The sequence below is a fragment of the Bradyrhizobium sp. WSM1743 genome, assembly GCF_000473065.1.
Taxonomy (GTDB): Bacteria; Pseudomonadota; Alphaproteobacteria; order Rhizobiales; family Xanthobacteraceae; genus Bradyrhizobium.
This window is the reverse complement of the sequence record NZ_AXAZ01000025.1, coordinates 1-57671: the sequence shown is the minus strand read 5'-3', so window position 1 is coordinate 57671 and position 57671 is coordinate 1. Positions and strand designations below refer to the sequence as shown.

The following is a 57671-nucleotide window of genomic DNA, read 5'->3' as shown; positions in this document are numbered from 1 at the left end:
CGGGCTACAAGGATTGCTGCCGCGGCCAGATCGGCCCGGATTGATGAGCGCGCGTCCGAGGCCGGTTTGGCCGCCAGTTCGTCGATCAGCCGTTCGATCGGGTCGTCGGGGTCGCCGCTGCGCAGAAGCGGCCGCGACACAGCGCCACCCTCCGTGGCCAACATGTCCAGGTACGCACGGCCGAGCAGGTCGCGTGGGCGCTGTAGATGCAGGTTCATCGATCGCTCCGGTTTCGTAAATGGACGAGTGTTTCCGGCTCCGCGGCCGACGCGGAGTACAAGAGGGCGCGGCGGACCGGCATCCGGCCCGCCATGTTCAAAGCCTTCAGTGATGGATTGGCGCGTCCTAGATCGGTCGCACCATGGTCTGCTCCCCGAGGGGGCCTTCGCGAACGTCGACGGACAGGAGACCTTCACAACTCAAGGCGCAGACGGCCGACAGAGGATGGCAGTCCGGCCGTGCACGCAGATGCAGCTCGCGAACAGTTTGCGGGCCGCTTTCGCAAAGCGCCGCCCCGATGCGCAATCGATCGACAATCGGGACCGGGTAATGCTCGTGGGACCAGACCTCATGCACGTTAGAGTAAATTGGTTCGCGCCTTATGTCGGCCGCGTCCCGCTCCAGCAGTCGTAACCCGATGGTCGCCAGTTGTTCGGCGAGGCGTGTGCTTGCAGCTAAAGACCTGTGCGGCCGGATCCGGCAAACGTCGAGCAGGAAGTCGCCGTCGGTTCTTTCCAGCACCACGCCCATCAGTGTGGGCGGCGCACCATAAGGGTTCGGAGCCTCCCGATAGTGGATCGTGCAAACCGCCGGATCAAGGCTCGCCTCCCTGAGCGCGTCACGCTGCAGGAAGCTTTCGAGGGGAATGGCGACCCTGCATTTCGCACTGAGGAAGAGAGGCGGGGTCGCGTTGTGAAGAAATTGCTTATGGAGAGCTTGGCCATGCATGACGCGATGTCCTGAACACGTTGCGGGGAGGGATGGCTGTGTTCGGGACGGTGATGATCGATGAACATGGTACGCTCCTGCTCTTCCATTGGGCAACGGGCGATCCGCCCGGCGGCGATCCACCGGCGCACGGTGATGCTTGCCGTGAGCGCCCTGCGTGGGGCGTCGCGGTGGTAGCGAACAGAGGAATTAAGCGCGTGATGATTCGATTAGCGCGATCTGCTTCACTCTACCGGCGAAAGCGCCGGTCCGCATGCCGCTGTTGCGGTCGCCAGAAGTTCGGGACGGCTGCTGCCCGATGGCTCAAGCGAAAGATACGTTATATAGTATCCGAAACGATTGCGCCGAAGATATGGCGATCCGGTCCGCGTGACACAAAAATGATGCAGCAAGGCGGCGTCGCGACGTGGTCGGGACAAGATCAGGGTCCTAGGAACCGCGTGGGAGCCGGATGTAGCCTTCGCGATCGCAACCGAGCATCTCGCAGCGGGCGAGATATTCGGCCTCGCACTCGTTCTCGTCGCGCTGCAGGCGATAGAGGTCGTCGTCCTCGATCTCGATCCGAGGCTCCGGATGGACCATCCTGATGAGCTGACGCGCGAGGGACTAGCGTCGCGCATGACCCCGCGATGCATGGCGGCGACGTCGCCGACGTGGGACACCAGGGTGTCTGCGTCGAATCGCAAACGATCGATCACACGGCCATTTTCACTGACGACGACTTCAATCACAGCGTCCTCCGGGGCCGACGGTCCAGCTTCGATCTTAACCGGGCCGTATTCGGTTCCCATTGCCTCGTATCCTGCAAATACAAGGATACGGTATAAAGTATCAATGTCTGGAAGCGGAAAGGGGGCTGGTCATGGTAAAGGACGGCGCTGCACCTGGGCCGCCCCGTCCGGGCTTGTCCCAGCGTCCGCTGCGAACAGGGCTTCGAAGTCGACCTCAAGGGCGATGGCTATCTTCAGGAGCGAGTCCAGCGTCACGTTGGCCTCGCCAACCTCGATTTGGCTGATCAGTGCCTGTCGCACGCCGGCCCGGTCGGCGAGATCGCGCTGACTCAGCCGCAAGGAAAGACGCAGCTGTCTGATCCTGCGGGCCAGGCTGTCCCGGAGCAAGGATTGGTTCTCAAGGAAGGACTCAGATAACGCCACCGTGAGCTCCGAACCTGTCTGCCCAATGGCTCAAGCGACGGGCAGCATAGCGCCTAGTCTGCCACTTGAAGCCGGCGGATACCATCGCGGCTTCAAGGATTCGAAGAACAGAATTTGCGCGAAACTGACCGGGGAAATCGCGTGGACGTGTCGCACAGTCTCAGAAGCCGTGCGAGACGAACGCAGGCAGCGGGCGCAGCTGCGAATGGATTTGCGGCTATCGGCAAGTCGTCCTACGATGATGTTGATCGATCGCTCCGCGGAGCTGTTAATGGACGAAATGCAGATGCCGGCTGAGTGGAAAGAAGGCGTCGGTGGTCATTTCCTCGACACCGGAATCTTCCGACTCGAGACGTTCTTGCACGAAAACGCGTGGCGATGGTGCGTCGTGTCCGGAACGGACGACGTTGAAGCGCAGGGTGTTGCGGATGACCAGGAAGGTGCGAAGTCGGATGCGGTCGCATGGACACGCGAGCAGCTGACCACCGCGCTGCGGCGGCTTCCCTAGCCCGCCGGCCCCATTCGCGCATGGCAGCCTGGATGAGGAGCAAACCATGCAACAGCCCGTTGCACAATTTGTCAATCGGCGTTGGACTGGGACCCCCGATCGGCATCCAAAGGGGACCCCTTTGATCGGCGAGTCTTGATGGTAGCGCTCGCGGCGTCGGAGCTGGCCGGGGTTGCGGAGAGGGCGCGAGCGCGGGTTGTCTGGTCGTCGTCGCGGCTTTTAAAGCGCCAGCTGTCGTTACCGGTCTCGACGATGTCGCAGTGATGAGTCAGACGGTCGAGCAGCGCGGTCGTCATCTTGGCATCGCCGAACACGCTCGGCCACTCGCCGAATGCCAGATTGGTGGTGACGAGGACGGAGGCGCGCTCATAAAGTCGGCTGACGAGGTGGAAGAGAAGCTGACCGCCGGACTGGGCAAAGGGTAAATATCCGAGCTCGTCCAAGACAATGAAGTCCATGCGGGTTAGGTGCTCGGCAAGCCGGCCCTGTCGCCCGTTGCGGGTCTCGGTCTCGAGGCGGTTGACGAGGTCGACCACGTTATAGAAGCGGCCACGGGCGCCGGATCGGATGCAGCTTCGCGCGATAGCGATGGCCAGATGAGTCTTGCCGGTGCCCGTTCCGCCGACCAGGACGACGTTGCGTTGCTGGGCGATGAAGCCGCCGCCGGCGAGATCATTGACAAGCGTCTGGTTGATCGGCGTGCCGTCGAACTGGAAGTCGGCGATGTCCTTGGCAAGCGGCAACTTGGCGATGGTGAGCTGGTATTTGATCGAGCGGGCCTGCTTCTCGTTGATCTCGGCGGAGAGCAGATCGCCGACGATGTGCTGGGGTTCGTGCTGGCGCTTGACGGCGGTCGCCATGATCTCGTCGAAGGCGGCCTTCATGCCGTAGAGCTTAAGCTCGCCCATGAGATCGAAGATTTGGGTTCGTTCCATCAGTTTGTCCTCCGGAGGTTGTCGTAGCGGGCACAATCGGCGATCGGTGCATGGCGGAGCGTCAACGCAGCCGGCGCCATGATGTTGGCCGGTGGGGCCGGTTCACGTTGCCGGGCCAGGATGTTGAGAACGACATCGGCGGAATGGACGCCATGACCGAGCGCTTCGGCACAGGCGGCTTCCACCGCCGGCAGTCCGTCAGTCAGCACCGCATTGAGGATATCGACCATCTGTCGATTGCCATCGTCGGCGCCGGCGAGTTTGCGTCGCACACGCTCAATCGCTGCGGGCAGTACCCAGTCCTTGAAGGGAGCGCCATTACGCAAGGCACCGGGCTTGCGCACCAGCACGGGCACATAGTGCCAGGGGTCGTAGACCGTCTCGCCGCGACCGAATGATCGCGGATGGTCGGCAACGACCCGGCCGTCCTGGCGGATCACGATGCGGTCCGCATAAGCCTGGACCTCAATGGGTCGCCCGACGGCGCTTGCCGCAACCGAGTACTTGTTGTTGTCAAAGCGCACCAGACATGTCTTCGAGACCGAGGCCGGCACGGCATGGAAGCCATCGAACCGACCTGCATAAGGCACGAGCTTGGGTCGCTCGGCCTCGAAGATCTCCCAGACAGTCCGGTCGGTGAACTCTGGATGCCGATGAGCCTTGGCGTAGGCGATACATTTATCGAGCAACCAGGCGTTCAGCTCGTCCAATGTCTTGAAGCGCAGACGCGGGGTGAAGAAGCGTTCGCGGACCAACCCGACCTGGTTCTCGACCTGTCCCTTCTCCCAGCCCGACGCTGGCGTGCAGGCAACCGGATCGACCAGATAATGGCTACACATTTGCAGGAAGCGCCGATTGTAGAGGCGGCCTTTACCGACAAAGATCGTCTCCACCGCCGTCTTCATGTTGTCGTAGATGCCGCGCCGGCAAGTCCCCTTGAACAGTGCGAACGCCCGGTCGTGGGCGTCAAACACCATCTCCTGCGTCTCGCGCGGATAGGCCCGAACAAACAGCATCCGACTGTGGCAAAGCCGGACATGCGCCGCCTTCACGACCACCGTGGTCCCGCTCAACAGGACGACTTCGTGGCTCCAGTCAAACTGGTAGGCTTCGCCGGGCGCAAAGCTCAACGGCACATAAGCTGAGCTCGTCGAAGCGCCACGCTCTCGGCTCCACCGCCGCGCATAGCGACGAACCGCGTCGTAGCCACCGGCATATCCAAGGCCGCGAAGCTCTTCGTACAAGCGGATCAGCGTCAGCCGTTCGCGCGTCGTCTTGCTCTCGTTCGCCGCCAGCAACCGGTCAAGCTCGGCACTCCACGGGCCCATCTTCGGAAGCGGCTGCGTCTCTCGCTCGTACCGGAACTCCGTTGCCTCCGAACGGATGACCTTGCGGACCACCTTGCGCGATACGCCAAGCTCCCGGCAGATCGCCTTGATGGGCTGACCATGAACAAAATAGGCGCGACGGATCTTCGCAATCGTCTCCACCACCAGCATCCCAACCTCGGCTTCCATGACTTGATGGAAGCCACTGTGGACCCTTGTCCCGGGGTCCCGATTGGATGCCGATTACCCCGAATACCGGGTCCTTATTCCATGCCGAAACACATCGTGGAGGAACTCGAGGGGCATGCCTTGTGGCGGCTGGGCAGTTCTGACGTGGTGATCGGACTGAGCGCGATCGTGGGGGAGGCCCTCCAGAGAGTCCAGATTGCCCGCTTCGAAGCCGGTCGCCGTGCCGGACCGACACTGGTCCGGCTGGAGCATCCGTCCTTCATGATGCGCCGGCCTGTTCACGAGCGAACGGACTATGTCCGGCGGCTGCGGGAATGCATTCATTCGGCGGTTGACACGGCGATCAATCCGAGAGCCGCCGCGCTGGCCCGCGGCTGAGCTTGCCATCCTGCATAGGCGAGCCGTCGTCGGCGGTGATATCGCCTCGGACCAGAGGCTGCGGCGGCCCGAGATGTCTCTTGTAGGGATTGAATCCAGCCCGCCCGCGTTACTCCGCAGCCTCCGAAAAGAATTCAGCTTGGGATTTGCGCCTAAGCCATCGTGCCTCACCGTAGCGGGCGCGATAGATCTCATCCCTCAGTGCCTCGGCGTTCAGCAGGCCAGGATCAGCGGCGATCGCCGCCTGCACTTGCAGCTCCAGCCAATTCGTCCACAGCGTGATAATTTGCTTCTTCTTTTGAAGCATTGGATCCAGAGCGTAGCGTTCAGCGGTAACGTCCCCGGGAGGAGCGCCTTCGGAGTGATCCAGGATCAGCTTACAATCGCTGATCGACAAGCCGAGCTCGCGTTGACCGTGGGTGCCAAATCCTCTGCGGCATGCGTGGGGGCTGATGTCTACGCCGGGCATGAATTGCAAGGCATGATTGACAAAGCTTGGATCGGCGTAGGGGTTCTTGGTTTTCTTCCCGGGCCTGACGCGAACGGGAAAATGGTATGGATATTCGAGCTCCATCGCAATCTCGTCGAGCCTTCGGACCGTTTTTGCGCCGGCGCCGGTGAGGACCACAAGGTGGGGAAAGTTGGCCCTTCGCTTATCCGATCGTTTGCGCATGAAAGGGGGGATAATCCAGACAATGTCGGCTTCTGGATCGTTCCACTCAGCCATGATCTTGTAATCCATGGCATAGCTTCCGATGATTGCGCGCCGACGCTGCAGCGAAAATGCTAGCAACTGAACGGCCAGAGATGCTCGTTCACCCAGCGCGCCCGACCTTGCAATCGCAACCGCACGACCCAGCTCCAGCGGCGCCGGCACGTCCCGGCGTTTGTCTTCCTGGTCGTTGTCAAACAACTGAAGTGCCGACAGTGCCGGCCTGACGATTACTGGTTGCGGCTTTTCGGGTGGCTTAACGCGAAGGAGCAGATTGGCCGCAACAGAGGTCTGCCTGCGTCGCGTATCATCTCCCAGGAAAGACCACATCGACCCCAATATTCTCAGCGTATGCAGGCCTTGAGCATAGGCCCGCTTGCAGATGTCGGCGACGCACTCAGCGATGTCCTCGCGGGCAATCGTGTTGACCCGCTTGCCCTTGAACCGCGACAGCTCAGGAACATGTGCGTGCCGCTTCTTAGGGTCAAGTCTCCACCGACCACCCAATGTTCGGGCGTAATCGTCGTAAGTCTCCGGCGCCCGGTTCTTGCTAATGTGGTCGAGGAAGTTGTCGAGCGCCTCCTCCCAATCCCACGACCGGGCAGGACGCTCCGCACTGAAATGTATCTGTTTGGCTATAGAGATGCCTGTCATGTATTGGGTGACGAGCTTGTCCGGATTGCTTCCTCTTCGGCACCAGGCTCGGACCTCGCCGGCTCGCTCGCGAGCATCATCTGGAGAGACATCCGAGTTACCAATAGTCCAGCGACGCTGTTTGCCGAACAGCCGAGCCCGGACCGTCCATATTGCGGTGTCTTCGGTGACGCGGAACTGCAATCCTTTGCAGCGGCTGTCGGTCAACTCTGTGCGCTTTCCTTTTTCGCGATTTTGGAGCGCAGCCTTGACCGTCTTAGCCGTGATTTCCTTTGCCTTCTTTTCCTTGGGCGGGGTCGACATCGTGGGTCACTCTTTGGCGCGACCCGGGTCACTTTGGGTCACGCAGAACGCAAAAACTATGATGTCGAGAAAGATCGCCAGCGGGGGGGCAAAACGCAAGGGAATCCTTGTAACTGTTTGAAAGCATAGGGCAGTAAATCGCGATTTACTGCCCTATAATCGTTTCGTGACGGCGCCAACAATATGGGTCACGCTGACTCTTAATCAGCGGGTCCCAGGTTCGAGCCCTGGTGCGCCCACCAAGCAAAAAGTCATTGTTTCCAACACCTTCGCGAGATGGTGGCCGAGACAAAACGGCACTCGTACGACGGTTTTTGTGGTGGACTTCGCACGGCCAGATTGCTGTGTGACTTTTCCTTGCTGTATCTTCACGCCATTCGATACAGGGCGCAGATCCGATGGTACAGGTCGATGATGTGCTCGTCGTAGAATGGGATGTTAGGGCGAGCAAAACGGACAATCTGTTCTGCCCGTCGCCATAGGCTACCGCTTGCTGCAGGACCAGAGCCGGGTGTTGGGGGCGGGGGTTCGACACGCTCCCCACCATCACGACCCACGAATGCTCGAGCAAGAAACACAACATTGCACTGGTGGCGTCCGGTCCTCGCGGGTCAGTGTAAGAGCCAGCAGGGCTGCCTCCCGAGGATCAGGCTTCGGATAGGACGGCGATTGCACGATTGAGTTGAGGATCACTACGATCCACGGAGGCCGAGTCAGCTTCGACCTCGATCGTGGGTGCGACGCCAACGCCTTCCAGCCGCTCGCCGTCCACCTGCACGTCCGCGACCGCGAGCAACAGCAAGCCCCCGCCAATGAGGAATGCCGTCGCAGCGAGCACAGCTCCCTCGGTCCGGCTACCGATGACCTCGCCGAGCCGATATTTCTTGAAGCCATAGGCAAGGATCTCCTTGCCGCTGCGGGTGCCGCCGTTGATCAGCATGGCGACAGGCTTGCGCCACTTCACGTTATCGAGCTGGCTGGCGCCATTGCGATCAGTGACCTGCATCGTCGGCGCTCGCGTGTTAAACAAATCAAGATATTCGGGAATCGCGCCGCCCCAGCCATCTCGCAGGTCCCAGATCAGGGCGTCGGCGTCGTTCAGCGGACTCTGCGATAGAAGATGCTCGAGTGTCCGCTGATACACGGAGCCAGCGTAGCACCAGACATGAACATAGCCGATCCTTCGACCGTTGGCCGGTATCATACGAGCACTGGCCTTCAAGCCGTCCAAGAACATTTTGTTGGGCTCAATTTCGGCCGGGGTAACCGATATTTGCATAAACGCGCCGGCACGACGCAGGCCCAGCACGACTTCCTTGCCAACCTTGCCACGGAACGACTGCACCGGCTGAAACGGCGCACCATCGGCGAACACGATCACATCGCCGGCGAGCAGGCCGGCTTGTTGCGCCGGCGTGCCTTCTATAACACCGGTAATCATGCTGCGACCCTGCATGTCGAGACGCGAGAGGACGCCTATGCCAGGATAGGAGATACGGCCACTCGGAAACGCACGTTCCAGTCCGCGGCGCCTTAGCGCGCCGGCAAAGATATCGGAAAGCTGATAGTACTCTGGTTCGTATGGTGTGTAGTAGCGGGTGTGCGAAGCATGCAGCTCGGAGAGCATGCTATTAATGACGCTAGCCAGCGCCTGTTCGGAACGCGCCTGTATGGCGTCAGGCAAGTAACGTTCCCGGACCGCCGACCAATCGAGCCCGTGTAGGTGCGGATCGTAGAACCGGTCTCGCACGGTCCGCCATACCTCCTCGAACGCGGTGGAGGTGGCCGGGGATGTGGCCGAATCCGCTGCTTCTCGCTGCTCGGCCCACAAAACCGTTGGAGCCAGGGCTGATGCCGCAGCGATTGACGTTAGCCGCAAAAAGTGGCGGCGCGACGGTGCTGAATTGATTGCCTTCTTCATCGTGCAACCTGCGGCGGTTGAGCTCGTCGCTGCGCATCAGCTTGCCCGTTGGACATGTGGCCGCTCATGCGGCCTCCTCGGTTTTTCTTTGGCGGGTTGCGCCAAGAAGGGATAGCTTTCGATCTGAGCAGCGTCGGCAAAACCAAGCAGCCTATTTAGAGGAAAGTCCAAGTTCTTTGATGGCGATCTTGGATATCTCAGTCGGATCGTGAACATGAGCCGCGCCGATCTCAATCACCTTTTTTGCGAGCATTTCGGCAAGTGGATCGTCACGGTCGACCAAGCTCAGCGATCGCAGCGCATGATTGAACGCGCGTGTCAAAATCTCAATTTCGTCCGGCTCCAGCTTGCTGTCTCGCAGCAAGCGCCTGATCGGCATCGCTTAATCCCCATTGCCCGCGGAATTGTAGCACAGGAACATTGGCTCGTGGCCGGAAATTACGTCTGGTAGGCGCCGCCGCCCAGGCTTCGGGGTTGATCGGGGAGCGACACGCGCGCTCTTCGAGCTGCCCGCGCGGAACCATGCATGGTCTATTCGATTGTCAAACAGGCACCATCATAGCCGAAGCCGATACGCTTCGATTGAGCCTTCATGGCGAAGGAAATCAGACCGGTCACCGGATCTATAGAGACGATCGATGCAGCCGCTGAGCCGACCGTGTCATCGGCCCGCGCCGAGCTATTTTACACCCAGGCCTTGCGCGAGCTCGCGAAGCTCGATCTTCCGTTTCTGTTGGCAGGCACGTATGCGCTCAGCGCCTATACCGGCGTGGCGCGCGCGACCAAAGATCTCGATATCGTCTGCAAGCCGACTGACTATCCCCGTGTTCTCGACCACTTCCGGAACCTCGGATACACCGTCGAAATCGAGGACGAACGCTGGCTCGGCAAAGTCTTCCAGGACGAAGACTTCTTCGATGTGATCTTCGCGTTCTGGCATGGCATGGCGCCGGTGACCGACCAATGGTTCGAATCCGCACCGCGCATCGAGGTACTCGGCACGCTGATGCGCATCATTGCCCCGACGGAGTTGATCTGGTCCAAGGCCTTCGTCCAGCTGCGGCACCGTTACGACGGCGCGGATATCGCGCATCTCATTCTCAAGCAGCACGATCAGATCGACTGGCGGCGTCTGCTTGCCTACATGGAGTTGCATTGGGAAGTGCTTCTGGCACATCTACTCAACTTTCGCTGGGCCTATCCGAGCGAGCGTGATTGCGTGCCACGTTGGCTGATGGACGAACTGGTCGCGCGCCTGAAGACACAGCTAAAGCTTCCTCCTCCGCGCGTGAAGATTTGTCGGGGGCGCCTGTTTTCGCAGGTCGATTATGAGCAGGCCATTGAGGAATGGGGTTTTGTCGACGCAGACGAGGATAGTGAGTAGCACGATGTCCGAAGAACCCGGCAACCTCACTTTCGCTGCCATTGGCGATCTCCACGTGAAGGAGGATCGCACGTTGTCCTTCCGGGAGCTCTTTGCCGAGCTTTCGACCAAGGCCCAGGTGCTCGTCCTTTGCGGCGACCTCACTGACCTCGGCAAGCCGTCGGAAGCGGAACTTCTGGCGGAGGATTTGCGCGCCTGCTCCATTCCCGTTGTCGGAGTGCTCGGAAATCACGACTACGAGTCCGGGCAGACCGAAGACGTAAAGCGCATTCTGAAGAGTGCCGGGATGCACCTGCTCAACGGGCAGTCGTACGAAATCGACGGCGTCGCCTTCGTCGGGGTGAAGGGCTTCATCGGTGGGTTTGGCCGCCGCATGCTTGCTTCATTCGGCGAGGCCGTCGTCAAGAGCCTGGTCGCCGAGGCCGTCAACGAAGCGACGCGCCTCGAAAATGCCATGCGCGCCGTGGCCAGCAAGCAGGCTGTCGTTGTTCTTCACTATGCGCCGATTCTCGATACGGTCGCAGGCGAGCCACTGGAGATTCTTCCGTTCCTCGGCTCGTCACGTCTTGGCGAAACGATCGATCGATTTAAGGTGAGTGCGGTGGTGCATGGCCATGCCCACCAGGGCCGCTATGAAGGCCGCACGCCCGGAGGCGCGCGGGTCTACAACGTGGCCCGATCGATCGAGAAGCCCACCGGTCGACCCTATGCCCTGATTGAGGTCTGAGCTGGGCATCCAGATTCAATTGGTGGGTCCAGCAGGAGCAACGGCGCATATTCGGCAAAGCTATTGAGCGGCATCGCGCTATAGGCATGGGCTCGCCGAAAGGCCAGCTGCCTCGGCCAGATTGGCGTTGGTCATTCTGCCGTCCTTCTGCAATTGGGATGTTCAAGTCGATCCGATCGAGCTTCGGGACGCCGTTCAACTAATCGCCTCCTGCTGCCGGCGGGCTCTCTTCCGCCGGGGCGGTTTGCCAGCATAACCCCGGAGTGGCGTGGCTCCGAAATGTGCCCGAGCCATCGGAACGCGTCCGCTCGTTGCACGTTATTCGGCCGAGGAGCAGGAGTCCTCGAAAGAGGGAACGCTCCTTAGGCCCCGTCACTTTGCGCAAATGCAAATGGCGGGGCCACTATCTTTAATGCGCACGAAATCGACGGATCCGAAGGAGGTCGCTGGTCGCGCGGAACATTGCCTTCAAGTGGATTTCTAAACCCGAAGGTTCCGCCGATTACTGCATTCAGTTCCTGCTTGGCAAAGAAACATTCTCATGGCTGGCGCCTTACCCCGATAGGAGGAAGCCATGACCAGGTTTCGGGCGAAATTGGAAGCGCAGACGAAACAGATCATCGGCCAGATGATCGGGGACCAACAGCTTGTGCAGGAAGGCCTCGCACAGCAGCGGGAAGCGGCAAGCGAACGTTATGCCTTGCTGGAAGGGCAGCGGGATCGGCCGCAGGATGGCTCATCCGCCGTTGAGGAACGCCATGCATCGCTGGCTGTTGGAGGCCAATCAGAGCGGAGGATTTCCATGAAAGTGTCTGATGTGATGACCTCGGACGTTCAGCTTTGCACACCCGAAGACACGGTAGGAGAGGCAGCCGAAGCGATGGCGCTGCTTGACGTTGGACTCTTGCCGGTTGCGGAAGGTGATTACCTCGTAGGCATGATCACCGACCGGGACCTCGCGATCCGCGTGCTTGGAAAAGGCCGCGGACCGGACACCCAGATCAAGGCAGTCATGACCCCCGACGTCAAGTATTGCTTCGAGGACCAGGACTTGGATTCGGTTTGCTGGAATATGGGCGATACTCAAGTCAGGCGGCTGCCGGTGCTCAATCGGCAAAAGCGGCTGGTAGGCATCCTTTCCTTGGGCGATATCGCGCGAAGCCATGAACGCGACGCAACCGCAGCCTCGTTGCAACAAATTTCACGGCCCGGCGGACAGCACACCCAGGCTGCCTAGAGGGCGCAACACGACGATCGCACCCGCGGCCCGCCGATAGGCGCGCACATCCTCTGCACCTAAGCGCGCTCAGTAACCGCTCACGTTCCCGTTGCAACCGTCTTGGCGCTGTTACGTTGACCCTGCATCGCAGGCAGGCGGCTGAAGGAACGCGCTTCGCTGCCGATAATGGTGTGGCGAACGTCCATCCGCGACGAACCGGTCTGCACGCAGCGACTGACCGGCATCCGGGATGCCTGCCAGCAGGGTAGCGGCTTGTCGGCGGCGGATCGAGACGAGGAGCTCGCGGTCGTGACCGAGGTACAGGAGCTCGCAAGGTTTGTGGAACGTGCCCGGCTGGAGGACTTGAGCGAGCGGGCGCTGGAGCAGCTGAAGATTCGCGTGCTGGATACGATCGGCGTTGCCATCGCGGCGCTGAATGCGCCACCAGTCGCAGCGATCCGCAGCCTCGTCGCCGAACTTGGCGGTCGTCCGTGCTCCACGCTCATCGGCGGCGGCCGTCGGTGCCGCTGTCCGACGTCAGCTCGGCCGAAGATGTCGCGGTCTCCTACACGATCCCGACCGGCCGCTTCACTGATGTCGACGGTAACACGCTGACCTATTCGGCGACGCTGGCGGACGGCAGCCCGTTGCCGTCCTGGCTGACGCTGACCGGCACCAAGTTCGCCGGCACGCCGCCGCTGAACTTCAACGGCGCGATCGACATCCTGGTCACGGCGAGCGACGGCTCGCTTTCGGCCAGCGACGTCTTCACCCTGACGATCACGCCGAAGAACGACGCGCCGGTGCTGTCCGTGCCGCTGCCTGACGTGATGTCGCCGGAAGATACGCCGCTTTCGATCGCCATCCCGCCCGGCAGCTTCACCGACGTCGACGGCGATACATTGACCTAACGGCGGTCCTCTCCAGCGGCGCCGCATTGCCGGCCTGGCTCTCCTTCGACGGCATGACGTTCACCGGCACGCCGCCAGCGAACTACAACGGCACGCTCAACATCAAGGTCACGGCGCGTGACGGCGCATTGTCGGTCAGCGACACCTTTGCTCTGACCATCACGCCGGTGAACGACGCGCCGGTGGTCTCGTGCCGCTGTCCGACGTCAGTTCGCCCGAGGATACCGCGGTCTCCTACACGATCCCGACCGGCCGCTTTACCGATGTCGACGGCAACAGGTTGACCTATTCTGCCACGCTGGCGGATGGCAGCCCACTGCCCTCCTGGCTGACACTGACCGGCAACAAGTTCGCCGGCACGCCCCCGCTCAACTTCAACGGTGCCATCGACATCCTGGTCACCGCGAGCGACGGGTCGCTCTCGGCAAGCGACGTCTTCACCCTGACAATCACGCCGAAGAACGACGCGCCGGTGCTGTCAGTGCCGCTCCCCGATGTGTCGTCTCCGGAAGATACGCCGCTGGCGATCGCGATCCCGCCCGGCAGTTTCACCGATGTCGACGGCGATACGCTGACCTACACGGCGACGCTTTCCACCGGCGCCGCGCTGCCGAGCTGGCTGAGCTTCGACGGAACGACTTTCACCGGCACGCCGCCAGCGAACTACAACGGCACGATCAGCATCAAGGTCACCGCCCGCGACGGTGCACTGTCAGCGAGCGACATCTTCGCGCTGACCATCACGCCGGTGAACGACGCGCCGGTGGTCTCGGTGCCGCTATCCGACGTCATTTCGGCGGAGGATGCCGCGGTCTCCTACACGATCCCGGCCGGCCGGTTCACCGATGTCGACGGCAACACGCTCACCTATACCGCCACGCTGGCGGATGGCAGCCCGCTGCCGTCCTGGCTGACGCTGACGGGCACCAGGTTCGCCGGCACCCCGCCGCTCAATTTCAACGGCGCGATCGACATTCTGGTCACCGCCAGCGACGGCTTGCTCACGGCCAGTGACGTGTTCACCCTGACGATCACGCCGGTCAACGACAAACCGGTCGCGGCCAATGACGGTCCGTTCTCCCTCACCCATGGCGACACGCTCGCAATCGCGCGCGCCAGCCTGCTCGCCAACGACACCGATATCGACGGTGATAATCTGACGATCGTCTCCGTCGGGACCGCACCCAAGGGCACCGTCGTCATCGACGCGCAAGGCGTCAGCTATACTCCCGATTTCGGCTACGAAGGGGCCGACAGCTTCACCTATACGATCAGCGATGGCCTGGCGACCGCGACCGCCACCGTTAGTCTCACCATCTCGAACGCCTTCGAGGGCTGGGTGACGGGACCGCCAATGCCGATACGCTAATCGGTGACGCGGTTGCTGCGACAGCATCTACGGCAGCGGTGGTAATGTCGTCATCACCGGCGGCGCTGCTGCGGACCGTCTTGCCGGCGGCGTCGGAACCGACACCCTCAACGGCAATGATGGCGATGATTCATTCTGGGGGATGGCCGGCAACGACACGATCAATGGCGGCAACGGCACCGACACCGCCTACTACAACGGTGTGATGTCGACCTACTCGATCGTCACGTCGGCGGGGTCGGTTCAGGTCACCGACAGCTCCTCGGCGAATGGCAGTGACGGCGTCGACACGCTCACGAGCATCGAAAGGCTCATCTTCCGCAACGGCGAGACGGTCACTCTGGCGGCGCCGATCATCCTCGATCTCGACGGCCTCGGGGTGGAAACCACAACGGCCAGCCAGTCCTCGGCGACGTTCGACATCGATGGCGACGGAACGGATGACGACACCAGCTGGATAGGGACCACGGAAGCCTTCCTGTTCCTCGATCGCGACCGCAACGGAACCGTGAGCGGCATCTCGGAACTGAGCTTCACCGACGATGTGGCAGGCGCCCGCTCCGACCTCGAAGGGCTGCGCGCCTTCGACAGCAACCGCGACGGGATGCTGTCGGTTGGCGATATTCGCTTCTCGGACTTCAATCTCTGGCAGGACAGCAATGGTGACGGCTTTGCTCAGGACGGGGAAATATTGTCGCTATCAGCCGCAGGTGTGCGCTCGATCAATCTTTCGGCATCCGCGACGGAAGCATCCTGGGCGTTCGGCAGCACCGTGATCGTGAATCGCGGCAGCTATACCCGCACCGACGCGCGCACGATGGAATATGTCGATGCCGCCTTGACGCGTGCGACGGTGCCGCAACCGCCTGCCGTCGACATCGGTAACGTTGCGAGCACGGCAAGCTTGCCCCAAACTCTGGCCTCGGCGCTCGAGATCCTGTCCGCGAATCCTGCACCCTCGATCGGCGAACAGTTCTGGCGCGCGATGGATGCGATGGCGGGACCGGCGTTCACGGACAAGCTGGAAGGAGCGCGTGCTGCGGACACCGCTGGCCCGTCGCACCCCGGCGTCAATGCCGACAGTTGGGCCGGGCGCGTGGCGAGCGGTGAGGGGACGACGGATCAGTCGCCCGGGCTCCTCGCACTGATGCGGCAAGAGATGTCCGCGTTCGGCGCCAATGCTGGTGCAGCCGATCTCGCTTGGCGCAAGGAAGCGGCTGCACATCCGATGGACTTCTTCGCCTGACGACGACGTCGACCGTCGAGCGAAACCGCAACTGCCGAGGGATCAGCGAGAGGCTAAATGGTGCTTTCCTGAGGAACAATGTCCTGACCGCAACCAGACCTGTTCGGCTGGTTGCTGCGGGAAAATCGCACCATCGTCGGTGTATAGCGATCGCGCCGTCGCCAGGCGCATGGTCTCAATCCGCGACACAAGCGGCTCGTTTCGCGGCTGCAATGGGCCGGCAGTGGCAGATAGGGTCATTCGATCAAGCCGGCGGTCGCGCCGGGCATACTGATGGAAGAGCGCTGCCATCGCGCGCAGGAAACCTTCTCCATGCCATTCCTCATGCTGTGCGAGGGATCCACCAAAGCGGCCCCCACGTTCAATCATTTAATCGAACCGACCAAATGGCTACGGACATCGATCAACTGCTGCGCCGACAGCTTTTGACTGAGTCGTTCCAGGTAGCATCCGCACCTTAACTCCGCCTCGTCGCGCGAGGGGTTTTAGGTAAGCGAGCCGAGTAAGTGATCTCCGATCGCTCGCCCTAAGGAGTTCGTGAAGAACTCCGCCGCCTTGGCCACACCGGAGGACCAGCTGCGTGGTGCCGGACCGCACTTCACTCGGATCGCGCACCGCGCCGCCGAGACCGGGCCTCTCGTTTGCGGTCAGCAAATCGGCGTGCATGTGAATTAAATAAAGACGGCGCAGCATTAATGGGGCTGGAGCGGGGAGAAATCGCGCGGCCTGCCGTCCGGCTTGAATGTCGCACTGTCCCGGTAAATGTCGGTCGATTGATGGTTAATTCACACATGTCGTTGTGATAAAAGACATTTTGTCGGCGCCCTGTCAAATTTAAATCGTATGCGAGCGGCAATTTAAAAGCAACCGAATAATAGATATTGACTAGATATAATATTTAATAAAGAGTTTATGAGGTGGCGGGCGGTTATCGTCCGCAGCCGCCAAAGGGTTGTCTGAAGCTTCGTATCGAAAGAAAGGTTTTCCCTATGTTGCAATATTACATCAAGACCACCGAAGCCATGAAGCGTCTGCGCGCCGACCAGGATGGCGTGGTGTCGTTCGAGTACATCATCGTCGCGGTTTGCATCATCGGCGCCGTGTCGGCCGTGTTCGGCGTTGGAGCCGGCGGCGCGATCGGAACGGCGCTGACCGGCGGGATCACGGCGATCACCACAGCTTTTACTGCAGCAGTTTGATTCGGCGATCTGGCGCCAGAGGGGGGCCTCGGAATGTGTCCCCCCTCGAATGTTCTCTCTTTCATTTTAGTGTGCCTTCCACCTCTTTGAGGCATGCATGAGCTGGGTTTCTTACGTCGCCTCCATACTTGAAATCGCATTGCTGCTGTACGTCGCAATGCTCGATGTTGCGACCCGCTTGATCCGAAATGACGCTTGTCTCTTGCTGGCGCTGCTCGGGATTGCCGGCCAGCTTGCCAGCCCGATGCAACTTGTCGAATCCGTCATCGCCGCGACGATCCTGTTCTTGCTGCTGTTCGCGCTTTACCAGCGTGGCGGGATTGGCGGGGGCGACGTCAAGTTGCTGTTAGCTTTGGCTATTGGTCTGTCGCCGACGGGCTTGATTCAGGTGTTGACCGTAACCTCGCTGACGGGGGGCGTTCTTGCCCTCGTGCATCTGGTGATGCGCGTCCTGCCATATCCGAGGTTGGCACCAGTCGGATCGTCGCTCGCACGCCGCGTCTACGCGATCGAGCGTTGGCGCCACGTGCGACATGCGCCCCTGCCTTACGGCGTGGCCATAGCGTGCGGTGGCATCTGGACCATCTTGAGCAGAGGATTTTGACATGTCATCCGCGTTGCGCCTCTCAATCATCCTTGTGCTTTTGCTCGCAACCACCGCGTTCGGGCTGATCGCCTACAACATGAACCTGCCGAAGCAGGTTCCGGTAACGGTCGCCGAGCAGGGGCCGGCGCCTCCTTCAACTGTCGGGTATTTTGTCGCGGCACGTCCGCTGTCGAAAGGTACATTGGCCCGCGAAGAAGATTTCACGGTGCGCTCGGTGTTGCCTGAACGCCTTCCTGCAGGGGCGATCCTGGAAACACCCGACTCGAAGGCCGGACTTCCCGGCTCTCTGATTCGCAAGTTCGTCGACGCTGGCAATCCGATCACCTTGCAGGACGTATTGCGACCTCGAGATCGGGGTTTCCTGGCCAGCGTCTTGGCACCGGATAGCCGTGCAATCAGCATCAAGGTGGATGAGGAGTCTGGCGTGTCGGGGCTGATCAGGCCGGGTGATCATGTCGACGTCTTGTTGACCCAGGTGTTCGAGAAGGCAGACCCCGCGCGCCGGGCCTTGAGCGAAACCGTTCTAGGCAACGTTCGAGTCATCGCGGTTGATCAGGAAATTATGCAGGGCGGCCGAACCGTAAGCTCCATGGCCGGCTCGGTGGCCGGCAAGCAAGCGCAGACGGTGTCGTTGGAGCTTGCGCCAGACCAGGTCAAGAAGATCACGGTCGCACGGCAGCTCGGAACGCTTTCCCTGGCGGTACGGGCAGCAGTCGAGCAGTGGGATACGGCGGACACCGGCGCCATGTCCAGCTGCGATGTGTCGCCGGAAATCGCTCGCCAGAATGCAATTGCCGGCCGGACTGCAGCGGTCGTCGTTCATTCCGGTGGTCAGATCAAGCAGTACTCGGTCAGGAAACAGGAATCTGCCGACGGCGACACTCTGATCAACTGCGACGGGCCGGAAGTGTCCCGCCGCGGGGCGACGATGGTGGTTCAGGCAGGCAAGTTGCTGGAGAAACGTTGATGAGCGTCAACATAGCGGCCGTCAGTTCACCTGAAGAAGCGACGTCTGTTGTCGCGCGCAATCGAATCGTCTGCTTCGTGAATGACGAGCTGAGTGCTGCGGCGCTGCGCAAGGGTCTCGAAGGCAGCAACATTTCGATCAAGCGTGGCACGATCCGCAATGCCATACGGATGCTCGAAACGGACACCGAATTGTTCGCCTTGGTGACGGACATCAGTGGAATCGATGATCCATTTGCCGAACTGGAGAGGCTGGCCGGCGTCTGCCCGCCCGATGTCCGGGTGGCTCTGATCGGTGAAAGCAGGGAGATCACCTTCTACCGCGCGCTTATGGAGCTCGGGTTGACCGAGTACCTGCCGAGGCCGATCACGCGGGACATGGTGCTGGACCAGCTGCGCCCAAAACTGCTCGGCGATCGTGCGCCGGGTCCGACCGATCGAGGCGGGCATGTGGTCTCGATCTGTGGCGCGCAGGGCGGTGCCGGCGCAACGAGTATCGCCATCAATCTCGCGCTGCAACTGGCCGAAACCACCAAGGCCAAGGTCGCGCTGCTCGACCTTCATCTTCAAGCCGGCGAAACAGCCGTGATGTTGGGTGTTCAGCCCGGACCAGGCCTGCGCATCGCCCTGGAGAACCCGATGCGGGCGGACACGTTGTTCCTCGAGCGCGCCGCAATTGCGGTCAACGAGCGAGTCAGCCTGATCTCCGCCGACGAGGAGCTGGACGCTCAGCTCGACATCACCGAAGCGGGCGTGAGGCACGTCCTTGGTCTGCTGCGCCAACGATTCAATTACATCGTTGTCGATGTCCCGGTCCCGTTTCCGCCATCCATCCATCCGGTGATCTCTCTTTCTCGGCACGTGCTGGTGCTGCTGGAGGCCGAGGTGACCGGACTTCGCAATGCCCATGCACTGCGGATGGCCGTCACCAACATTGCCGGAAGGGATCGGGTCTTTACCTTGCTAAACCGCGCCAATCGCCCCGGCGGCCTCCCCAGGGCCGCGGTGGTCAAGGCGTTGGGGACAGAGCCAGACATGGTTGTACCCGATCTTGGGAAGGGCATGACCCAGGCGGTCAATCTCGGAATTCCCGCGCTGAAGCACGTATCAGGACTGCGACGCCATCTCGCGCCGATCGTACGGGAGATCACGGGGCTCGGCGTCGAGCGGAAGGGACGGCTGAGGAGGCTGCTGGGGCTATGAGAAAGTTTGGTAGGCGCGACGGCGAAACGTCGGTTCGCTTGCCTGCATTGGCGCCAAGCTTGGCTGCATCGATGCCAAGCGTGGCTGCATCAACGTCAAGGCGCGACGAACCTTCGATTGAGCGGCCAGTGATGCCGGCTTCACTGCGCGAACGCGTCATCGAGCAGATTGAGCCATCGGTGGCCGCGACTGTCTCGCGTGACGTCCTTCGGCGGCAGATCGAGGAAATCATCCATGGAATCGCCAATGAGGAACGGCTCGAACTGTCGGGTCGCGAGCAGCTTCAACTGGCGGATGAGATTGCGGACGACATGACCGGCTACGGGCCGCTGCGTCCGCTTCTGCTCGATCAATCAATCAACGATATCATGATCAACGGACCGAGCAACGTTTATGTCGAACGGGCCGGCAAGCTGGAGCGGATCGCGGTGCGCTTCCGCGACAATGATCACATCGCATCGGTGGCCCAGAAAATTGCCGCGCAAGTCGGGCGGCGCATCGATGAATCCAGTCCGATGGTGGATTGCCGCTTGCCCGATGGCAGCCGGGTCAACATCATCTTCCCGCCGCTGGCGATCCATAGCCCTTGCATTTCGATTCGAAAATTTCCAAGCCGCCGCTTGGATATCTCTGCAATGGTCGAAAACGGCTCAATGACCCCAGCCATCGGACAATTGCTGGAGATCGCCGCCCGGTGTCGGCTCAATGTTCTGGTCTCCGGCGGCACCGGGTCCGGCAAGACGACGCTGCTCAACGCCATGAGCCAGTTCATCGATCACAGCGAGCGCGTCGTCACCATCGAGGATGCGGCAGAGTTGCAGCTCCAGCAGCCGCACGTGATCAGCCTTGAGACCCGGCCTCCCAGCCTCGAAGGCACGGGGCAGGTGACGCAGCGCGATCTCTTGTGGAATGCGTTGCGCATGCGTCCCGACCGGATCGTCGTGGGCGAGGTGCGCGGCGCCGAAGCGTTTGACATGCTGCAGGCAATGAACACCGGTCATGATGGTTCGATCTCCACGGTCCACGCCAATAGCGCCCGCGATGCCCTGACCCGCATCGAGAACATGGTGCAGATGGGGCAGGTGAATCTGCCGTCGCGCGCCATTCGAGCTCAGATCGTCGCTGCGCTGGATCTCATCGTGCAAGTCGAACGCATGCGCGATGGACAACGTCGCATTGTCCAGATCAGCGAGGTGATGGGGCTGGAAGCGGATGTGATCACCACCAACGACATCGCAACCTTCGAGTACCAGGAGGAGGATGAGCACGGGCGGATCTCAGGCGCTTACAGGGCCACCCTTGCAGTCCCGAAATTCAAAACCCGTCTTGTCTATTTCGGGCTTGATCGCGCCTGGACCGAGGCAGTGAGGCAAATATGATACCTGAGTCCGTGATCGTCGCTGTTCTGGTGCTTGCGATGTGCGCAGCCGCCAGCTCCTTGTGGCTCGACGGCCGGGAGCGACGCATGGACCGCCGGCTGGCGGTCGCTCTACCGGCCTCCCATCCGGCCAACCTGCCATCCATTCGCCGGGCGGAGGCCGGATCCCGGTATCTGCTTCTCCACCGTTTGACCAATTACAGGCCCGAGATGGTTCATACCTGGCATCCGGCGTATGTGCTGCTTGCTGCCGTCATCACGGTAGCAGCGATCTTCTATGCAAATAGCCTGCTGGGATTTTCCATTTTCTACGTGTCTGTCGCGGCTGCAATTGCCGCCGTGGTGGTCGTGCGAGGTCTGTTTGGATGGCAGCAGCGTCGCTTCGCCAGTCAACTTTTCCGACAGCTGCCTGACGCCATTCAGCTGGTGACAAGTACGGTTCGATCGGGTCTGCCCGTGCACGAAGCATTTCGCACCATCGCGCGCGAGATGCCGCAACCAACGTCTGGGCAGTTTGCAATCGTATGCAGCGAAATGAATCTGGGAAGACCTCCAGAGGAAGCCGTCGAGGCCGTCTATCGGCGAACGCAAGTGGCAGAGTATGCGATGTTTGCGGTGACACTTGCAGTCCAGTTGAAGTCCGGCGGCAGCATGGCCGAGACCTTGCAGACGCTGGGCGATACAGTGAGTCAGCGTGTTGCGCTCGCTGCTCGCGCCAAGGCGCTGGCGGGAGAAGTGATTTTTTCCTCGCGAGCACTCACGATCTCGCCCCTGATTGCCGGAGCGATGCTCTACGCGGCCAATCCGCAGAACGTCGATCTGTTGTTCTCTGATCCGACTGGAAACAAGCTTCTGGCTTACGCGATAGTCTCGGTGCTTATCGGGCATCTGGTGATAAGCTGGATGGTCAGGCGGGAAACAGAACTATGATGTTTGGTCTCGGTCTGGTGGCGCTCGCAGTAGCAGCTGGGACTGCGGCCTGCATGTTGACCATCCGCGAGCTGCACGTCCGTGCATTGGACACCCGGGTGTCAAACGCCGTGATGGGTATCCCCTACCGGTCAGCCCCCTTCAAGGACCTGACCGGTTGGTTTTCATGGCTGGGCACGCGCTATCGGCGGTTCTACGCCGAGGAGAATCTGGAGGAGCTACGAACGATCCTCCACTCATCGGGGTTCAATCATCATCGAACCTTGCCGGTCTGGATCGGCATCAAGGTCGTCAGCATGTTCGCTTTCCCGGTCATTGCGCTGCTTCTGGCGCAGCTTTCGGGAAGGGGACCTGCCGACGTGCTGGTCTTCACGCTGATGGGTGTGGTGATCGGAATCCTGGGTCCGCGATTGGTTCTGTCGGTGATGAAGCGGCGGTTTGATGCTGCCATTCGGCTAGGCACGCCAGATATGATCGATTTGCTGATCGTATGCAGCGAGGCCGGAATGGGCATGGAAAGCGGGCTGGGGCGTGTCGCCGAAGAAATGCGGTCGACCAATCCTGCCATGGCCTGGGTGCTGCACCGTCTTCTTGATGATCTCCGGATACTGCCAAGTCGCGTCGAGGCCTTCGAGAATTTAGCGTCCACTTCGGATGGTCTTCGCCGGTTCGGCACAATGATCAGCCAGAGCCTGCAATACGGAACGCCGTTGGGCCAGGCGCTACGCAGTATCGCGCTCGACCTGCGGCGGGAGCGCATCACCAAGCTGGAAGAAAGAGCACACAAGTTGGGCGCCAAGCTGACCATTCCGATGGTGCTGTTCCTGCTTCCCGCCATGTTCGTCATCATGGGGGGAAGTCCCGTTCTGCACCTCGTGCGTTCGTTCGCCAGTTTCGGAAAGTAGCCATGAGCACAATTGCCCTCTCGAAGAGCGGATCTTACGATCGGATCATGCGGCTGCTGGGCAGCTTGTGGTTCATGTTGCTGGCACTTTGCGTCGCCGTCAGGATTGGGGCGTCGCTGGCCGATCCATGGCCCTCGCTCTTGTCGAGTTTTTGCCTTGGCATCTTCTACATGCTCCTGGCGCTGTTGATCATGACGCGCTCACCGGCAAAGGCGCATGCAGACGGCCTGCTTCCAAGAATAGCCGCCTTCGTCGGCAGCTATCTACCATGGACGATCAGCTTCCTCGGCAAAACCGACGACACGCTGCCCAACCTGGCATCGACGGCTTGCGTGCTGGTCGGCACGATCATGATGCTGGTCACCATCCGACATCTGGGTCGGTCGTTCAGCCTGGTGCCACAGGCGCGCTCGGTGGTCCAGACCGGTCCGTATCGATGGATCAAGCACCCGCTCTATGTCGCAGAAGAAATCGTGGTGCTGGGCGTCGTGCTGCAATACCTGACACCGGTTACGGTGATCGTACTGTTCCTGCATATAGGCATTCAAGTCTGCCGAATACTTTACGAAGAAGACCTGCTTCGGCGCAATTGCCCTGAGTATTCGAGTTACGAAGCATCACGTTGGCGAGTGATCCCTTACGTTTGGTGAGCGGCTATGCGTTGCGGGATTGTGGTGGACATGGTTCAAATCGCGGCGGCTAGGGCGCCGCGATCGCACGTGGTAAGCCCCCGTCGTGCCAGGTGTGCGCATCGTCGAGCGTCCTTCATCGCCGATCAGCGCGGCGCCGTCGCGTTCGAGACAGTCATCGTTTACATATTCCTGGTGTCGTTCCTGCTGATGCCGCTCGCCGACGTCGCTGCCGCGGGATTCCGGTTTATCTCCGCGTGGACGGCGCTGCGATCTTTCGGGCAATATGTTCAGTACTATAATCCGCTCGGCCCCGACGGCACGGTGACCTGGGGGGCAGGGCTTCAGACAACGGTTGCAGGTCATGCGATCGGCAACATCCAGGTCTTATGCGGAGACGCCGGTGCTGCGTGCTCGCCGAGCAATATTGCTTCTCCCAAGTACATTACGTTTTCGACGACCGTCACGTTGGCGCCGATTGTGTTGACGTCGGTGCTCTGTCCCAACAGTTGTACATACACGCTGTCTTACTCAGAGCGCTTCCAGTAGGTGTTTCCATGCGTAATCCGCTCCGTTCCCGACAAGGCTCGGCCGCATTCGCAACAGTCATCGCCCTCGTGCCGCTCATCGGAGTCGTCGCGCTCGGGGCCGAGGCCGGATCGTGGTACGTCACCCACAAGCACGCACAGAACGCCGCCGACTCGGCGGCCTACTCGGGTGCGTTGCGGCTTTCCTGCACGATGGCTGGTGCTGCCTGCGATACACAGTCCGTGGATTATCGCGCCAAGGAATTTGCGGCACAGAACGGGTTCTGCAACTCGAGTCCAAACGACACCACCGCCTATCCGGGCAGAAACTGTGCGACCAGCCTTCCGACCAGAGTCTCGCGAGCCGTGCAGATCGATATCGGCACCTACAATGCGGGCACGTTCACAACGCCGCCAGCAGGCACCGGCAACGCCGTTCGCGCCAGAGTCAGCCAGCAACAACCGGCCTACTTGTCGGCAGTGCTGGGTTTGACGACCGTCGACATCCCCGCCCAAGCCATAGCGCTGGTCCAGCAGCCGACCAAGGCGTGCGCCTTGGCGCTTGGACCAGACTCAGGCGCACTCAAGCTTGGCGGCAATCTGAGCAACAACGGAACGGGCTGCGCGCTGATGTCGGACACAAGTGTTCAACTTGCCAGTTCTCCAGCTTTCACGGGTTCAGGATGGGCGATCTATGGTGTAAGTGGCTGCACGCCATCAGGCACTTGCAGTAGTGTTAGCGTGCCGCACAATTATTTTATGACGTACGCTAACAATCCGCTCAGCAAACTGGACACCGAATCGTTCAACAGCAGGACTGGCAATACAAGTCCATCATGCCCTGTTCAGGCGGATGGATGGAAGCATTGCGCGCCCAACAGTTCAGGGACTGGAGCTTACGGCAGTTTCACGGTGCAGAACGGGGACAAGTACGTTTTTGAGCCGGGAACATATTTCTTCTACAAAGCAACAATCAAGATCACCGGCGGACAACTGAAAGGCACAGGCGTAACGCTCGTATTGCTCGGAGATTCTCAGCTTACTATCAACGGGGGTACGGTCGACCTCTCCGCGCCTGTGACGAACACCTTCTCTTCTGATCTGAATGGCGTCCTGATTGATGATCAGGCGCCGAGCAAGACCAGCAACAAGGTCACTATCAACGGTGGTGGTCAAGTTAGTCTGGGCGGGGCTCTGTACTTCCCCAAGGTCGACGTTAGCTGGGCCGGAACGACTGCCAGCACCAATACGACCTGTTCACAAGTGATCGCGAAAACGCTCGACATGAGTGGTGGCGGCTATCTGAGCACGCAAGGGTGTGCTCCGGCCACCATCATTTACACCCAAGTTGTCGCTTTGGTGCAGTGATGAGAAAGCTCGACAATCGCGGTACTGCGCCGTTTGAATTTATCATGGTGTTCGTGCCGCTTTTCACATTGATGTTCGTTATCTTCGATCTCGGACGCTATGCCATCACGATGCAGTCCTTGCGGACGCTCGCGAGCGCCGGAGCCCGAGCGGTCATGATCAAGTGCTACACGCCTAACCTGACTCAGAGCCCGCCCCAGTCGCCGTCCGGCTGCACCACCGATTACCTGTCCACGGCCGACAAGCAGAATGCCGCGCCGTTCCTGTATCGCGGCGGTCTCACGCCGACGCTGAGCGTGGCATCCAGCGGCAACAATCTGACCGTGACAGCTTCTCAAGCTGGCTTCACCATGCTGATGCCGATATGGGGCACGACACTCAATGCGCCGAGCGCGTCAACGCAAATTCCCTTCTAGCGCACTCCCGAGCATCAGCCGATGAGCACCCGACCGGCCCCTGGCAACGGCGACAATGCCGACAATGGGCTCGGCCCAACTCACACCTTGAATATGGCAGCATACCTGACGCGTTTTTACCCGACCTCGCCTCCCGGCCGCGCCGGTCGGGTTGGCGAGTGCGTGGGCGTCTCCAAGCCTGCAAGCCAGCGAGATTCGACAACGGAAGAAGAGGAAATGATGCGCGCCCGCAACATTGGAAAGTTTTCTTTGCCACTTGAGGCTGTGCGGTAAGCGTCTCTTCTTGCAAGGAGGCTGTTTGAAGGACGATGATCTTGGAAACGCGAAGTAACGAATTGTAGTTGGACAGCTTGTAAGCTCTGCGACGTGGTGCGCAGAGGGGAACTGTCGGGGATATCAAGCACGTAGATTTGCGGGGGATGCCGCGGATCGCAGCGGGGGACTCGAATGGGTGGCGGTCGCATTTCCGGTAAGACTGTAGGGAGGCTTCTCGCCTTCGGTGCGATGGGGCTGGGCGCGGCGCTCGCCTCGTCTGGGTTCGCGGACCACGCGGCGGCTGCAGAGCGGCGGGGTTCCTCCGGCGGCGTCTTCGTCAGCGAAATGAGCGACGTCCAGCGGGTCAAGGTGGTCGTCAACAAGTCACGCACCTTCAAGGTCGATACGGCTTTCGCGACCATTGTGGCCGGCTCGCCTGACATCGTCGACGTGAAATCGTTGAGCGATCAACTCATTTACGTGCAGGGCAAGCAGACCGGTACGACAAACGTCATACTATTTGATTCATCGATGAAGCAGATCGGGATCCTCGACGTCGAGGTCGTGATCGATACCGGAAATCTACAGCAGAACATCCGGACCAGCACCGGTGGCCAAGGTATTCGCGTGTCGGCTTCCGAGGGACAGGTGGTGTTGAGCGGGACCGCAGCCGACGCGGTTACCGCCGAGCGGGCCATGGCGATCGCCACCAGTACGGTCGCGAAAGGGGGCGTCGTCGTTAACGCGATGAGCGTCGCGGCGCCGCAACAGGTGATGCTCGAGGTGCGCTTTCTCGAGGTGAGCCGGGAGGCTGGACGCAACTTGGGCGTCAATCTGTATGCGGCGAATGCCAACGGGACCAATGTTGGGAACACGGGGCTTGGTGGTGCGACCAGCGCAACGGGCCGACGCCCGATCGGTGGTATTAATACGGTCCAAAACCCCGTAGGGAATAGTGGCGGTACGCCTGTTGGCGCCTCTCCTACGGGAAGTCTTCCGATACTCGGAACTCTGGGAACGCTCGCCGGTACAGCGGGGGGCATCGCGCCGGCCCCATTCGGCAGCTTGTTGACCAGTCTCATTAGAACCAGCAATGGCGGCTCGGTGGACCTGTTGATCTCGGCCCTGGAAACCAAGGGATTGGCCCGCAGGTTGGCTGAGCCAAACCTGACCACGCTTTCCGGCGATGCCGCCCGCTTCCTGGCCGGCGGTGAGTTTCCGGTGCCGATACCGACGCAGACGACGAACGGCTTCCCCACCATCACCATCGACTACAAGAAGTTCGGTGTCGAACTGGCTTTTGTTCCCACCGTTCTCTCGCGGGGCGTGATCAACCTTCGGGTGGAGCCGTCGGTCAGCGAGCTTGATTTCGCCAATGCGGTGACGATTCAGGGGACCACTGTTCCGGCATTGACCCGCCGCGATGCGCGCACGACGGTCGAGCTGCGCGACGGCCAGAGTTTTGCGATCGCCGGCTTGCTGCAGACTCGCAATCGTCAGGACGTTTCGCAATTGCCCTGGATCGGCTCGGTACCCGTGCTTGGAGCCTTGTTCAGCAGCAAGTCGTACCAGCAGGAGGAAACCGATCTCGTCATCATCGTGACGCCGCGCCTGGTCGCGCCGGCCGCGCCCGGTCAGCAACTGGCGTCGCCGCTCGACTCCCGCCTTCCGGCCAACGACGTCGATTTCTTCCTCAATGGCCAGATGGAAGTCCGCAAGCGTTATAATGACTACGTCAATTCCGGCGGCGACGTTAAGGGACCCTATGGGCACATCATCGCTCCTGAGGTCACTGCGACCATTCCGGTACCGGCTGCTGCGAACCAGCCGGTCGTGAAAACGCTCAATTGAGAAGGAAGCGGGAGATGACCATGAGGTATCTGGCTCTGTTCGCGCCGCTCCTGCTCGGGGGATGTTACGGGGTCGCCGGTCATGACGAGGTGGACCGCTACTTCCAGCGTTCCGACACCATCACGATGAGTGCCGGCAATGCCAAGGAAGTCAACGCCGTCACCCATACAATTCATCCATGGCCGCGAAACGTCGGTGATCGCAGGATCGCGTACGACGCCCGGCGCGTGGGCGCCGCCGTGACACGCTATGGCAACACGAAACAGCCGGTGGATCAGCTTCCCGACATTGGCGATGGGACGAAACAAATGGGCGTGCGGACTGCCCCAACCCAGAACGTCAACATAGAAGGATTGGGGGCTGGATCGACTGCTGGAGTATCAGTGCCGGTTGGTGGCGCGGCGAATAGGTAACTGGTTTTGGTAAGTAAAATTAGCGGTGATTTTTTTTACGAACGGTGCAGTGAGTCTGCTGGGCCGCGCGGGGGACTAGGGTTTATGCGGCGTCTCATTCTAATGCTGACCTGTTGCTGGTTGGGGACTGGCCTTGCGGCGTGCGACTACACGGTGAGGGAGGCCGCAATCGTGGCCCCCGTGGATCCGCCGGGTGGAGACCCCGTACAGGAACCGACCGACGTCAAATATTACCCCTCTGACGAGCCCGTGCGCTTGGGGCTGGAGCATTTCAACCGCGGCAGTTACGGAATCGCTAATCGCTATTTCAGGGATGCTGTCGAGAAATCGCCGAAGGACGTGACGGCCTGGATTGGACTCGCGGCGAGCTATGATCGGATACGTCGCTTTGATCTCGCCGATCAAGCCTATGCGCAAGCGATCCGGCTGGGGGGCGAAACCGTGCAAGTCCTGAATGACCAGGGATATTCGTACATGCTGCGCGGCAATCTGAGCGCGGCGCGGCGAAAGTTTGAGAAGGCCTATTCGCTCGATCCAGGCAACCCGGTGATCGCCAATAACCTTGAACTTCTCAATGGCAGCCGGCGCTTCATTGAAAGGCCGCCAAACAATCAGCCGTAGAATCGACCACGGACCGGTCGAAGGCCGTTCGAGATCGGAGAGCGTAGTTCACAGTTCAGGACATCGAGGAGCCCGCACTGTGCCGGCAGTCAATCCTAGTTCGGCCCCAGCACAGCGTCAGCCCGACGGCTGTCCCGTTTGACGATGATGATCGCACCGTTGCGGATTGCAAATCTGGCGCCGATCAATTTGGGCACCTTCTCTGTGAGAGGAGAAGGAAGGGGGATGGTTGGGCCAATGATGGGATCACCCACGTTCATGGGCGCAACTGCCCGATCCACTGACTGGGCCGGCTTGATGTAGTCTCGTATGAGCCGAATCTCGTCGGCCGAGAGATTTAGGGCTGCTTCTTGCGCCAGATTGTCTCCGGACTTGTTGTCTCCAGACTTGTTGTCTCCAGACTTGGCCCGCTCGGTGTTCGCTTTCTCGAGCTGCCTAGCCCTCTCGGCCTGATCAATGCGCGTCAATCGTTCCTTCAGCGATAGCACCTCACGTTGCAGGTAAGCGATCTCTGATTTCGTCGACCTGAACTGCATCACGACGGCAGCTGCTCCGGCGCACATGGCAAGCAACATGAGGCTCAGGAGCGCGATGACGGCGCCGATCGCATTTCGGCTTCGATGCTGCATTTTCCGGTCCGGAAGCTCGTGGTCCAGGTGCTTGCGCCACCACGTACCGAGACGGCGGAATGCGGCAGCGACGTCCGGGAATACGTTGCCTTTCCCTGAGCGGCTCTCCGACCGCGCTTCTGCAGCAGATCCGAACCCATGCAGGGAAGCGGGCTCATCGACAGAGGTCGCGCGAAAAACAAGGGAGCCCTGATCATCCCTCCAGCCTTTCGCGTCGATAGTATGAGGTGACGCCTGTCTCGACTCTCTCAGCGCGTTCAATGCTGCTCGCCCGGTGTCGGTGATCCGCAAGCCATCACCATCAGGAGTCACAAGTCCGGCTTTGAAAAGATCGACATCATCGAGAGCTTCTTGATCCGGCAGTGGCTCGCCTTCAATGCGTATGGCGTCCGCATCCCGCTCTATTTCCTCAAAGCTCGCACGTCCTCGTGGGCGCGCGGCGAGTAGAGCAAGAACTGCAAAATTGGACTTCACTGAGCTATCGCGGGTCCCTAGCGGCAGCTACGTCGGGTCTCCATGCCGCCGAAAATGAACTAGCCTCGAGACTGGCGATTAGCAGCCAACCTGCAGCCTGAGTCAAGCTGCTCCCGGTCCTCACATGGGCTTAGGATCTCGTTCATGAGCGCGAGAGCTTCGTCGTCGCGCAGTCCGATCATCGCCTGGATCTCCACGCGTGTCTGCATGCGCTTGATAAACCTGTGCGTGCCGCCGTCACGCGAAATGGCCTTATGATCCTCTCCGGTTTCATAGAGCCGGGACGACGACCAGTCGCGACCGACTAGAGAAGACAGCTTCGCGCGTCCAAGCGGAGGAGATCGCCGCCAATGGCGCGCCGACTTCAAGCCGGCATAAGCTGACATCTTGATCTCTGTTCGGGCCGTAGTCTCCCGGTTTTGACACAAATTAACCTGGTGTGGTGAAACCTAGATAAACTTCTCTTGGTTGCGAAGAGGAGTCTGCGATCGCGACGAACCCGTTCGGCTAGCAGCAATGCTGCCGGATTGCTCAGTGCCTCACACGCAGACTTCATGACAATGCTGGGCGGGCCGCGGCGATTGGCCCACCTTCGCTGAGGCAGGTGCAGCGACCAAAGCCTATTGGAGATCCAGTCGTGGTCCGCTTGCATGTCGAACGCTTCATTCGTAACCGAATCGTCCGACGATCCCTCGCGCTCGGCATCATCGCTCTGAGCGGATGGGCCCTGTTGCCGTATGTGACCTACAGAATCGCGCCCTCCGCCTTTGTCAACGCCGAGCTCATGCGAGTGACTGCGCCGATCGCCGGTCAGCTCGCGCCTGATCTTCCACGCAAAGGTGAATATTTCCAGCGCACCCGGCTCGTGTCGCTGGTCGAGGCGCGTTCGCCGGATCGCCGGCACCTCATGGACCTCGATCAGCAGCTTGCCGTATCCACCAAACGCGCTGAGCTTGCACGTCGACAACTTGAGGAAATCGCCGAGCTCGATCGCAAGCTCCGCGAGCGCAGCGAGGACTATCGTTTGGGGGCGATGGCACGCCTGAGCCACGAGATCGGAGAAACGGAGGCTGAAAGGGGTGGCTGTCTCGCCGAGGCGCGGCAGCGGAACGACGTCGCCGGCCGGATGGAGAGGCTCGTTAAGCTCGGCATCAGTTCACAGATCCGTTCTGCCGAGGCCCAAGCGTCTCAGGAGGCAACCGCAACGCGGTGCCAGATGGCGGATGAGCGCCTGCAGCGCTTCAAGACCGAGTTGGCGGCGGCAGAGAAGGGCATTTATCTTCGTGGCGATGCCAATGACGTGCCCTATTCTCAGCGGCAGCGCGAGCGGCTTGTGGCCCGCCGCCAGGAGCTCGAGACGGACCTGTTGCAGAACAGCTCACGTTCCGCACAGCTGGCTGCGGAGATCGCCGAGGAACGCGCTCGACTTGAACGCCTTCAGCGCTACGATTTATCGTTGCCCGCGGCCCATGTGGTCTGGTCGGTCGCAGCCAGCCCGGGCTCGATGGTCACGGAAGGGCAATCGGTCTTTGATTTTGCAGATTGCGAACGCCGTTTCATCGTCGTTGAACTGCCCGAGCGCGATTTCGAGAAGATCAAGCCCGGGGATGCGGCGACTGTCCGCCTGATCGGGAGTCGGGAGTGGAAGACCGGCCAGATCCGGCAAGTTCGCGGCTCGGCGGCGTACGCCGATGATCGACTGCTCGCGGCTCGGGTGCCGCGGCCTGATCCGGGCAATATCACGGTTGAGATCTCGTTACCGCCCAACGAGACGGCGGTCGACCACAACGGCTCCTGCGATATCGGACGGTTGGCCGAAGTGCGCTTCGAGCGCAGGGCCGACGGCCTGCTTCGATTGGTCGGGTCGAAACTGAAATGGCTGACCGCTCGGCTGGACCTCGACCAGTCATTCCTGTGAGTGAGAAATTCCGTGCAGGTCATGACTCTGTCTCTCTCTCAGCTGTTCGCGCCGATGCTGGGCGTCTTTGCAGCGATGTACCTGTTGGCGCCGACCTTTGCAGTCGCGCGCCTTTGGGCGCGTGTCGCGATTTTCGTCGGGGTTTGGCTTGTCGTTGCCCGCTATCTCGAATGGCGTGTCTTCACCACGGTACTGCCGGCAAGCGGGACCTGGTATCAGGTCGGCTGGATCTGGTTCTGTCTTTTCGTTGAGCTCCTGACCTTCACGGATCAGTTCATTCTCTATCTGACCTTCCTTCGCAGGACCGATCGCCGCAGCGAGGCAGATCGGCACGAACGTCGGCTTCGCGGCCTGCCGGATGATGAGCTGCCCTCGGTCGACGTCTTCATTCCAACCTATGACGAGCCGTTCGAGGTGCTGGAAAAGACGATCACGGGCGCACAATGCCTGGACTATCCGAATTTCCAGGTCTGGGTCCTGGATGATGGTCGCAGGCCATGGCTCAAGGAACTCTGCGAACACAAGGGGGCCGGCTATCTCACCCGTTCCGACAATTTGAATGCGAAAGCAGGCAATATCAATCATGCCCTGACGATGACGCATGGCGAGTTCTTCGCGATCTTTGACGCGGACTTCGTGCCGCAGCGCAATTTCCTGATGCGCACGATGGGCTTCTTCGCTCATCCAAAGATCGGAATCGTTCAGATCCCGCACGCCTTCTATAATGAGGACCCGATGCAGGCGAATCTCGGCCTGCACCGAGGACTGCCGGACGAACAACGATTCTTCTTCGATTCCATCATGCCCGCGCGCGACGGTTGGGATGGCGCCTTTTGTTGTGGATCCAACTCCGTCACACGTCGTGCAGCACTCCGCGCGATAGGCGATTCCTTGCCGACCCAGTCCATCACGGAAGACATCCTGCTGACGCTCGTCCTGCTGCGCAAGGGATACGTTACCCGTTATCTTTGCGAACCGCTGGCAATCGGATTGGCGCCGGAAAGCCTTGGCGCCTTTTTCGTGCAACGGCAACGCTGGGCACGTGGCGCGATCCAGACCCTGTATCTCGCCGCCGGCCCGCTCGGCCCCGGACTGAGCGTGATGCATCGGCTCCTCTTTTTTCCGACGCATTGGCTCTCATTGGGCTTGCGGGCGCTCATGGTCGTGCTGGTTCCAATCGTGTTCATGTGGACCGGCCTCGCGCCCGTTGTCGATGTCACCCCAGAGTCGGTCTTCTATTACTTGTTCCCCGCGATTCTGGCGCTCAACGGCGGTATCTCCTGGTTCGCGCCCCACGCGCATTTTCCACTCGCTGCTCAGGTGTCGGCGACCATCCAGAGCTTCAAGATTCTACCGACGGTGCTCGGAACGCTCGTCAAGCCGAAGGGACATGCCTTCAGGGTGACGCCCAAGGGAGCCGCGGCGCGGCGGGCAACCTACGCCGCGGAGATATTCTGGCCGTCGGCTGCCCTGATGGCGCTAACGGTTGTCGGTCTCGTTCTGAACACCATTCCGGAGTGGCGGATCATCGATCATCCCGCCGCTTTACCGATGGTCGCGTTCTGGTCGGTCGTGAACATCGTCGTGCTCTTCTTCGTCTGCATGACCTCGCTACAGGCGCGGATGGGACGTTCAGAGGAACGCTTCGATGTCGACGAATCGGTCTTGATCCACACTGAGACAGGCGAGCTGCTTTCAGGGCGGATGAGCAACATCTCCCTTTCCGGCGCGGGCGTCCTGCTCGATTCCGGCATCGACTGTCCGCGCAGCGGAGAGCCGCTGCGCGTGCACATCATGCAGGTGGGCTGGATCGACGCGATGTTCGTGCAACAAAGAAGTCCGTTCGTCGGGGTGCAGTTCAAATTGCCGCAGTCGCTTGAACGAGACCTGTTGATCCGCAAGCTCTTCACCGTCGCCCGCCTGCAGGACAACTGCGCTATCGCGTGGTCGGTGAACAGGACGATGCTCAAGAGCATCTGGTCAATGGCCGCGCCGTTGCCTCAAATCGAGACAAGTGGCGCCAAGCCCGCAGCAACTTCACCGACTGAGCGTCTGCCGGCCGAGAGCCTGATCATCCGGCCTCAACCGCTGATCGCCGATTTGGCACATCTCGCCGGAGCTCGAAGCTTGCATCCGACAAGTTTCACCAGAACCCGGCTTTAGCCGGATCGCCGGGTCGGTGCTCCAGGCCCGCGACTGATCTGACGGTGTTGACCCCATGCTCGTCGAGCGGTCCGCGTGCTGTCGATCGACACAAGCCGGCTCTCGATGCTGTCAGCCGCCTTCCATGTTCTGCCACAAACCGCAAACGACAAGGGGCAAGTCTGTGATAGCCCGAGTCGTCTTCGGGTCTCAGGCTTGAGGGAACATCTCTTGTCCGATCACCGCAGCGATTTTCGCCAAGAGCGTCTGACGTTCTGGGCATCCGTATTTGTGGCAGTCGCCTGCGTTGCGATTGTCGCAGTCAGCGGTTGGCGGGAGTGGTCTTCGCGACTGGCGACACTGAAGAGTTCCGAAACGGACATGGCCAATCTGGCCCGATCGCTGACGCAACACGCGGACGACACCTTCGAGCTCACGGACACTGTTCTAAATGTGCTGGTTGGCCAGCTCGAACTGGAGGGAACTGGCCCTGCAGCAATTGCCAAGATTCAGGCCTTTCTTTCCTATCGCAAGGCCGCGAATCGAATCCGGGCGGTGTTTATCTATGATGAGACCGGACGCTGGCTCGCGACCAGCGAGCCCGTGGACTTCGCCGGTCGCAACAACAGCGACCGGGACTACTTCCAGCATCATCGTGCCGTGGCCGACCGGAGAACCTTCATTGGACGTCCGGTGAGGAGTCGGTCGGGCGGGCAATGGATCATCACCGCGTCAAGGCGCTTCAATCATCCCGACGGCAGTTTTGCCGGCGTCGCCCTGACCACGATCGACCTGGACTATTTTCTGCAATTTTATGGCGGATTCGACGTCGGCCGGAATGGCTCGATCGCGCTGGCTGCCGCGGACGGCATTGTCCTCGCGCGCAGTCCCGACAGCGGATACACGGGCCGCGATCTGTCCAGCGCTCCGCTTTTCAGGAACCTCCACGAGCGGCCGGCTGCGGGCGCCTACTACTTCACCTCGCCTCTCGACGGAGTTCGGCGTCTGAGCTTTTATCAACGAAGCGCCCGCTACCCTGTTCTCGTGGTCGCCACGGAATCCGAAGACGACGTCTTGGCTCCCTGGCGCAGAGCCGCTCTGGGGCGCATGGCTGCAGTCCTGGGGCTGGCAGGAGGGCTGGCGGTCGCGGGGCTCTTGCTGGTGCATCAATTGCACCAGCGGCAAAAGATGGCCGCAGCCCTGGTCGCCAAGGAGGCGGATTTTCGTCTCCTGGCAGAACAGTCGGGCGATATGGTGATGCGAATCGCGACCGATAGACAGATCCTCTATGCGTCACCATCCAGCGCTCGGGTACTTGGCTGGGTTCCGAACGAGTTGGTGAATACGTCAATTCTCGCCGGGATCAATTCCGCTGACGTGGCGCGGGTTGAGCAAACCATCTCCGCACTGATGAACGGCGAGGCCGAAGAGGCGAGAATTGCATATCGCACCCGTCATCGCGAGAAGAGTGAGGTCTGGATCGAAACTGCGCTGCGCGTCACCAGGAATCCGCAGAGTGGAGACATCGACGGCGTGGTAGCGATCTCGCGCGACATGACCGAGCATAAGGCTCTGGAGGACAAGCTGTCGGCTCTCGCGATTTCGGATGGCCTGACGTCATTGGCAAATCGCAGGCACTTCGACGAGCGGCTCGCGGCGGAATGGGATCGGGCCAGGCGCGACGGAACGCCTTTATCGCTGTTGCTGATCGACGTCGATCGTTTCAAGAGCTTCAACGATCAGTACGGGCATCAGGCCGGCGACGCGTGTCTTCGCTCGATCGCCAGGGTCCTGGCCGAGCACGCCAGACGCCCGCCAGACCTGGCGGCTCGGTATGGTGGCGAGGAATTCGCCTTGCTGTTACCGAACACTGATGCGGGAGGTTGCAAGCAGGTCGGCGAGCAAATTCAGCAAGCGATCCAGGAGCTCGGCATCCTGCACGCGCTCAACCCGCCGTCCAAGCAGGTCACTGTGAGCATCGGCGGCGCAACACATGTGGCGCTGACCGACAAGGCGGATTGCGCGTCATTGATAGCGGCTGCGGATAGAGCGCTATATGCCGCCAAGGAGGGCGGGCGCAACAGCCTTGTGATGTCAGGGCAAATCATCGCATGGCCCGGCTCGATACGAGCTTGAATGGCAGATTCAGTTGGAGCAGCGGCCCAGGCTCTTGAAGGTTTTTCAGATCGGCTCGCTTTATCCCGCCCGCGTGGTGACCCGGCTAGAGCATGTGCCAGCTGGCGTTGATCTGGGAATGAAATAAGCGGCTGCCGTTATTCGTTCTGGTCTGCATCAAAGCGAGCGACCGACATGCGCCGAGACTCGGCGCGTTATCGGACCGCTACGGCCCTGAGGCGAGCGGTGCCTTACACAAGCGCACTAGCGCGTAGAGTTTCGGAAGAATATGACGCTCGCAGGTGATCTCGCTCAGGGGCACGCCGGCTACGCCCGCGTGCGATACCTCGTTGCTCGGCGCCTTCGCGCGCGCGACGCCGGCGCGGATCGCCATCGTTCTCCCAAGCGCCGTGCTTCCGCGCTTCGAACTTTCTCACGGAGCCGCTGCAATTGAGCAAGCAGGCTAACGAGCTCGATCGTTGTGTGACGCAGAACGGCCAGGCTACAAACCCCACTACTCACTACAACACCCCCAAACAGGCCCTAGCCGAATCCGCGACGGGAGGCTCGGATTTGTGACGACGTGCCACTAATGTCTAAGGGATGGGTGCTCGAGCCGTCCGTTCGCTTTACGACGATACGCGGAAATATTTTCGAGCATTATTCTGATGCGTTGCAACAAGATCCGCGCATCGGAAAAGGAGAATTTGGGCGCACCCTCTGAAACGGACTCGTCATTTGCATCAGCACGAGGGAGCCGCACGAAGGATCTCGACCGTCCGGACGATTGGCTCTTCGACCCAGGCCTCGCGGGCGAACCAGCTGTGGTCGGCCCGACAGATCGGACAGCGAGTATTGCCGAAGAACACGATGCTCCGCAGGAAAGTCTCACGATCGGACTTGATGCCGGTAGGAATCGCGCGACCGGTTTGCGGACATTTGACCATGATCATGCCCATACGAGCCTCCCTGAAACACGTATTTTCGAGTGAAAGGGCCGGTCGGTTGGAGCGCGCTCTCGTCGGTGCGGGACTTGGGGGGCATCGCACCTGGGGTCGTTGTTCGAGCAAAGGGCAGCTTGCTCGTGACGACGCTTCTCCAACCGACCGGATTCCTGCTTGGCGAATTCTTGGGGTACCGCCGGCCTTCGCGCGGCGACGCTGAATGATGCTCCGACCTCAACCGAAAGCTTCTGGGAGGCCCCTAACAATTGTCGTGTCGAAATGCCTGCGACTTCGTGCGGAATGTGCTCCCTGCAACAAAATCATTATCTTCCTCTCGATGGACAGATCAGCCAACCGGATCACTGGTTTTCGCTCCCCTCGGTGCAGTTCGTTAATATTCTCTGTTTACATTTAATGTGCAAATAAGAATTTGCGTTGTCGGTCCGATTTGCGACTCTCGGCCGATTTATTTTTTTTGCGCAGTGCTGCGCGACGCGATGCATCACCGAATAGTCAGCCTTCTCCTAGTTTCCGCAGCTCCGTTCTCGGCATCGGGTTCGGTACGTGCTGCAGTGTGTGGTGTTAAACGATCGCGCGAGGTTCAAATATGAAACAATTTTTGATTATAGGCGAAATATGTAAATCTCGTTGTTAATTGCTGCCGATCACGTAAGCTAAACTTGTCCAAGTTTCTTCGGCTGGAGGAGATGATGTGGGAATTAATTCTTAGCGGGTACAACCTCACCTCGGAGACAGCGCTGTTGGCTCAGATGCGCGCGGAATTGGTAAACATTGGCGAGAAGGAGCGCATTCTCAGAGAACGGAGTGCCGATCGCGAAGCTTATCGGTACCTATTGGATGCTCATCGGTTGCTCGCGAGAGCGAGCCTTCTTGGAGAGCAGGTGTTGAGCATTTCTCCGCAGGAAGGGGGCAAGGACGGTCAACTCGCGGCATGACCGGCCGGATTGTCATTTCGAAACGAGCCCGACCGGGTGGCGTGTGTTCGGCTGAACAGGAACCGTAAACGCCCCAGGCCGGGCTAGATTGAATGCCGCAGGCAGCGGTCGTCCGTTTGCCGGGTGCTGCGACAACAGCGCATCCCGGACGCTGTCGCCGCCTCGCCGGTACAGGGCGAGGCAGATTTGTTCACATTGGTTGAAGCCGTGCTGGAAAGATCGTCGGCAGAGATGGTGTTGAGACCGGCTCCGGATGCAGTGTTCGCGCTGCTGGACGGTCGATCAATGCTGTTCAGCGAAGCAGGGCAGAAGATCTTTGAACTCGACCGAGTAGGGGCATTCATTTGGTGCAAGTTGGCGCAAGGCGCCTCTCTGGAAGACATCTATCAGGGGCTTGGAGCGCTAGGCATTGACGAGCACACGGCACGCCAGTTCACGCGACAGGTCGTAAATGTCTGGATCGATCGAGCGTTGCTCGAAGTCGATTGGCGAATGCCGGCCGATTGCGCCTTCTCAGCCAATCTTGGTAGGCACAGAATAAGCGTCCGGGCTGCAAGTCGGGATCTCCTGGGACGGCTCATCTCGCCATTTTGTGTTTCGGACCAGGACGCCGGCGGCGACGGTGACATCGCCATCGAGGCAATGATGCTGGACGAACAGGTGTTCTTGCGCGGAGAGGATTCCAGCATCGCCAGATGTGAAGTCGAAGCACTGGCCCCTACGATCAAAGCCCACGTCACCGAGCGGCTGATTCGAAGCAATCGTTGGGTCTTCTCCCTTCATGCCGCCTCTCTCGTGAAAGACGGCATGGGCCTGCTGTTATGCGGCCAGCCGGGAGCTGGAAAGTCTACCCTCACGCTGCAACTGATCGACGCCGGACTTCAGTACGCCGGCGATGACGTTGCGCTGGTTGGCGCTGACGGAATGATCTGCGGAATCCCGTTTGCTCTCACCCTCAAGGAGGGATCGTGGGACTTGCTGTCGCGACTACATGGCAACCGGTATGACGCGACGCATTGCCGCTCCGACGGCGTTCGGGTGCGGTACGTACCGATTCCGGATGCGCAGAACCAATGCGTTTCCGCAAGCTGGATCATCTTCCTAAACCGGGGCGCGGGCGGTCCGGCCGAACTAACCGCGATAGATCAGTTGGATTCGATGAAGCGGCTCATCGAGAACGCATTTGCTGCTGACGGAAGACTGTCGCAGGCCGGCTTTTTCGCTTTGAAGCGGATTGTCGCGGGCGCACGATCGCTTCAACTCACCTATGGCGAGGCCGTGGAGGCTCGGCGCTTGCTTATGGAATTGTGCAATGGCAAGGCATAGCAGCGCGCTCACGAGCCTCTGCAATTGCTTGCGAGGCATGCCACCCGTCGACGTAGAGTGGACGTCCGTAATCGGACTTGCAAATCAGACCCTGACGACGCCGGCGCTCATCGACTTTGTCGACAAATTTGCCTCGATGCTGCCGGAGGACGTCTGCACATATATTCGTCATATCCACCGCCGAAACGTGCTGCGCAACAATCGCCTCCTTGCTCAACTGGAGGAGGCCGTCGTTGCGATGAACGGCCTGGGAATTATGCCGATCATGCTCAAGGGGGCATCGACACTGGTGACCGCGCCCGAGGAGCGGCGAGGCGTTCGGCTAATGTCCGATCTGGACATTATGGTTATGCCAGACCAAGCCAGCATGGCAGTCGCCGCTTTATGTGCAATCGGCTACGACATTGATTATCAGACGCCTCCCGAAAGCCAGAAATGGCACGTCGAGCTGAATCGGTTGCAGGATGTCGGGACCATCGACCTGCAGCAGGCACCTCCAGGTCCTGCGTACCTCTACCAGAGCGTCGGGCATGCGCTGAACCATTGCGTCCCGGCGGCGCTGGGGCGGGGACACGTGTATATCCCGACGCCGACCTACCGAGCGCTCATGTTGATCATCCATGATCAATTTCAAGACTATGGGTATTGGCTCGGCGACCTCGACCTGCGGCACCTCGTTGAATTACGCGATCTGAACAATTCCGCCGAGGGCCTCGATTGGGGGGAGCTTAGCTCTCTTGTCTCGGGCGAATTGATGAAGAACGCGGCTGAAACCCAGCTGTTCGCTCTTGCTGAGCTGCTTGGCGTCGAGATTCCGCGCGCGTTGCGCTCCCGACTGATTCCCCGCCTGCAGTTCACGCGACAGTTGATGCAAGCACGCTTTCCGGCCACACGCGTGCCTTTCCTCGCAATGATGGCGTTGGATCTCGGAAATTACCGGAAGGCGGCAAGTGGCGCCCCGCAAGCCGCTGCGCGTTCGCGTGGATTGTGGTCCTTGCCGCGGGTGGACACCCTGCGGTTTCTGTTGAAGGCGGCCGTCGCGGTGCGCGCGGGGAAGGTCTAAACCACGAGCGCCTTCGATGAGGCTGGCACATCCCCAGGCGAATGTGTTCAATCAGACTGCGTGCGGAGCGAACTGGTAGCTGCCGATCCGTTGGGCCAACGATCTCGCGCATGCCGGCATTTGCAGTGGCGGGCCATCAATGGTCGTGGCCACCAGCGTTCCGGTTGGACGCTTCGCCGTTCTCGCGAATCCTGAACTCCTCCAGCGTGTGCCCTGATTGGAGTGCGGCGACCAGCCAGCGCGGCTGTTTGCCACGCCCGGACCAGGTCTCGGTCGGTTTGAGAGGGTTGAAGTATTTCGGCACGACCTTTGGGTATTTGCGGCGGGGAGGCTGGCCCGTCTCTGTCGCCCCGCCCTCCGCCCCACCGAGTTGATCCGGTTGATTGAGTTGCGCCAGACGCTTTTCCAACTCCCGCTTTTCGGCTGTGATCTTTTCGGCAAGAATCTTTGTTAGCTCCTCGTGGAGGAGCCATAGTTCTTCAAAGTCCATGGCTTCGAGATCCTGCCTGCGCATCGCATTCCCGTCACCGTTAGACCGACGCCCTCCCTACCTGTCGTCTCTCACGCCGATACCGTTTTTCGAGTGGCGAATAACAGATAGGAGATCAAGGCTGGTCTTTCAAATTGACGCGATAATAAATAAATAATATATTATTTAATATATATCGCGAGGATTATTTTTATCGATTTATTAGTGAGTGAGGAAACCTTGCTGCAAGCTCGAAGAGAAACAACGGATATTATCGACCGCCCGTTGGGGCGTCTTCAGGCGGCGGTCAGTCGGTTTATCGCTCCCTCGGCGGCATTGACCGATATCCAGGCTTTGAAGCTGCAAATCCAGCTGCGACGGCTCGCCCTGAGAGACATCTCAGTCATAAGTTCACGGTTGCAGCGGACCGACGGGCGGATTTCAGGAGGATTGCCAACGAAGAAAGGGAGCCTTGCCCGCCGGTCGTGTTCGCCGAGGGGGCGGCGTGGCAGATGGATCTCCCGACCCGCTTAACGGGCCATTCTTCGCTTGAGTCGAGGCGTCGGTGCACGTAGGGCGCGTGCTGTTACTGTGGCCGCTATTAAATTGCGGATAATCCTTTTTTCAGTCTTGATTGGAACCGGCGACGCAGTTATGTGGAGCACCACTTGCTGTTCGGTTCCACGTATTTTTTTGGGGATCTGACCCACTTAGGTTCTTGATTACTCGGCCGGGACAATATTAAATGGGCGCAACCACAGGATGCTAGCATGTCGACCAAGAAGCTCGAACTAGAAGCGATGTCCCTTGATGATCTATGGTCGCTTCATGAGGAAATTAGCGGCATTTTGTCGGATCGGATCAAGGCGGAAAAGCAGGAACTGGAGAAGCGCCTGGCGGTTCTCGGCGGCGGGATGGCTGCGTTAGCCGAAACAAGCGGGCCGGGCGTCTCTTCGACCGGCAAACCGAGGCGTAAATATCCGCGCGTACTGCCGAAATATCGTAACCCGCAGACTTCCGAAACCTGGTCGGGACGTGGCAAGCGGCCGCGTTGGCTGGTTGCTGCCATGAAATCCGGCCGCCGGATCGAGGAGTTTCGCATCGGAGAAGCGGCTCCGAAGCTTCGGCAGCGGGCGTGAGTGCTTGCTGCGCAATGGACTGGCGCAGCTCGGCGCTTTGCGTGGAGATCTGGTCTAGTAGGCGTTGCGCCCCCGCAATACCTCCATAGGAGTTCGCAACAGGATTGCGAGATCCAGCCGAAGACTCCAATTGTCGATGTACCAGAGATCGTACTGCACCCGTGCTTCGATCATCGGCGCCGTGGGCGTTGCGCCGCGGCAGCCATGGACCTGGGCCCATCCGGTCAGTCCCGGCCTGACCCTGCGGCGAAAGGCGTAGTTCCGCACGAGCTTGTTGAACTGTCCGTCGTGGGCCAGGGCATGCGGACGCGGGCCCACCAGCGACATGCTGCCCTCGAGAACATTTAGCAGTTGCGGCAGTTCATCGAAACTCGTCCGACGCAGCCATTTGCCCACACGGGTGACGCGTCGGTCGAGAGGGGTGGCCTGAGCGATCACGTTGCCGTCCTCGAGCACATGCATGGTCCGAAATTTGCGGATCAAGAATGTCCGGCCATTGAAGCCACAGCGTTGCTGTCGGAAGAATACGGGGCCGGGAGAATCCAGCTTGATTGCGACTGCAGCCAGCGCAAGCAGCGGTGCAGATATCGCCAGCGCGAGCCCCGCACCGACAACATCAATGATCCGCTTGGTCGCGCGTTCGAAGGAGCTAAGGGGACCGCGCTGTAATTCAACGCAAACGGCGCTTCCAAGACTCCGTGTCGGATGTCGAAGCAGTTCGGATGTCGTGCCGACGGGCACGAACATGATCGGGAACGGCAATACCCGGAGATCGGCGACCAGCGCCCGGAGCTCGGGCCATCGCTCGGGACTGGCCTCGACCACCACCTGGTCTAGCGGGGCGTTGCGAATATAGTCGATCACGCGAGAAGTGAGCCGCTTTCGACCGGCAGGCCCGAAGCCGATCGGCGGCAGGCTGAATCGTCCCTTGACGCAATATCCGTGCATAGCCAGGGCCTCCGGCAGGCCGGCATGCTTGGAAAGCGGTTGGTCACTAATTAGAACGATATTGGTGCTAGCGAATTTTCTTTCGCTCAGACCCCTTATCAGCAGCGACCTGACCCCCCATCGCTCGGCCACAAGTAACGCCAGGCCGACGATGGCAAAGAGTGGGCCTGCTTCCTGAGATGCGCCAGGGCGAATTGCAAAGCCGTACGCAGCCCAAATCATGAGCAACAGTGACGCCCAGGTCACGCAGACGGCACGAACCTGGTTCTTCAGCACGAAGAGCTCAATCGGACGATAGAGGCCTTGAGCCTTCAGCACAGAAGCCAGACAAGCTGCGCTGACCAGTGCCAAGCCAAATGCGTTGCCGTGGTCTCCCTCGGTCTGGCCGTTCTGGAACCGGTACAGCAACGTGGAGACGACGCTCGCGAACAAAATCGTCGCGATATCGGCACAGAGCGCAACGTGTTCGATCCGGTCATAACGCAGGGGCCATTTACGCCGGGAGACGGACGGCTCGAGACTGACACGAGCCGTATCATTCTGAATGGGAAGGTGTCGGTTCACGAAGTTCATTGCGAGGCACTCGGGATCGGTATTTAATCTATTATTAATCTATTGAATTTATCAAGTGAAAATAAAATTTAAATGTCGGCCGCATTAGCTTGGGTTCGAGCTTGGCGCATATGTTCGGTCGTCTGTCGTATCGAGCGGAATAGCTCGGGAACTACCGCGCTGTCCCGCGGCCCGGTGCCCTGTTCGACGGAGGGGAGTCCGTTCCGGCCTGAGGAACCCGAATCTCCTTGCGCATGCTTTGAAGAGCGGCTGCATCCCACTCCGAAATCAGGTTGTCCACCAAGCCCTTCCCCTCTGCCGACGCCGATTGATAAGCCGCAACGAGAGCGGGGCGGAGACTGGGCTGTTTGGTCAGGGCGATCTTGACGTCACGCTGCACCAGTTCACGCAGTTCGGGCTCGCTTACGACCGAGACATCGCCGAGGGCAACAGTCAGCCGCAGCGCAAGCAAGGCCAAATCGTTTGGTGCTGTGTAGTACGACAGTTTCAGCAAGGCCGGGACGTCATATTCGACTGATCTCTGCTCCCTCGAGAGCGCCGCCAGCATGAGCCAAAGATCACCTCGTAGTGGCGAGTACTGCAGTGCCCGTGCCAATACGGTCGGCGCGGCCGGATCGATTCCGATCTCCGGCCTTGAGGTCGCCGTTTCATTGGCGGCCGGCTGCGGCGCAGGAGTGAGCCTCCCTGGACGCAAATCGCCGTCACCGCGGAGCGAGTTCGGAACCGGTGCCCGCGGAAGGGATTGGCGTGCCGCTTGGCTGGCGGCAAGCGCTTCAACCGGCAAACCGCCCGGATACGATGGCTGAGCGAGCAGCCAGACTGTTTGCGCGATCAGGACGACTGCGATGGAGCCCAATCCAATACGCATTAATGCATTGCCCATCCCATATGTGCGTGTTGGCGCACATGTCGGGCCTGCACGACCCGGCTCACTTACGGGCCGCGTCGATTGCAACGGCAAGGCCGCAGTCTCTGTATCACGTTGGCTTTGAGCAACCGCCAGTCCGAACATGGCGGCAGCCAGCAGCGATGCGCCGAACTCGAGAATACCGTCCTCGACCAAAGCCAGCAGGGCCAGCGCGGTCGCAGCGCCGGAGCCAATGGCCGCGTAGACGTAGTCACGCCTTCGCCGCAGGGAACATCTGAGCAAGGCCGCGGCGCCAAGCAGCGCAACTGTCAACAGGCCATACAGAAAGGGGCGGCCCATTTCGATTGCGATGGCCGCAGCAGCCGTCGGGCGCTCTCGCAACGACGGTGCGGCGATATCGCGATGGATCGGCAGCAGTGCCACATACGTTCCTGCACCAGACCCCGCTTGGCCGGCATCTTGCAGCATCCGTTCCGTCGCCGCCGGGTTATGCGCGGATAGGGCGATCGTGAAATCGGTATTCTGCCTCACCGGCAGCAGGGTGAACGCCGCCAGTAGGAGAATTGCAGCCGTGGCAAGCACGCTCGCCATTCCCCAAACCCCATAGAACCAGTTCTGGATCGCGAACGCGGCGAGAACGATTCCCACTCCGAGCAGTGCAGCTATGGCAATTCCCGTCCCGTCTCCCCTGGCAAGGATCGCCGATAGGCAGAGAAACGTCGCCAGGAGCGCGAACGACAGGGTCGTCGCCAGCCGAAATGAGAGTTGCTTGACCCGGCGGCGTTCCTCGAACGCACGGGCCGTCATCGCTGCAGACAGCACCAGGCCCAGCACTGCCGGTACTGCGCCGGTCACGACCAGCATCGGACTGTCGCCGGGCGAGAGACCGTCCGCTCCCATCGTCTGCCGCATCAGCAAGTACGCACTGACGATCGCGGCGACCGAGACCAGCATGGTGAGGAGTTGCCAGGCTCGCTGCCTGTCCAGCGCGACGACAGTCGCGATGAGCGCAAGGGCGACAGCAGTACCGTAATGCAAGAATGCCCGCACGGTTGCGCCGATGTCCACCGTGAGCCGTTCAGCAAGGGGGACATTCAATGCCGCCGATGCGGTTGCCCATATCGGATTGCCGGAGCCGCGGATAGGAATTGGAGCGAGTTGAAGAGTCATGTAGATTATCGGTACAACGAGGATGGCGAGGAGAAAGAGTCCTAACCGTCGTACCAGGCACGCGATCGCGGAAGATGAGGCGAAGACACCGGTTGCCAGCACCGCCATCGCGAGAAGGACAGAGCATATAGCTCGCGCTTGCGGGATATCGGGCATTGCAAAGGCCGTGGCGAGGGACACCAAGAGTGCCAGCATCAGGAACCTGACGAGCATATAATGTCACCTCTCAGGCTTGGCGTTTCTCCGAAGACTCAGATCGGCGGGCCCTTCAACACTCAAACGGTAATGGTGCACGGCGACAGCCCGCTCAGGAGTTCGAAAGGCCATAGCGGACATAGTGACTGTCATCGTAATAATCGCTTCGGTAGGTGTCGTATCGCCCCATCGCCTTGATGTCAGTCTTGTTCAGTACTGCGCCGATCAGCGCGTCCGAGATCGTTGGGGCGGTGTGCAGTGCATGCTGTACGACGTCTATCTTCGTGCGTCCCCACTCGACGACGAGAACGTAACAATCGATCAGAGGAGCTGTGACCCGTACGTCGACAAGCGGACTCAGCGGCGGAAGATCGACAACGACATAGTCATAGCTTTGCCGCAGGCGATCGAAGAGCTTGCATATCGAGCCGTCGGACAGGATCTCGCTTGAGTGAAGCACGGGCCCGCGCGGAACGGCCGGAAGAACGGCAAGATTAGTCTTCGGATCCCGCCATATCACCTCCTCGAGTGAGCGATCTCCGTTCATGACTTCGATGATGCCATCCACAGCCTTGGGGACGAGACGGGCCGAGAGCGATGGATTCCGGAGGTCGCAGTCGACAATGATCACCTTCTTCCCGCTGTGTCCGATGAGTTGCGCCACGGAAGCGGCGATCGTGGTCTTGCCCTCATTTGGCAGGGCTGAAGTCACGCCAATCACCTGGTTTGGGGTCTTCGCCGGGCTATGATCGATCGCAATCTTGATCGCTCGGATGGCCTCTGTGTATCGAGAGAGAGGCATGCCCACGACGGCGCGATGAATGTCCGGTGCGGTCGAAAGTATTCGTTGGTTCGTGTCTTCCTGCTTTTGTTGCAGCCGGGCCGCCGGCCTCTGCTGTCGCGGCAAATTCAGGATCGGCACGAGCGACAGGCACGGCAGCTCCAACGCCGCCTCGAGTTGGGAGGACGTGCGGAAAACGCGGTCCATGACGTCTCGCACGAAACCGAGGAGCAGTCCCAGCGCGAGCCCTCCTAGAAGTCCGAAGCTCAGCACGACGTTCGCTTTCGGCTTGGTCTTGGTTTGAGCGGCGGAAGCGGGGAAGATGACCCGGGTCTCCGAGATCGGGAAGGTCTCTTGCTGCGTCGAGCCCATGTACTGCTGAAGGAAGGTGTCGTAGAGGCTCCGCAGGCTCTTGGCGCGGCTTTCCAGGTCTTTTATCGTCAGCTCTGCCGAGTTCGTGAGGCGAGATTGCGAAACCACAGCCGACAGTTGTTTTTCAATTTCCTGCTGCCGCTGTTTGGCAAGCTCGGCTTCACTGCGGCTGATCTCGGAGAGCCTTTTGACCTCGTCAAGGATCGAGGCGCGAAACTCGCGGAGTCGGTTTCGGATGTTGACGACGGCCAAATGATCGCGGCCGACGCGCGCCGTCAGCTCGGACTCGCGCCTGGCGAGTTCGAGATATTGCTGGCGCAAGGTGGTGATGATCGGACTGTTCATTGCGTCCGAGCCGATGGCATCCAGATTGGCGATGGAGGATGGCTTTGCCGGGTCGGTGTCGAGGAGAGTTTCGTAGCGCGACAGCTTGGCGGCGGCCTCCGAGCTCTGCGCCCGGGCTTGGGCTAGCCGAGTGTTAAGCTCGGTGATCTGCTGCTCGCCGATCGGCTTTCCGCCGGAAGAGACAATGTTGTTCTGGGACTTGTAGGCGTCGACCGCGCGTTCGGCGGTCAGCGCCTCTTCGCCGAGGTTCCGTAAGCGCTCCTGCAGCCAGCTTGTCGCCGTCCGACTGGCTTCGAATTTTGCGGCAAGCTGGTCGTTGATATAAGCCTTAGCAATTGCGTTCGCGATTTCCGCCGCCAACACCGGGTCCCTCGAAGTGAAGTTGACTTCAATGACGTGGCTAAAGCCGACGCGCCCTGCGGACAGGCGATCCAGGAAGTTGACAATTGCGGCTTCTGAGGGCTGGTCTGGGGCAGCCGATTGTGCCTCTTCGGCGGGATTTGATCCGAATCTGCGGAGCCAGCGCAGTAACCAAGAGTGCAACGGCCGGGATGGTTTAAAATCCGGATGATCGGCCAATTTCAACTTGTTGATCACGGCCACGGCGGTTGCCTGTGACTTGATGATCTGCAATTGGGTCTCGATTTGGGTCATGTCGACGATGGGTTCAGAAAGCAACGATTGCTTCTGGAGAAATTGCGCCCTCGGATTCTCGAACAGGACCTGTACTTGCGCGGTATAGTTCGGCGGAACCAGCCGAAGGTATAGAAGGCTGGCCGCGGCTGCGAGCGCGGCGCTGACAATGATCACGAGATATTGGCGCCGTAGAAAGATGAGAGTCGATTTGATCAGCTCACCGACGCCTGCCCCGTCCTGGCGGTCCGGCTGAATCTGCTTGGTGGTGAGACGTGCCCCATCGGTCTGGAGCGGATTGGTCTGAAGCATCGGACAATTCTCTCGGCTGTCGACAATCGCGCGAGCAGGACGCCGCCGACGCCTGCGGCAGCGCATTTAAAAATAGTATACTACTATAAATTTATATTGCAAATTAAATGGAGTTGGCATTAATAGAGGAGATTGGATTAAACGTGGCTGCAATAAAGGGCTGACGTCGATCAATTCCGATATTCCTGGCGGACGAGCGGAGCGAAACCGAAACCGGGCTACGCCCGTTTCCCATGGGAGGACAGCGGGAGGATCAGGCGGGTGGTTCGAAGTGGTCAAGCGGCTGCGTATCGGAGCGTGCGGTCATGCTGGAAGTGCGAAGTTTGGCGATTCCGGATGTCAAGATGGTCCGATCGAAGCGCTTTTCCGACACGCGGGGCTATTTCTGCGAGACGTTCCGCCGCTCTGCTTTTGCCGAAAGAGGAATTTCTCACGATTTCATCCAGGACAATCAGTCCTGCTCCGAGCGGGTCGGGACGGTTCGCGGATTGCACTTCCAGCGGCCTCCCTTCGCGCAGGCCAAGCTCGTCCGCGTGTTGAGGGGGGCGATTCTCGATGTGGTCCTCGATCTGCGACGACGGTCGCCGACCTTCGGCAAGCACGTCTCGGTCAAGCTGGACAGCGAAAGTGACGAGCAGTTGCTCGTTCCAAAAGGGTTCGCTCACGGCTTCTGCACGCTCGAGCCTCAAACCACGGTCTTTTACAAGGTCGATGAGGTCTACTCGCCGGACCACGATGGCGGCGTCTATTGGGCCGATCCGGAATTGGCGATCGAGTGGCCGGTAAAGGCCTCAGAGGCCCAACTTTCGCCGAAGGATCGAGCGCTTCCAACCTTCGACCAGCTCGCTTCAGTGTTTGAATAGAGGACGTGTCATGCGTGTCCTGGTGACGGGTGGAGCGGGATTTATCGGGTCTGCGGTCTGTCGCCAACTGGTCGCGGAAGTTGAGGCCTCGGTCGTCAATGTCGACAAGTTGACCTATGCGGCCAATTTGGCCTCGCTAGCATCCATCGACGGTACCAGCCGTTATCGATTTGAGCAGCACGATATCTGCGATCAGGAGGCGGTCACTCGTTTATTCTACAAATGGGAGCCGAGTGCAGTCATCCACTTGGCGGCGGAGAGCCACGTCGATCGGTCGATTACCGGCTCGGCAACGTTCATCAACACCAACATCGTCGGCACCTATACTCTATTGGAAGCAGCCAGGCGATATTACGAGGGACTTTCAAGCCAGAGACAGAGACAGTTCAGGTTCATTCACGTGTCGACGGACGAGGTTTATGGTTCATTGGGGCCGCTCGACTGCTTCCGGGAAGATACCCCTTATCGGCCGAGTTCACCCTATTCGGCGAGCAAAGCCGCCTCGGACCACCTCGCGCTCGCCTGGTACAAGACCTATGGTTTGCCGGTGATCGTGTCGAACTGTTCGAACAACTACGGACCGTTCCAATTCCCGGAAAAGCTCATTCCGCTGACGATTCTCAACGCGATTGAGTACAAGTCGTTGCCTGTCTATGGCAACGGCAGCAATGTGCGCGATTGGCTGCATGTCGAGGATCACGCAACGGGCCTGATCAGTCTGCTATTCAAAGGCAGGGCCGGAGAGAAGTACAATTTCGGCGGCGACAGCGAACGCTCAAACCTGCAGGTCGTCACCCAGATTTGTGACGTGCTTGATCGCTTGCGTCCAGGGCCGGCAGCGAGGCGATCGTTGATCTCGTTTGTGCCGGACCGTCCAGGACACGACGCACGTTACGCGATCGATGCATCCAAAGCTCGCAGCGAGCTGGGATGGCAGCCGACCCGAAGCTTCGAACAAGGTCTCGCCGACACGGTGGAATGGTATCTGGCCAGCGGCGCTTGGTGGGCACGGGCTCGCGATATAGTCTACGACGGCTCCCGTCTTGGCCTCCCAGCCACTCAACACTGAGGTTGCCAATGATCGAACGACCGATCCTGATTGCTGGTCGAAATGGCCAATTGAGCAGCTGTCTTCGTGATCTCGCCGCGCTTCGCAGCCTGCCTGCGGTGGCCCTCGGCCGTGAGGAGCTCGATCTCGAGATCCGGGACGGGATCGACAGGACGGTCGCCTCGGTCGCCCCCTGCATGATCATTAATGCCGCGGCCTATACGGCCGTGGATCTGGCGGAGTCCGAAGTCGGAAAAGCCTTCGGCATCAACCGCGACGGTGCGGCTGCGTTGGCGGATGTCGCATGGCAGAGAAACATTCCATTTGTACATTTATCGACCGACTATGTCTTCGACGGCGCCAAGTGCGAGGCTTACGACGAGGCCGACGTGCCGGCGCCGTTGAACACATACGGCGCGTCAAAGCTGGCCGGCGAGGCGGCCGTATTGGCGGCGCATCCCCTCGCGACCGTCGTCAGGTCGTCCTGGATCTACAGCTCAACAGGCAGCAACTTCGTTCGGACAATGTTGCGGCTGGCCGAAACGCGCCCGGTCGTAAGGGTCGTTTGCGATCAACATGGAAGTCCGACGTCGGCGGCGGAGCTGGCAGCAGCGCTCCTGCAGATTGCAGAGCGGTCACTCACCGATGACCGACGCATCGCAGCCGGCATCTTTCACGTGGCCGGCCAAGGGACAACGAGCTGGCACGGCTTTGCCGAAGCAATCTTCGACGGTTTGTCCCGTCGTGGGATGCGGCCACCGCTGCTGGAAGCGATCACGACGGAGCAATATCCGTGCGCCGCACGCAGGCCTGTGAACTCGCGCCTGGACTCGTCCAAAGCGGAACGCGTGTTTGGAATTCGATTGCCGGCCTGGCGCCACTCTCTCGAAACCTGTCTCGACCAACTTGTCGGAAGAGGAGACACCGATGCTGAAGGGAATCGTCCTGGCTGGCGGCAGCGGAACGCGGCTCTACCCGATCACACGTGTGGTCAGCAAGCAGTTGTTACCCATCTATGACAAGCCGATGATCTATTATCCCTTGTCGACGCTGATGCTCGCAGGCATCCGCGAGATCCTGGTCATCACGACGCCGGCAGATCGCTGCCAGTTTGAGCGTTTGCTCGGGAACGGAAGCCAGTGGGGCATCCGCCTCAGCTATGCGGAGCAAGTCCGTCCGGCGGGACTTGCGGAGGCGTTCATCGTCGGTGCTGATTTCATTGGCAGCGACCGCGTAGCGATGGTACTCGGAGACAACATCTTTTTCGGCGGCGGCTTGCGTGAACTGCTCGCCAGGGCCGCGGCACGCGAGGAAGGCGCTACGGTCTTCGCTTATCACGTCCGCGATCCGGAAAGATACGGCGTTATTACCTTTGATGATGCGGATCGCCCGATCCGAATCGAAGAGAAGCCCAATAAACCGAGGTCCAATTGGGCGATCACCGGTCTTTATTTCTTTGACAACCGCGTTGTGCGGTTTGCCCGCCGTGTCGAACCGTCGCCGCGCGGAGAACTCGAGATCACCGATCTGCAGCTGCGTTATCTCTCTGCCGGCGCTCTCCACGTCGAGCGCATGGGGAGGGGGTTCGCCTGGTTGGACACTGGCACGGTCGAGTCGCTTATCGAAGCGGGGACGTTCGTGCAAACCCTCGAAAAGCGGCAGGGCATGAAGGTGGCTTGTCTTGAGGAGATCGCCTTCCGACAGGGCTTCATCGATCGAGACCAGGTTCTCGCGCTGATCCGGCCGCTGGAGAAGAGCGGGTATGGCAGCTATCTCAGTGACATCCTGCGGCTCCCGAGCGCCGAGTCCGTCCTCAGGATCGACCCTTAACTTAAACGAACGTTAAAACGTTGCTGCATTGAATTGACCGGCGTATTACTGTTAAATTAAATATATTTCTGAAGTAGATTTTGGGGACTGGCCATGCTGAAGCAAAGGCCGAGCGTCTTTTACCGAGGGCCTCTCCCTTTGGAAGAAGGTGATTTTGGCCAGACGAACCCCATCTTGGGCCGCTTACCCATCTGGGACGCAATCTTTCGGAGCAATCTGCCGGCGTGGTGGCTTGCTCCTTGCGCAGAACTGCCAGCTAGCAGTTCGGAACTCCAGGCCGACGCAACTGCCGGCGCAAATTGGGATCTGGGCGCAAGTTCTTTGCAGTTGCGCACAGGTTTCAGTGGCGCGCATGGTCTCGCTGTCGGGGCATTGCAGATTCCGCTGTCGAGCGCGAGGAGCTTTGTGACGCCTCCCGGCCGGCGCGATCCGGTGTGTACCCGAACCGGTGCCCAAGTGTGGAGCTTCGGCGTTAGCGTCGGTTCGACGACCGGGACGATCGGTTGGCAACAGGTCAATTTCGCAACGCCGGTCACGATTACGGCGGGGACCACTTACATCGCATCCTACCACGCCGCCGGAAACTACTCGGCCGATCTGAAACTGTTTGCCAGCTCCGTCACCAACGGGCCGCTGACGGCCCCCCTCGTCCGCGTCCAGTGGGGGCAACGGCGTCTACGCGTACGGGACCGGCAGCCTGTTGCCGACCAGCACATTCAATTCGACCAGCTACAGGGTCGACCGTCCTTTTCAGGCGCAACTGGCAGCACAGGAGTCGTGAGATGCACGCCGAAATCTATACCGACGGAGTGGACGAGATCACGGTTGGCGGTTCGATTGTACGTGTAGACCTGGTTAGTCTTTCGCCCACGGAGCGAGACGCCAACAACGCCCCCAAAAAGGTGTTCCGTCAGCGGCTCATCTTCTCGGTGGAGTCGTTCGCAAACTCCGTCGAGGTGATGCAGAACGCCCTTCAAGGATTGGTCGACGCCGGCGCGGTCCGGCGCAACCAGCCGAGGCAGCCGACTGCAATGCCGCATACCGGTTCGTCACCCGAGCGCGATATGTCCGATCTGAACAGCCCGCGGTCTCCGAATGTCTCGACCAATTTCCGTTGAAGGCGAAAGCCCCGTGAGCGTGCAGGCATGTGTCGCGGCACCCGACGAAACGCCGCGCTCGGCGGCCCACACGGCACTGGAATGTCTCGCCAAAGTCGCCGCCTATCATGGCATCGATCTTCCCACCGAGCGCCTCCGCCACTCCTACGCTGTCGACGGGACTCCGCTCTCAATCAACCTCCTGCTGCGCATGGCAAAGGATGCAGGCCTGCGCGCGCGAGCCACGCACCTCAATTGGGAAGAGCTATTTCGTTTGGGGGAGGCATATCCGGCTCTCATTCGGCTCAACAACGAGAATTGGGTTCTCGTGCTTGGTGCAGGGCAGGGACCCGATGGGGTGGAGGCCGTTGGCATCTCCGATCCGCTCGCCGAGCGTCATGACGAGCCTCTGGTCGTCGACAGAGACCGGTTCTGCGCCAGATGGGGCGGAGACGCGATACTGATCAAGCGCGAGCGTACATTTGAAAACCGCACGGCGTTCGGGCTCCGTTGGTTCGTTCCCGAACTGTTTCGTCAATGGCGGCTGTTCGGCGACGTCGCGATAGCCGCCGTTCTGCTCTATGCGCTGGGGCTGGCCCTTCCGATCTTCTTTCAGCTCGTTATCGATAAGGTTCTGGTTCACGAGAGCTTCACCACTCTGTACGTGCTCGCCGCCGGCGCGGGCACTGCGCTCGCCTTCGATGCGATATTTGGCTTTCTGCGACGATATCTACTGCTCTATGCGACCAACAGAGTCGACATCCGGGTCGCGACCAAGACGTTCGGCCATCTTGTCGGCCTGCCGGTGACCTTCTTCGAGCATATCTCAGCCGGCGTCCTGGTGAAGCATATGCAGCAGGCAGCCCGGATCCGCGAGTTCTTGACCGGACGGCTGTTCCTGACCACGCTGGACACGCTATCGTTATTCGTCTTTTTGCCGGTGCTCGCACTGTACAGCATCAGACTGACAGGTGTGGTTCTGATCTTTACCGGCATCACCGGAGCCGTCGTCGCCTTGCTGATGGGACCATTCCGGCGGCGTCTTTATGATCTATACCAGGCGGAAGGCGCGCGTCAGGCTCTCCTCGTCGAAACCATTCACGGCATGCGCACAGTGAAGTCGCTGGCGATGGAGCCGTTGCAGAGCCAGGTTTGGAATGATCGCTGTGCGCAGTCTGTCTCCATGCGGTTTGGGGTTGAGAAGATTTCGGCGAGCGCCCAGGCGGTCACCGGATTTCTCGAGAAGATGATGACCCTGGGGATTATCGTGTTGGGGGCGCTTGACGTGTTCAATGGCGAAATGACGATTGGCGCGTTGGTTGCGTTCAATATGTTGGCAGGGCGGGTCTCTGGACCGCTGGTCCAACTCGTGACCATGGTGCACGAATATCAGGAAGTCGCCCTCGCGGTCGCAATGCTCGGCGAGGTGATGAACCAGAAACCGGAACGTGACGGCAAGAAGGACGGGCTGCGGCCCGACTTCGCTGGCAAGATCGAGTTCGAGAATGTCTCGTTCCGCTACGGACCAGAGGGCGCACGGGCGCTCGATAATGTCTCCTTCTCCGTTGACCCGGGTTCGATCTTCGGGATCGTTGGCCGGAGCGGCTCCGGCAAGACAACGCTGACACGCCTGATTTCGGGAATGTATCCGGTACAGCAGGGATTGCTCCGCATAGACGGATATGACTCGAGGGAGCTCGACCTCGCGCATCTCCGCCGGAATCTTGGAATCGTCTTGCAAGACAATTTCCTGTTTCGCGGCACGATTCGCGAAAACATCGCCTGCGTGAAGACCGATGCGACCTTCGCCGAGGTCGTGAACGCGGCCCAACTGGCGGGAGCCGACGAGTTCATCGAACGGTTGCCACGCGGCTTTGATACGCTCTTGGAGGAGGATGCTTCGAATCTGTCTGGCGGGCAGAAGCAGCGGCTTGCGATCGCGAGAGCTCTCATTCTCAACCCACGGATCTTGATTTTCGACGAGGCGACAAGCGCACTCGATTCCGAGAGCGAAATGATTATCAAGCGCAATCTTCGGCGCTTGGCGGCGGGGCGAACCGTCATCTTAGTCTCGCACCGCCTCTCGATGTTGGCGGGAGCGAACCAAATATTGGTGATGGACCGCGGCCGGATCCTCGATGTGGACCATCACGATCGCCTGTTGTCCAAGTGCACGATTTACCGGCATCTCTGGAATCAGCAGATGAAGCACATCACATGACTACGATAGAGAAACCACGCGTCCAAGCGAAGCTGGATAGCCTGGCGTCTCCCAGGGTCGAACGACGGACGAGGCTTTCGAGCCGCATCTCGCGACACCGGCGGATCATCGCCGAATTCCAGTCCGATGCGGTCGAGATTGAGCAGCAGACGCCGCCGCGCGTCGCGCGGCTCACGCTGTATAGCGTGCTTGCGCTGATTGTTGTCGCGGTTGTGTGGGCATCGGCATCGCAGGTGGACATGATCGTCACGGCGCAGGGGAAACTGATCACCCTGCGCCCCAACATCGTCGTACAGCCGTTGGAAACTTCCGTGATCCGGGAGATTCACGTCAAGCCCGGCGATCGCGTCAACCGCGGTGACCTGTTGGCGACGCTCGATCCGACATTCTCGCAGGCTGATCTCGATCAGTTGCGAAGTCGAGTCGCAGCCTTCGATGCATCCATCGATCGGCTACGCGCGGAGTTGGACGGAGCGGACTATGTGGTCGATGATAGCTCGAGTACGGATCAAGATCTGCAGCGCAAGATGTACTTGCAGAGGAAGGCTGCCTACGATGCCCAGAATCAAAATTACGACGCGCAGATCGCTTCCGCTCAAGCCAACCTGAGGACGGCACAAAATGAAGAGCCTGTCCTCGTTCAGCGCCTCGACACGATGCAATCGATTGAGACCATGCGTAACACGCTGATGGACAGGCAAGTCGGTTCGAGGCTGAACTTCCTACTGTCCCGTGATGCGCGGCTCGAGGTTGAGAGCAACCTGGCGCGCGTTCGCGGCAATATCGCTGACAGCACGCACCGGCTGGACAAGGCTCGTGCTGATCAGAAGTTCTTTGCCGAGGATTTTCGGCGCACGACCTTTCAGGAGCTGCTGGAGATTCTGGCAAAGCGGAACAGCGCCGCGGAGGAATTAAAGAAAGCCGAACTTCGCCGGCAGTTGATCGTGCTGCAGGCGCCGGCCGACGCGGTGGTACTGGACATTGCCAACCGGACGGTTGGGTCGGTGGTCCGCGAGGCCGAGACGCTGTTCGTACTGGTCGCGCGCGATGTGCCGCTCCAGGCCGAGGTCAATGTCGAAGGCAGGGATATCGGCCAGGTGTCGGTTGGACAATCCGTCAGGATCAAATTCGAGGCGTTTCCATTCCAGAAGTACGGGACCGCGTCGGGAGGAGTTCGCGTGATCAGTCAGGACTCCTTCCTGCCGGACCCGAAGGCCGAAGGTGCGCGCCGGGCATCGACGCCCTATTATCGCGTGCTGGTCGATTTGTCGGACACGCACCTTCGGCTGCAGCCCGAGCGCGTGCAGCTAATCCCCGGCATGGCGGTCACGGCCGAGATGAAGGTCGGGAAGCGCACGGTCATTTCCTATTTTATCTATCCGCTGCTTCGTGGACTGGATGAAAGCATCAGGGAATACTAAGCATTCCATGCATCCACCGTTCTGCCAATGCCGTTTCGCGTTCTTCCGACTCTCTACATGAACAAATCAAGATCTGGAAAACTGCTCCCCACTTCGGCCGGCCCACGAAATCCTACGCGCCTCATCTCCGACTATTGATTGCGCGCGACGGGGTTTTTGCCCTACAGGTCGTGCCGGTTTTCGACCTGCTCAAGCCCTGTCGGGGAGGGCACAATCATCCCACCCTCTTATGCTGCGAGTTGCGGTCTGAATACCACGTCGGCGTAGTAATTGCTTGCACTGAAGGTATTCGAGGGGAACAGCCCGGCGGTGTCGGTTCCTCCATACGCATAGACCCCGTTGCCTCCTGAAATCGAGGCGGAGGACGGCGCGGTCAGCGGGCCGCTGGTGAAATCATTGGTGAAGAAATTGGGGGTCACGACATAAGCTCCGCTCGTGTGATACGAGGCGATATAAGTCGTGTTGGCGGCGATCGAGACCGGCGTTGCCAGCGTCACGGTCTGCCAGCCGGTCGCCGTGGTGTTGGTGAAGGTGGCGCTGGCGAGCTTGGTGCCGGTCGCGCTCCAGAGGTCGAGCAGATCCGTGCCGGTGTCGCCCGGGCTGCGGTAGAACTTCAGCGCGGTGATCTGGCCGGCAGACGACGAGGTAAACTTCACGCCGACCTC

General features: G+C 60.1%; 54 protein-coding genes and 3 pseudogenes (1 of these 57 running past the window's edge). 39 read left to right on the top strand and 18 right to left on the bottom strand.

The annotated features are described in order from the left end of the window. The 4 genes from YU9_RS41700 to YU9_RS41695 form a co-directional block, all read right to left on the bottom strand. Positions 1-218 carry the beginning of an AAA family ATPase gene (locus YU9_RS41700; protein ID WP_051380420.1) on the bottom strand. It extends 1882 nt beyond the left edge of the window, so 218 of the gene's 2100 nt are visible here — the first part of the coding sequence; it begins with the start codon at positions 216-218; its stop codon lies beyond the left edge, outside the window. Between the two features lie 127 nt (positions 219-345). Continuing rightward, positions 346-948 carry a hypothetical protein gene (locus YU9_RS0117405; RefSeq protein ID WP_027573998.1) on the bottom strand — a complete coding sequence of 201 codons (603 nt, stop codon included), beginning with the start codon at positions 946-948 and terminating at the stop codon, positions 346-348. 429 nt (positions 949-1377) lie between these two features. Next, positions 1378-1530: a hypothetical protein gene (locus YU9_RS47795; protein WP_156951949.1), complete on the bottom strand. Its 153-nt coding sequence runs from the start codon at positions 1528-1530 to the stop codon at positions 1378-1380. Between the two features lie 278 nt (positions 1531-1808). Then, positions 1809-2102, bottom strand: a complete 294-nt coding sequence (locus YU9_RS41695; RefSeq protein WP_063623719.1) for a helix-turn-helix domain-containing protein — start codon at positions 2100-2102, stop codon at positions 1809-1811. 271 nt (positions 2103-2373) lie between these two features. Here YU9_RS41695 and YU9_RS0117390 point away from each other — a divergent pair, with 271 nt between their 5' ends. Then, positions 2374-2610, top strand: coding sequence for a hypothetical protein (locus YU9_RS0117390; RefSeq protein ID WP_156951948.1), 237 nt, complete (start codon positions 2374-2376; stop codon positions 2608-2610). Positions 2611-2681: 71 nt separating this feature from the next. Here YU9_RS0117390 and istB read toward each other — a convergent pair whose 3' ends face one another. Together istB and istA are read right to left on the bottom strand one after the other, a co-directional pair. Further along, a complete protein-coding gene (gene istB / locus YU9_RS0117385; RefSeq protein WP_027573996.1) occupies positions 2682-3545 on the bottom strand; it encodes an IS21-like element helper ATPase IstB in 864 nt (287 codons plus the stop codon). Beyond that, a pseudogene (gene istA, locus YU9_RS0117380) lies at positions 3505-5044 on the bottom strand (IS21 family transposase). Before istA ends, istB begins: the two are co-directional and overlap by 41 nt. Before the next feature lie 99 nt (positions 5045-5143). Here istA and YU9_RS0117375 point away from each other — a divergent pair. Continuing rightward, positions 5144-5440: a hypothetical protein gene (locus YU9_RS0117375; protein WP_027573994.1), complete on the top strand. Its 297-nt coding sequence runs from the start codon at positions 5144-5146 to the stop codon at positions 5438-5440. A gap of 109 nt (positions 5441-5549) precedes the next feature. Here the strand turns inward: YU9_RS0117375 and YU9_RS44645 are convergent, their stop codons facing one another. The 3 genes from YU9_RS44645 to YU9_RS41680 form a co-directional block, all read right to left on the bottom strand. Beyond that, positions 5550-7109: an Arm DNA-binding domain-containing protein gene (locus YU9_RS44645; RefSeq protein WP_051380419.1), complete on the bottom strand. Its 1560-nt coding sequence runs from the start codon at positions 7107-7109 to the stop codon at positions 5550-5552. 646 nt (positions 7110-7755) lie between these two features. Then, positions 7756-9030 carry a S41 family peptidase gene (locus YU9_RS41685; protein ID WP_051380418.1) on the bottom strand — a complete coding sequence of 425 codons (1275 nt, stop codon included), beginning with the start codon at positions 9028-9030 and terminating at the stop codon, positions 7756-7758. 151 nt (positions 9031-9181) lie between these two features. After that, complete coding sequence (locus YU9_RS41680) at positions 9182-9409, bottom strand: hypothetical protein (protein ID WP_036017402.1); 228 nt, start codon at positions 9407-9409, stop codon at positions 9182-9184. A gap of 213 nt (positions 9410-9622) precedes the next feature. On the opposite strand from YU9_RS41680, the gene YU9_RS41675 reads away from it, so the two are divergent. Then, complete coding sequence (locus tag YU9_RS41675) at positions 9623-10414, top strand: nucleotidyltransferase family protein (RefSeq protein ID WP_036017400.1); 792 nt, start codon at positions 9623-9625, stop codon at positions 10412-10414. Between the two features lie 4 nt (positions 10415-10418). Further along, complete coding sequence (locus tag YU9_RS0117345) at positions 10419-11141, top strand: metallophosphoesterase (protein ID WP_027573993.1); 723 nt, start codon at positions 10419-10421, stop codon at positions 11139-11141. A gap of 81 nt (positions 11142-11222) precedes the next feature. Here YU9_RS0117345 and YU9_RS51085 read toward each other — a convergent pair. Next, positions 11223-11340: pseudogene (locus YU9_RS51085) on the bottom strand (AsnC family transcriptional regulator); the annotation flags it as partial. A gap of 603 nt (positions 11341-11943) precedes the next feature. On the opposite strand from YU9_RS51085, the gene YU9_RS0117340 reads away from it, so the two are divergent. The 20 genes and pseudogenes from YU9_RS0117340 (at position 11944) to YU9_RS0117250 (ending at position 29154) form a co-directional block, all read left to right on the top strand. Next, a complete protein-coding gene (locus YU9_RS0117340) occupies positions 11944-12378 on the top strand; it encodes a CBS domain-containing protein (protein WP_027573992.1) in 435 nt (144 codons plus the stop codon). Positions 12379-12546: 168 nt separating this feature from the next. After that, positions 12547-12831, top strand: a pseudogene (locus tag YU9_RS49960) (MmgE/PrpD family protein); the annotation flags it as partial. Between the two features lie 20 nt (positions 12832-12851). After that, entirely contained in the window at positions 12852-13271 is a 420-nt protein-coding gene (locus YU9_RS0117335; protein ID WP_027573991.1) for a putative Ig domain-containing protein, read from the top strand. Further along, a complete protein-coding gene (locus YU9_RS45795; RefSeq protein ID WP_084298978.1) occupies positions 13262-13555 on the top strand; it encodes a putative Ig domain-containing protein in 294 nt (97 codons plus the stop codon). The genes YU9_RS0117335 and YU9_RS45795 overlap by 10 nt, the downstream gene beginning before the upstream one ends. Next, the gene (locus YU9_RS0117330; protein WP_027573990.1) at positions 13462-14640 is read left to right on the top strand and encodes a tandem-95 repeat protein; all 1179 of its coding nucleotides are present in this window, start codon (positions 13462-13464) and stop codon (positions 14638-14640) included. The genes YU9_RS45795 and YU9_RS0117330 overlap by 94 nt, the downstream gene beginning before the upstream one ends. A 25-nt stretch (positions 14641-14665) precedes the next feature. Beyond that, positions 14666-15886, top strand: a complete 1221-nt coding sequence (locus YU9_RS0117325; protein ID WP_198028259.1) for a hypothetical protein — start codon at positions 14666-14668, stop codon at positions 15884-15886. Between the two features lie 917 nt (positions 15887-16803). Next, positions 16804-17085, top strand: a complete 282-nt coding sequence (locus YU9_RS0117315; RefSeq protein ID WP_371259164.1) for a Flp family type IVb pilin — start codon at positions 16804-16806, stop codon at positions 17083-17085. 97 nt (positions 17086-17182) lie between these two features. Then, positions 17183-17689: a prepilin peptidase gene (locus YU9_RS0117310; RefSeq protein WP_027573987.1), complete on the top strand. Its 507-nt coding sequence runs from the start codon at positions 17183-17185 to the stop codon at positions 17687-17689. 1 nt (position 17690) lies between these two features. Next, entirely contained in the window at positions 17691-18659 is a 969-nt protein-coding gene (gene cpaB, locus YU9_RS0117305) for a Flp pilus assembly protein CpaB (RefSeq protein WP_027573986.1), read from the top strand. Then, positions 18659-19861 (top strand): AAA family ATPase, encoded by a 1203-nt coding sequence (locus YU9_RS0117300; RefSeq protein ID WP_036017396.1) that lies wholly within the window; start codon positions 18659-18661, stop codon positions 19859-19861. Before cpaB ends, YU9_RS0117300 begins: the two co-directional genes overlap by 1 nt. Further along, entirely contained in the window at positions 19858-21240 is a 1383-nt protein-coding gene (locus YU9_RS0117295; protein WP_027573984.1) for a CpaF family protein, read from the top strand. Before YU9_RS0117300 ends, YU9_RS0117295 begins: the two co-directional genes overlap by 4 nt. An 11-nt stretch (positions 21241-21251) precedes the next feature. Continuing rightward, entirely contained in the window at positions 21252-22169 is a 918-nt protein-coding gene (locus YU9_RS0117290) for a type II secretion system F family protein (RefSeq protein WP_245266421.1), read from the top strand. Next, positions 22166-23074 (top strand): type II secretion system F family protein, encoded by a 909-nt coding sequence (locus YU9_RS0117285; RefSeq protein ID WP_027573982.1) that lies wholly within the window; start codon positions 22166-22168, stop codon positions 23072-23074. Before YU9_RS0117290 ends, YU9_RS0117285 begins: the two co-directional genes overlap by 4 nt. A gap of 2 nt (positions 23075-23076) precedes the next feature. Next, positions 23077-23724, top strand: a complete 648-nt coding sequence (locus YU9_RS0117280) for an isoprenylcysteine carboxylmethyltransferase family protein (RefSeq protein WP_027573981.1) — start codon at positions 23077-23079, stop codon at positions 23722-23724. Positions 23725-23754: 30 nt separating this feature from the next. Further along, entirely contained in the window at positions 23755-24252 is a 498-nt protein-coding gene (locus YU9_RS0117275) for a hypothetical protein (protein ID WP_245266419.1), read from the top strand. 8 nt (positions 24253-24260) lie between these two features. Further along, positions 24261-25598, top strand: a complete 1338-nt coding sequence (locus tag YU9_RS0117270; protein WP_027573979.1) for a TadG family pilus assembly protein — start codon at positions 24261-24263, stop codon at positions 25596-25598. Then, on the top strand, positions 25598-26014 hold the full coding sequence (locus tag YU9_RS0117265; RefSeq protein WP_245266418.1) for a TadE family protein: 417 nt from the start codon (positions 25598-25600) through the stop codon (positions 26012-26014). Before YU9_RS0117270 ends, YU9_RS0117265 begins: the two co-directional genes overlap by 1 nt. 447 nt (positions 26015-26461) lie before the next feature. Next, a complete protein-coding gene (locus YU9_RS0117260; protein WP_027573977.1) occupies positions 26462-28120 on the top strand; it encodes a type II and III secretion system protein family protein in 1659 nt (552 codons plus the stop codon). A 20-nt stretch (positions 28121-28140) separates the two neighbouring features. Next, a complete protein-coding gene (locus YU9_RS0117255) occupies positions 28141-28533 on the top strand; it encodes a hypothetical protein (RefSeq protein WP_371259163.1) in 393 nt (130 codons plus the stop codon). A gap of 171 nt (positions 28534-28704) precedes the next feature. After that, positions 28705-29154: a tetratricopeptide repeat protein gene (locus YU9_RS0117250; RefSeq protein WP_245266416.1), complete on the top strand. Its 450-nt coding sequence runs from the start codon at positions 28705-28707 to the stop codon at positions 29152-29154. A 95-nt stretch (positions 29155-29249) separates the two neighbouring features. On the opposite strand, the gene YU9_RS44640 is transcribed toward YU9_RS0117250, so the two are convergent. Together YU9_RS44640 and YU9_RS47785 are read right to left on the bottom strand one after the other, a co-directional pair. Further along, positions 29250-30257 (bottom strand): hypothetical protein, encoded by a 1008-nt coding sequence (locus YU9_RS44640; protein ID WP_156951947.1) that lies wholly within the window; start codon positions 30255-30257, stop codon positions 29250-29252. Positions 30258-30316: 59 nt separating this feature from the next. Then, positions 30317-30643, bottom strand: coding sequence for a hypothetical protein (locus YU9_RS47785; protein WP_027573974.1), 327 nt, complete (start codon positions 30641-30643; stop codon positions 30317-30319). Between the two features lie 251 nt (positions 30644-30894). Here YU9_RS47785 and YU9_RS0117230 point away from each other — a divergent pair, with 251 nt between their 5' ends. The 3 genes from YU9_RS0117230 (at position 30895) to YU9_RS0117220 (ending at position 36453) form a co-directional block, all read left to right on the top strand. Beyond that, positions 30895-32175: an HlyD family secretion protein gene (locus YU9_RS0117230; protein ID WP_245266414.1), complete on the top strand. Its 1281-nt coding sequence runs from the start codon at positions 30895-30897 to the stop codon at positions 32173-32175. Between the two features lie 21 nt (positions 32176-32196). Next, entirely contained in the window at positions 32197-34338 is a 2142-nt protein-coding gene (locus YU9_RS0117225; protein ID WP_036017393.1) for a glycosyltransferase, read from the top strand. A gap of 270 nt (positions 34339-34608) precedes the next feature. Continuing rightward, the gene (locus YU9_RS0117220) at positions 34609-36453 is read left to right on the top strand and encodes a diguanylate cyclase domain-containing protein (protein WP_156951958.1); all 1845 of its coding nucleotides are present in this window, start codon (positions 34609-34611) and stop codon (positions 36451-36453) included. Between the two features lie 722 nt (positions 36454-37175). On the opposite strand, the gene YU9_RS0117210 is transcribed toward YU9_RS0117220, so the two are convergent. Continuing rightward, positions 37176-37391, bottom strand: coding sequence for a hypothetical protein (locus tag YU9_RS0117210; RefSeq protein WP_027573970.1), 216 nt, complete (start codon positions 37389-37391; stop codon positions 37176-37178). Positions 37392-38056: 665 nt separating this feature from the next. On the opposite strand from YU9_RS0117210, the gene YU9_RS0117205 reads away from it, so the two are divergent. The 3 genes from YU9_RS0117205 (at position 38057) to YU9_RS0117195 (ending at position 40721) form a co-directional block, all read left to right on the top strand. Continuing rightward, positions 38057-38332, top strand: coding sequence for a hypothetical protein (locus YU9_RS0117205; RefSeq protein ID WP_245266413.1), 276 nt, complete (start codon positions 38057-38059; stop codon positions 38330-38332). Positions 38333-38455: 123 nt separating this feature from the next. Next, a complete protein-coding gene (locus YU9_RS0117200; protein WP_245266411.1) occupies positions 38456-39658 on the top strand; it encodes a serine/threonine protein kinase in 1203 nt (400 codons plus the stop codon). Between the two features lie 37 nt (positions 39659-39695). After that, entirely contained in the window at positions 39696-40721 is a 1026-nt protein-coding gene (locus YU9_RS0117195; protein ID WP_051380416.1) for a nucleotidyltransferase family protein, read from the top strand. A 136-nt stretch (positions 40722-40857) separates the two neighbouring features. On the opposite strand, the gene YU9_RS0117190 is transcribed toward YU9_RS0117195, so the two are convergent. Beyond that, entirely contained in the window at positions 40858-41235 is a 378-nt protein-coding gene (locus tag YU9_RS0117190; RefSeq protein ID WP_027573966.1) for an H-NS family nucleoid-associated regulatory protein, read from the bottom strand. A 725-nt stretch (positions 41236-41960) separates the two neighbouring features. On the opposite strand from YU9_RS0117190, the gene YU9_RS0117185 reads away from it, so the two are divergent. Next, the gene (locus YU9_RS0117185) at positions 41961-42329 is read left to right on the top strand and encodes an H-NS family nucleoid-associated regulatory protein (protein ID WP_027573965.1); all 369 of its coding nucleotides are present in this window, start codon (positions 41961-41963) and stop codon (positions 42327-42329) included. A 54-nt stretch (positions 42330-42383) separates the two neighbouring features. On the opposite strand, the gene YU9_RS0117180 is transcribed toward YU9_RS0117185, so the two are convergent. The 3 genes from YU9_RS0117180 to YU9_RS0117170 all read right to left on the bottom strand — a co-directional run bounded on the left by YU9_RS0117180 (position 42384) and on the right by YU9_RS0117170 (position 48526). Then, a complete protein-coding gene (locus tag YU9_RS0117180; protein WP_027573964.1) occupies positions 42384-43850 on the bottom strand; it encodes an exopolysaccharide biosynthesis polyprenyl glycosylphosphotransferase in 1467 nt (488 codons plus the stop codon). A 151-nt stretch (positions 43851-44001) separates the two neighbouring features. Next, positions 44002-46101: a hypothetical protein gene (locus YU9_RS41665; protein ID WP_051380415.1), complete on the bottom strand. Its 2100-nt coding sequence runs from the start codon at positions 46099-46101 to the stop codon at positions 44002-44004. Positions 46102-46195: 94 nt separating this feature from the next. Next, the gene (locus tag YU9_RS0117170) at positions 46196-48526 is read right to left on the bottom strand and encodes an AAA family ATPase (RefSeq protein ID WP_027573963.1); all 2331 of its coding nucleotides are present in this window, start codon (positions 48524-48526) and stop codon (positions 46196-46198) included. Between the two features lie 305 nt (positions 48527-48831). Between YU9_RS0117170 and rfbC the strand changes: the two genes are divergently transcribed. The 8 genes from rfbC (at position 48832) to YU9_RS0117135 (ending at position 57006) form a co-directional block, all read left to right on the top strand. Continuing rightward, positions 48832-49389, top strand: a complete 558-nt coding sequence (rfbC, locus tag YU9_RS0117165) for a dTDP-4-dehydrorhamnose 3,5-epimerase (RefSeq protein WP_027573962.1) — start codon at positions 48832-48834, stop codon at positions 49387-49389. 10 nt (positions 49390-49399) lie between these two features. After that, the gene (gene rfbB, locus YU9_RS0117160) at positions 49400-50458 is read left to right on the top strand and encodes a dTDP-glucose 4,6-dehydratase (protein WP_027573961.1); all 1059 of its coding nucleotides are present in this window, start codon (positions 49400-49402) and stop codon (positions 50456-50458) included. Between the two features lie 8 nt (positions 50459-50466). Continuing rightward, positions 50467-51456: a dTDP-4-dehydrorhamnose reductase gene (gene rfbD / locus YU9_RS41660; RefSeq protein ID WP_036017391.1), complete on the top strand. Its 990-nt coding sequence runs from the start codon at positions 50467-50469 to the stop codon at positions 51454-51456. Continuing rightward, positions 51365-52267, top strand: coding sequence for a glucose-1-phosphate thymidylyltransferase RfbA (gene rfbA / locus YU9_RS0117150; protein WP_027573960.1), 903 nt, complete (start codon positions 51365-51367; stop codon positions 52265-52267). The genes rfbD and rfbA overlap by 92 nt, the downstream gene beginning before the upstream one ends. 93 nt (positions 52268-52360) lie before the next feature. Continuing rightward, positions 52361-53116, top strand: coding sequence for a DUF4082 domain-containing protein (locus tag YU9_RS51080; RefSeq protein WP_371259162.1), 756 nt, complete (start codon positions 52361-52363; stop codon positions 53114-53116). Further along, positions 53050-53385, top strand: coding sequence for a hypothetical protein (locus tag YU9_RS0117145; RefSeq protein ID WP_027573959.1), 336 nt, complete (start codon positions 53050-53052; stop codon positions 53383-53385). Before YU9_RS51080 ends, YU9_RS0117145 begins: the two co-directional genes overlap by 67 nt. Beyond that, complete coding sequence (locus YU9_RS0117140) at positions 53363-55585, top strand: peptidase domain-containing ABC transporter (RefSeq protein WP_084298977.1); 2223 nt, start codon at positions 53363-53365, stop codon at positions 55583-55585. Before YU9_RS0117145 ends, YU9_RS0117140 begins: the two co-directional genes overlap by 23 nt. After that, entirely contained in the window at positions 55582-57006 is a 1425-nt protein-coding gene (locus YU9_RS0117135) for an HlyD family type I secretion periplasmic adaptor subunit (RefSeq protein ID WP_051380414.1), read from the top strand. The genes YU9_RS0117140 and YU9_RS0117135 overlap by 4 nt, the downstream gene beginning before the upstream one ends. A 227-nt stretch (positions 57007-57233) precedes the next feature. Here YU9_RS0117135 and YU9_RS41655 read toward each other — a convergent pair. Continuing rightward, positions 57234-57671: DUF4082 domain-containing protein (locus tag YU9_RS41655; RefSeq protein WP_036017389.1), on the bottom strand; the 438-nt coding region annotated here is incomplete at its 5' end.

What these genes read in the sequence shown, in the direction of transcription:
- YU9_RS0117405 (WP_027573998.1), bottom strand. Translation starts at nt 948, where the DNA reads ATGCATGGCCAAGCTCTCCATAAGCAATTTCTTCACAACGCGACCCCG.
- YU9_RS47795 (WP_156951949.1), bottom strand. Translation starts at nt 1,530, where the DNA reads ATGGTCCATCCGGAGCCTCGGATCGAGATCGAGGACGACGACCTCTAT.
- YU9_RS0117390 (WP_156951948.1), top strand. Translation starts at nt 2,374, where the DNA reads ATGGACGAAATGCAGATGCCGGCTGAGTGGAAAGAAGGCGTCGGTGGT.
- istB (WP_027573996.1), bottom strand. Translation starts at nt 3,545, where the DNA reads ATGGAACGAACCCAAATCTTCGATCTCATGGGCGAGCTTAAGCTCTAC.
- YU9_RS0117375 (WP_027573994.1), top strand. Translation starts at nt 5,144, where the DNA reads ATGCCGAAACACATCGTGGAGGAACTCGAGGGGCATGCCTTGTGGCGG.
- YU9_RS44645 (WP_051380419.1), bottom strand. Translation starts at nt 7,109, where the DNA reads ATGTCGACCCCGCCCAAGGAAAAGAAGGCAAAGGAAATCACGGCTAAG.
- YU9_RS41685 (WP_051380418.1), bottom strand. Translation starts at nt 9,030, where the DNA reads ATGAAGAAGGCAATCAATTCAGCACCGTCGCGCCGCCACTTTTTGCGG.
- YU9_RS41680 (WP_036017402.1), bottom strand. Translation starts at nt 9,409, where the DNA reads ATGCCGATCAGGCGCTTGCTGCGAGACAGCAAGCTGGAGCCGGACGAA.
- YU9_RS41675 (WP_036017400.1), top strand. Translation starts at nt 9,623, where the DNA reads ATGGCGAAGGAAATCAGACCGGTCACCGGATCTATAGAGACGATCGAT.
- YU9_RS0117345 (WP_027573993.1), top strand. Translation starts at nt 10,419, where the DNA reads ATGTCCGAAGAACCCGGCAACCTCACTTTCGCTGCCATTGGCGATCTC.
- YU9_RS0117340 (WP_027573992.1), top strand. Translation starts at nt 11,944, where the DNA reads ATGAAAGTGTCTGATGTGATGACCTCGGACGTTCAGCTTTGCACACCC.
- YU9_RS0117310 (WP_027573987.1), top strand. Translation starts at nt 17,183, where the DNA reads ATGAGCTGGGTTTCTTACGTCGCCTCCATACTTGAAATCGCATTGCTG.
- cpaB (WP_027573986.1), top strand. Translation starts at nt 17,691, where the DNA reads ATGTCATCCGCGTTGCGCCTCTCAATCATCCTTGTGCTTTTGCTCGCA.
- YU9_RS0117300 (WP_036017396.1), top strand. Translation starts at nt 18,659, where the DNA reads ATGAGCGTCAACATAGCGGCCGTCAGTTCACCTGAAGAAGCGACGTCT.
- YU9_RS0117295 (WP_027573984.1), top strand. Translation starts at nt 19,858, where the DNA reads ATGAGAAAGTTTGGTAGGCGCGACGGCGAAACGTCGGTTCGCTTGCCT.
- YU9_RS0117285 (WP_027573982.1), top strand. Translation starts at nt 22,166, where the DNA reads ATGATGTTTGGTCTCGGTCTGGTGGCGCTCGCAGTAGCAGCTGGGACT.
- YU9_RS0117280 (WP_027573981.1), top strand. Translation starts at nt 23,077, where the DNA reads ATGAGCACAATTGCCCTCTCGAAGAGCGGATCTTACGATCGGATCATG.
- YU9_RS0117275 (WP_245266419.1), top strand. Translation starts at nt 23,755, where the DNA reads ATGGTTCAAATCGCGGCGGCTAGGGCGCCGCGATCGCACGTGGTAAGC.
- YU9_RS0117270 (WP_027573979.1), top strand. Translation starts at nt 24,261, where the DNA reads ATGCGTAATCCGCTCCGTTCCCGACAAGGCTCGGCCGCATTCGCAACA.
- YU9_RS0117265 (WP_245266418.1), top strand. Translation starts at nt 25,598, where the DNA reads ATGAGAAAGCTCGACAATCGCGGTACTGCGCCGTTTGAATTTATCATG.
- YU9_RS0117260 (WP_027573977.1), top strand. Translation starts at nt 26,462, where the DNA reads ATGGGTGGCGGTCGCATTTCCGGTAAGACTGTAGGGAGGCTTCTCGCC.
- YU9_RS0117255 (WP_371259163.1), top strand. Translation starts at nt 28,141, where the DNA reads ATGAGGTATCTGGCTCTGTTCGCGCCGCTCCTGCTCGGGGGATGTTAC.
- YU9_RS47785 (WP_027573974.1), bottom strand. Translation starts at nt 30,643, where the DNA reads ATGTCAGCTTATGCCGGCTTGAAGTCGGCGCGCCATTGGCGGCGATCT.
- YU9_RS0117225 (WP_036017393.1), top strand. Translation starts at nt 32,197, where the DNA reads ATGACTCTGTCTCTCTCTCAGCTGTTCGCGCCGATGCTGGGCGTCTTT.
- YU9_RS0117210 (WP_027573970.1), bottom strand. Translation starts at nt 37,391, where the DNA reads ATGGGCATGATCATGGTCAAATGTCCGCAAACCGGTCGCGCGATTCCT.
- YU9_RS0117195 (WP_051380416.1), top strand. Translation starts at nt 39,696, where the DNA reads ATGCCACCCGTCGACGTAGAGTGGACGTCCGTAATCGGACTTGCAAAT.
- YU9_RS0117190 (WP_027573966.1), bottom strand. Translation starts at nt 41,235, where the DNA reads ATGCGCAGGCAGGATCTCGAAGCCATGGACTTTGAAGAACTATGGCTC.
- YU9_RS0117185 (WP_027573965.1), top strand. Translation starts at nt 41,961, where the DNA reads ATGTCGACCAAGAAGCTCGAACTAGAAGCGATGTCCCTTGATGATCTA.
- YU9_RS0117180 (WP_027573964.1), bottom strand. Translation starts at nt 43,850, where the DNA reads ATGAACTTCGTGAACCGACACCTTCCCATTCAGAATGATACGGCTCGT.
- YU9_RS41665 (WP_051380415.1), bottom strand. Translation starts at nt 46,101, where the DNA reads ATGCTCGTCAGGTTCCTGATGCTGGCACTCTTGGTGTCCCTCGCCACG.
- YU9_RS0117170 (WP_027573963.1), bottom strand. Translation starts at nt 48,526, where the DNA reads ATGCTTCAGACCAATCCGCTCCAGACCGATGGGGCACGTCTCACCACC.
- rfbC (WP_027573962.1), top strand. Translation starts at nt 48,832, where the DNA reads ATGCTGGAAGTGCGAAGTTTGGCGATTCCGGATGTCAAGATGGTCCGA.
- rfbB (WP_027573961.1), top strand. Translation starts at nt 49,400, where the DNA reads ATGCGTGTCCTGGTGACGGGTGGAGCGGGATTTATCGGGTCTGCGGTC.
- rfbD (WP_036017391.1), top strand. Translation starts at nt 50,467, where the DNA reads ATGATCGAACGACCGATCCTGATTGCTGGTCGAAATGGCCAATTGAGC.
- rfbA (WP_027573960.1), top strand. Translation starts at nt 51,365, where the DNA reads ATGCTGAAGGGAATCGTCCTGGCTGGCGGCAGCGGAACGCGGCTCTAC.
- YU9_RS51080 (WP_371259162.1), top strand. Translation starts at nt 52,361, where the DNA reads ATGCTGAAGCAAAGGCCGAGCGTCTTTTACCGAGGGCCTCTCCCTTTG.
- YU9_RS0117145 (WP_027573959.1), top strand. Translation starts at nt 53,050, where the DNA reads ATGCACGCCGAAATCTATACCGACGGAGTGGACGAGATCACGGTTGGC.
- YU9_RS0117140 (WP_084298977.1), top strand. Translation starts at nt 53,363, where the DNA reads ATGTCTCGACCAATTTCCGTTGAAGGCGAAAGCCCCGTGAGCGTGCAG.
- YU9_RS0117135 (WP_051380414.1), top strand. Translation starts at nt 55,582, where the DNA reads ATGACTACGATAGAGAAACCACGCGTCCAAGCGAAGCTGGATAGCCTG.